This window comes from Enterobacter sp. BNK-8, from assembly GCF_048685095.1.
GTDB classification, from domain to species: Bacteria; Pseudomonadota; Gammaproteobacteria; order Enterobacterales; family Enterobacteriaceae; genus Enterobacter; species Enterobacter quasiroggenkampii.
Window position 1 is genome coordinate 1,537,789 of sequence record NZ_JBLQTN010000001.1, and the last position, 54,889, is coordinate 1,592,677.

Annotated in this window: 60 protein-coding genes and 2 tRNA genes (2 of these 62 running past the window's edge); 32 read left to right on the forward strand and 30 right to left on the reverse strand. The window is 54.3% G+C overall.

The features are described from left to right. From ACMGGU_RS07385 to ACMGGU_RS07395, 3 genes are all read left to right on the forward strand, one after another. Positions 1-1,291: the 3' end of an FAD-binding and (Fe-S)-binding domain-containing protein gene (locus ACMGGU_RS07385; protein ID WP_420300357.1), read on the forward strand. Its footprint begins 1,766 nt before the window's first position; 1,291 of the gene's 3,057 nt are visible here — the last part of the coding sequence; its start codon lies off the left edge, out of view; its stop codon occupies positions 1,289-1,291. Continuing rightward, a complete protein-coding gene (gene menI / locus ACMGGU_RS07390; protein ID WP_021241102.1) occupies positions 1,288-1,698 on the forward strand; it encodes a 1,4-dihydroxy-2-naphthoyl-CoA hydrolase in 411 nt (136 codons plus the stop codon). The genes ACMGGU_RS07385 and menI overlap by 4 nt, the downstream gene beginning before the upstream one ends. A gap of 85 nt (positions 1,699-1,783) precedes the next feature. Then, entirely contained in the window at positions 1,784-1,978 is a 195-nt protein-coding gene (locus ACMGGU_RS07395) for a YdiH family protein (protein WP_003857766.1), read from the forward strand. A 45-nt stretch (positions 1,979-2,023) separates the two neighbouring features. Here the strand turns inward: ACMGGU_RS07395 and ACMGGU_RS07400 are convergent, their stop codons facing one another. Both ACMGGU_RS07400 and ACMGGU_RS07405 read right to left on the reverse strand, forming a co-directional pair. Further along, a complete protein-coding gene (locus ACMGGU_RS07400; RefSeq protein WP_032651560.1) occupies positions 2,024-2,665 on the reverse strand; it encodes a winged helix-turn-helix transcriptional regulator in 642 nt (213 codons plus the stop codon). An 84-nt stretch (positions 2,666-2,749) separates the two neighbouring features. Then, positions 2,750-3,409 carry a winged helix-turn-helix transcriptional regulator gene (locus ACMGGU_RS07405; RefSeq protein WP_032651561.1) on the reverse strand — a complete coding sequence of 220 codons (660 nt, stop codon included), beginning with the start codon at positions 3,407-3,409 and terminating at the stop codon, positions 2,750-2,752. A 504-nt stretch (positions 3,410-3,913) separates the two neighbouring features. On the opposite strand from ACMGGU_RS07405, the gene ACMGGU_RS07410 reads away from it, so the two are divergent. From ACMGGU_RS07410 to ACMGGU_RS07445, 8 genes are all read left to right on the forward strand, one after another. Beyond that, positions 3,914-4,432, forward strand: coding sequence for a fimbrial protein (locus ACMGGU_RS07410; RefSeq protein WP_126534374.1), 519 nt, complete (start codon positions 3,914-3,916; stop codon positions 4,430-4,432). 61 nt (positions 4,433-4,493) lie between these two features. Continuing rightward, positions 4,494-5,171 (forward strand): molecular chaperone, encoded by a 678-nt coding sequence (locus tag ACMGGU_RS07415; protein ID WP_111966848.1) that lies wholly within the window; start codon positions 4,494-4,496, stop codon positions 5,169-5,171. A gap of 40 nt (positions 5,172-5,211) precedes the next feature. Continuing rightward, complete coding sequence (locus ACMGGU_RS07420) at positions 5,212-7,752, forward strand: fimbria/pilus outer membrane usher protein (RefSeq protein ID WP_420300358.1); 2,541 nt, start codon at positions 5,212-5,214, stop codon at positions 7,750-7,752. 8 nt (positions 7,753-7,760) lie between these two features. Further along, positions 7,761-8,684 (forward strand): fimbrial protein, encoded by a 924-nt coding sequence (locus ACMGGU_RS07425; protein ID WP_139125293.1) that lies wholly within the window; start codon positions 7,761-7,763, stop codon positions 8,682-8,684. 10 nt (positions 8,685-8,694) lie between these two features. Then, positions 8,695-9,204: a fimbrial protein gene (locus ACMGGU_RS07430; protein WP_126534375.1), complete on the forward strand. Its 510-nt coding sequence runs from the start codon at positions 8,695-8,697 to the stop codon at positions 9,202-9,204. A gap of 12 nt (positions 9,205-9,216) precedes the next feature. Further along, positions 9,217-9,726: a fimbrial protein gene (locus ACMGGU_RS07435; protein WP_196352560.1), complete on the forward strand. Its 510-nt coding sequence runs from the start codon at positions 9,217-9,219 to the stop codon at positions 9,724-9,726. A 41-nt stretch (positions 9,727-9,767) separates the two neighbouring features. Continuing rightward, positions 9,768-10,454 carry an EAL domain-containing protein gene (locus ACMGGU_RS07440; RefSeq protein ID WP_420300359.1) on the forward strand — a complete coding sequence of 229 codons (687 nt, stop codon included), beginning with the start codon at positions 9,768-9,770 and terminating at the stop codon, positions 10,452-10,454. Between the two features lie 3 nt (positions 10,455-10,457). Continuing rightward, complete coding sequence (locus tag ACMGGU_RS07445; RefSeq protein WP_196346184.1) at positions 10,458-11,099, forward strand: LuxR C-terminal-related transcriptional regulator; 642 nt, start codon at positions 10,458-10,460, stop codon at positions 11,097-11,099. Between the two features lie 66 nt (positions 11,100-11,165). On the opposite strand, the gene fdhF is transcribed toward ACMGGU_RS07445, so the two are convergent. The 4 genes from fdhF to ycgZ all read right to left on the reverse strand — a co-directional run bounded on the left by fdhF (position 11,166) and on the right by ycgZ (position 14,379). Further along, entirely contained in the window at positions 11,166-13,316 is a 2,151-nt protein-coding gene (fdhF, locus tag ACMGGU_RS07450; RefSeq protein WP_420300360.1) for a formate dehydrogenase subunit alpha, read from the reverse strand. Positions 13,317-13,506: 190 nt separating this feature from the next. Further along, positions 13,507-13,785: a biofilm development regulator YmgB/AriR family protein gene (locus tag ACMGGU_RS07455; protein WP_023327185.1), complete on the reverse strand. Its 279-nt coding sequence runs from the start codon at positions 13,783-13,785 to the stop codon at positions 13,507-13,509. Between the two features lie 29 nt (positions 13,786-13,814). Further along, the gene (locus ACMGGU_RS07460; protein ID WP_045910303.1) at positions 13,815-14,135 is read right to left on the reverse strand and encodes a hypothetical protein; all 321 of its coding nucleotides are present in this window, start codon (positions 14,133-14,135) and stop codon (positions 13,815-13,817) included. Positions 14,136-14,139: 4 nt separating this feature from the next. Continuing rightward, a complete protein-coding gene (ycgZ, locus tag ACMGGU_RS07465) occupies positions 14,140-14,379 on the reverse strand; it encodes a regulatory protein YcgZ (RefSeq protein WP_008500634.1) in 240 nt (79 codons plus the stop codon). A 339-nt stretch (positions 14,380-14,718) separates the two neighbouring features. On the opposite strand from ycgZ, the gene ACMGGU_RS07470 reads away from it, so the two are divergent. The 9 genes from ACMGGU_RS07470 to ldtE all read left to right on the forward strand — a co-directional run bounded on the left by ACMGGU_RS07470 (position 14,719) and on the right by ldtE (position 23,798). Beyond that, positions 14,719-15,939 (forward strand): diguanylate phosphodiesterase, encoded by a 1,221-nt coding sequence (locus ACMGGU_RS07470; protein WP_045910304.1) that lies wholly within the window; start codon positions 14,719-14,721, stop codon positions 15,937-15,939. A 188-nt stretch (positions 15,940-16,127) separates the two neighbouring features. Beyond that, positions 16,128-16,856 carry a MerR family transcriptional regulator gene (locus ACMGGU_RS07475; RefSeq protein WP_039266180.1) on the forward strand — a complete coding sequence of 243 codons (729 nt, stop codon included), beginning with the start codon at positions 16,128-16,130 and terminating at the stop codon, positions 16,854-16,856. 313 nt (positions 16,857-17,169) lie between these two features. Further along, positions 17,170-17,538, forward strand: coding sequence for a Fe-S cluster assembly scaffold SufA (gene sufA, locus ACMGGU_RS07480; RefSeq protein ID WP_008500631.1), 369 nt, complete (start codon positions 17,170-17,172; stop codon positions 17,536-17,538). 8 nt (positions 17,539-17,546) lie between these two features. Further along, the gene (gene sufB / locus ACMGGU_RS07485) at positions 17,547-19,037 is read left to right on the forward strand and encodes a Fe-S cluster assembly protein SufB (protein ID WP_021241107.1); all 1,491 of its coding nucleotides are present in this window, start codon (positions 17,547-17,549) and stop codon (positions 19,035-19,037) included. Positions 19,038-19,046: 9 nt separating this feature from the next. Continuing rightward, on the forward strand, positions 19,047-19,793 hold the full coding sequence (gene sufC, locus ACMGGU_RS07490) for a Fe-S cluster assembly ATPase SufC (protein WP_406914905.1): 747 nt from the start codon (positions 19,047-19,049) through the stop codon (positions 19,791-19,793). Further along, positions 19,768-21,039 carry a Fe-S cluster assembly protein SufD gene (gene sufD, locus ACMGGU_RS07495; RefSeq protein ID WP_420300361.1) on the forward strand — a complete coding sequence of 424 codons (1,272 nt, stop codon included), beginning with the start codon at positions 19,768-19,770 and terminating at the stop codon, positions 21,037-21,039. The genes sufC and sufD overlap by 26 nt, the downstream gene beginning before the upstream one ends. After that, positions 21,036-22,256 carry a cysteine desulfurase SufS gene (gene sufS, locus ACMGGU_RS07500; protein ID WP_420300362.1) on the forward strand — a complete coding sequence of 407 codons (1,221 nt, stop codon included), beginning with the start codon at positions 21,036-21,038 and terminating at the stop codon, positions 22,254-22,256. Before sufD ends, sufS begins: the two co-directional genes overlap by 4 nt. Positions 22,257-22,270: 14 nt before the next feature. Next, on the forward strand, positions 22,271-22,687 hold the full coding sequence (gene sufE / locus ACMGGU_RS07505; RefSeq protein ID WP_039023841.1) for a cysteine desulfuration protein SufE: 417 nt from the start codon (positions 22,271-22,273) through the stop codon (positions 22,685-22,687). A gap of 97 nt (positions 22,688-22,784) precedes the next feature. Then, entirely contained in the window at positions 22,785-23,798 is a 1,014-nt protein-coding gene (gene ldtE, locus ACMGGU_RS07510) for a L,D-transpeptidase LdtE (RefSeq protein WP_420300363.1), read from the forward strand. Positions 23,799-23,858: 60 nt separating this feature from the next. Here the strand turns inward: ldtE and lpp are convergent, their stop codons facing one another. From lpp to ACMGGU_RS07535, 5 genes are all read right to left on the reverse strand, one after another. Beyond that, positions 23,859-24,095 carry a murein lipoprotein Lpp gene (gene lpp, locus ACMGGU_RS07515; RefSeq protein ID WP_010430241.1) on the reverse strand — a complete coding sequence of 79 codons (237 nt, stop codon included), beginning with the start codon at positions 24,093-24,095 and terminating at the stop codon, positions 23,859-23,861. Between the two features lie 309 nt (positions 24,096-24,404). Next, the gene (gene pykF, locus ACMGGU_RS07520; protein WP_045284943.1) at positions 24,405-25,817 is read right to left on the reverse strand and encodes a pyruvate kinase PykF; all 1,413 of its coding nucleotides are present in this window, start codon (positions 25,815-25,817) and stop codon (positions 24,405-24,407) included. Between the two features lie 7 nt (positions 25,818-25,824). Further along, positions 25,825-26,019: a hypothetical protein gene (locus ACMGGU_RS07525; protein WP_419765095.1), complete on the reverse strand. Its 195-nt coding sequence runs from the start codon at positions 26,017-26,019 to the stop codon at positions 25,825-25,827. A gap of 175 nt (positions 26,020-26,194) precedes the next feature. Further along, positions 26,195-27,340, reverse strand: a complete 1,146-nt coding sequence (locus ACMGGU_RS07530) for a trans-sulfuration enzyme family protein (RefSeq protein ID WP_420300961.1) — start codon at positions 27,338-27,340, stop codon at positions 26,195-26,197. An 11-nt stretch (positions 27,341-27,351) separates the two neighbouring features. After that, the gene (locus ACMGGU_RS07535) at positions 27,352-28,722 is read right to left on the reverse strand and encodes a pyridoxal-phosphate dependent enzyme (protein ID WP_420300364.1); all 1,371 of its coding nucleotides are present in this window, start codon (positions 28,720-28,722) and stop codon (positions 27,352-27,354) included. A 400-nt stretch (positions 28,723-29,122) separates the two neighbouring features. Here ACMGGU_RS07535 and ACMGGU_RS07540 point away from each other — a divergent pair, with 400 nt between their 5' ends. The 4 genes from ACMGGU_RS07540 (at position 29,123) to fumD (ending at position 31,962) form a co-directional block, all read left to right on the forward strand. Continuing rightward, positions 29,123-30,145, forward strand: coding sequence for a methionine ABC transporter ATP-binding protein (locus ACMGGU_RS07540; RefSeq protein ID WP_045910313.1), 1,023 nt, complete (start codon positions 29,123-29,125; stop codon positions 30,143-30,145). Further along, positions 30,138-30,806 (forward strand): methionine ABC transporter permease, encoded by a 669-nt coding sequence (locus ACMGGU_RS07545; protein WP_008500617.1) that lies wholly within the window; start codon positions 30,138-30,140, stop codon positions 30,804-30,806. Before ACMGGU_RS07540 ends, ACMGGU_RS07545 begins: the two co-directional genes overlap by 8 nt. A 23-nt stretch (positions 30,807-30,829) precedes the next feature. Then, entirely contained in the window at positions 30,830-31,642 is an 813-nt protein-coding gene (locus ACMGGU_RS07550; RefSeq protein ID WP_008500616.1) for a MetQ/NlpA family ABC transporter substrate-binding protein, read from the forward strand. Between the two features lie 110 nt (positions 31,643-31,752). After that, positions 31,753-31,962 (forward strand): fumarate hydratase FumD, encoded by a 210-nt coding sequence (fumD, locus tag ACMGGU_RS07555; RefSeq protein ID WP_023343959.1) that lies wholly within the window; start codon positions 31,753-31,755, stop codon positions 31,960-31,962. Here the strand turns inward: fumD and ACMGGU_RS07560 are convergent. From ACMGGU_RS07560 to ACMGGU_RS07575, 4 genes are read right to left on the reverse strand one after another with little or no spacing between them, the layout of a single operon-like run. Beyond that, positions 31,943-32,629: an amino acid ABC transporter permease gene (locus ACMGGU_RS07560; protein WP_420300365.1), complete on the reverse strand. Its 687-nt coding sequence runs from the start codon at positions 32,627-32,629 to the stop codon at positions 31,943-31,945. The two genes, fumD and ACMGGU_RS07560, sit on opposite strands and share 20 nt — an antisense overlap. Next, complete coding sequence (locus tag ACMGGU_RS07565) at positions 32,613-33,389, reverse strand: amino acid ABC transporter permease (protein ID WP_420300366.1); 777 nt, start codon at positions 33,387-33,389, stop codon at positions 32,613-32,615. The genes ACMGGU_RS07560 and ACMGGU_RS07565 overlap by 17 nt, the downstream gene beginning before the upstream one ends. Beyond that, positions 33,389-34,204: an amino acid ABC transporter ATP-binding protein gene (locus ACMGGU_RS07570; protein ID WP_420300367.1), complete on the reverse strand. Its 816-nt coding sequence runs from the start codon at positions 34,202-34,204 to the stop codon at positions 33,389-33,391. Before ACMGGU_RS07570 ends, ACMGGU_RS07565 begins: the two co-directional genes overlap by 1 nt. A gap of 2 nt (positions 34,205-34,206) precedes the next feature. Continuing rightward, positions 34,207-35,037, reverse strand: coding sequence for an ABC transporter substrate-binding protein (locus ACMGGU_RS07575; RefSeq protein WP_080347292.1), 831 nt, complete (start codon positions 35,035-35,037; stop codon positions 34,207-34,209). Between the two features lie 246 nt (positions 35,038-35,283). On the opposite strand from ACMGGU_RS07575, the gene ACMGGU_RS07580 reads away from it, so the two are divergent. Continuing rightward, positions 35,284-35,451 carry a hypothetical protein gene (locus ACMGGU_RS07580; protein ID WP_032666818.1) on the forward strand — a complete coding sequence of 56 codons (168 nt, stop codon included), beginning with the start codon at positions 35,284-35,286 and terminating at the stop codon, positions 35,449-35,451. Positions 35,452-35,543: 92 nt separating this feature from the next. Here ACMGGU_RS07580 and ACMGGU_RS07585 read toward each other — a convergent pair whose 3' ends face one another. Beyond that, positions 35,544-35,684, reverse strand: coding sequence for a hypothetical protein (locus tag ACMGGU_RS07585; RefSeq protein ID WP_008500607.1), 141 nt, complete (start codon positions 35,682-35,684; stop codon positions 35,544-35,546). Between the two features lie 125 nt (positions 35,685-35,809). On the opposite strand from ACMGGU_RS07585, the gene ACMGGU_RS07590 reads away from it, so the two are divergent. Together ACMGGU_RS07590 and ACMGGU_RS07595 are read left to right on the forward strand one after the other, a co-directional pair. Then, positions 35,810-36,592: an MBL fold metallo-hydrolase gene (locus ACMGGU_RS07590; protein ID WP_420300368.1), complete on the forward strand. Its 783-nt coding sequence runs from the start codon at positions 35,810-35,812 to the stop codon at positions 36,590-36,592. Between the two features lie 72 nt (positions 36,593-36,664). Continuing rightward, positions 36,665-37,300, forward strand: coding sequence for a carbonic anhydrase (locus ACMGGU_RS07595; protein ID WP_109844381.1), 636 nt, complete (start codon positions 36,665-36,667; stop codon positions 37,298-37,300). Between the two features lie 28 nt (positions 37,301-37,328). On the opposite strand, the gene ACMGGU_RS07600 is transcribed toward ACMGGU_RS07595, so the two are convergent. The 4 genes from ACMGGU_RS07600 to mdtK all read right to left on the reverse strand — a co-directional run bounded on the left by ACMGGU_RS07600 (position 37,329) and on the right by mdtK (position 40,729). Then, positions 37,329-38,924: an FAD-NAD(P)-binding protein gene (locus tag ACMGGU_RS07600; RefSeq protein ID WP_420300369.1), complete on the reverse strand. Its 1,596-nt coding sequence runs from the start codon at positions 38,922-38,924 to the stop codon at positions 37,329-37,331. Positions 38,925-39,044: 120 nt separating this feature from the next. Then, positions 39,045-39,121: transfer RNA gene (locus tag ACMGGU_RS07605), tRNA-Val, on the reverse strand. A 4-nt stretch (positions 39,122-39,125) separates the two neighbouring features. Beyond that, positions 39,126-39,202: transfer RNA gene (locus tag ACMGGU_RS07610), tRNA-Val, on the reverse strand. Positions 39,203-39,355: 153 nt separating this feature from the next. Further along, positions 39,356-40,729, reverse strand: a complete 1,374-nt coding sequence (mdtK, locus tag ACMGGU_RS07615) for an MdtK family multidrug efflux MATE transporter (RefSeq protein ID WP_048030745.1) — start codon at positions 40,727-40,729, stop codon at positions 39,356-39,358. 225 nt (positions 40,730-40,954) lie between these two features. Between mdtK and ACMGGU_RS07620 the strand changes: the two genes are divergently transcribed. After that, positions 40,955-41,596, forward strand: coding sequence for a riboflavin synthase subunit alpha (locus ACMGGU_RS07620; protein WP_248276146.1), 642 nt, complete (start codon positions 40,955-40,957; stop codon positions 41,594-41,596). Positions 41,597-41,627: 31 nt separating this feature from the next. Here the strand turns inward: ACMGGU_RS07620 and cfa are convergent, their stop codons facing one another. Beyond that, a complete protein-coding gene (gene cfa / locus ACMGGU_RS07625) occupies positions 41,628-42,776 on the reverse strand; it encodes a cyclopropane fatty acyl phospholipid synthase (RefSeq protein ID WP_008500601.1) in 1,149 nt (382 codons plus the stop codon). Between the two features lie 298 nt (positions 42,777-43,074). Then, a complete protein-coding gene (gene punC / locus ACMGGU_RS07630; protein ID WP_420300370.1) occupies positions 43,075-44,274 on the reverse strand; it encodes a purine nucleoside transporter PunC in 1,200 nt (399 codons plus the stop codon). A 114-nt stretch (positions 44,275-44,388) separates the two neighbouring features. Here punC and punR point away from each other — a divergent pair, with 114 nt between their 5' ends. Beyond that, positions 44,389-45,300 (forward strand): DNA-binding transcriptional activator PunR, encoded by a 912-nt coding sequence (punR, locus tag ACMGGU_RS07635; protein WP_420300371.1) that lies wholly within the window; start codon positions 44,389-44,391, stop codon positions 45,298-45,300. Positions 45,301-45,317: 17 nt separating this feature from the next. Here the strand turns inward: punR and purR are convergent, their stop codons facing one another. Continuing rightward, positions 45,318-46,343: an HTH-type transcriptional repressor PurR gene (purR, locus tag ACMGGU_RS07640; RefSeq protein WP_420300372.1), complete on the reverse strand. Its 1,026-nt coding sequence runs from the start codon at positions 46,341-46,343 to the stop codon at positions 45,318-45,320. A gap of 297 nt (positions 46,344-46,640) precedes the next feature. Here purR and ACMGGU_RS07645 point away from each other — a divergent pair, with 297 nt between their 5' ends. Beyond that, positions 46,641-46,730 (forward strand): YnhF family membrane protein, encoded by a 90-nt coding sequence (locus ACMGGU_RS07645; RefSeq protein WP_008500596.1) that lies wholly within the window; start codon positions 46,641-46,643, stop codon positions 46,728-46,730. Between the two features lie 163 nt (positions 46,731-46,893). Then, on the forward strand, positions 46,894-48,060 hold the full coding sequence (locus tag ACMGGU_RS07650; RefSeq protein ID WP_048030744.1) for an MFS transporter: 1,167 nt from the start codon (positions 46,894-46,896) through the stop codon (positions 48,058-48,060). Positions 48,061-48,098: 38 nt separating this feature from the next. Here the strand turns inward: ACMGGU_RS07650 and sodB are convergent, their stop codons facing one another. Continuing rightward, positions 48,099-48,680 carry a superoxide dismutase [Fe] gene (gene sodB / locus ACMGGU_RS07655; RefSeq protein ID WP_420300373.1) on the reverse strand — a complete coding sequence of 194 codons (582 nt, stop codon included), beginning with the start codon at positions 48,678-48,680 and terminating at the stop codon, positions 48,099-48,101. Positions 48,681-48,802: 122 nt separating this feature from the next. Beyond that, on the reverse strand, positions 48,803-49,576 hold the full coding sequence (locus ACMGGU_RS07660) for a C40 family peptidase (RefSeq protein ID WP_023327204.1): 774 nt from the start codon (positions 49,574-49,576) through the stop codon (positions 48,803-48,805). A 338-nt stretch (positions 49,577-49,914) separates the two neighbouring features. Here ACMGGU_RS07660 and grxD point away from each other — a divergent pair, with 338 nt between their 5' ends. Next, positions 49,915-50,262, forward strand: coding sequence for a monothiol glutaredoxin 4 (gene grxD, locus ACMGGU_RS07665; RefSeq protein WP_003832760.1), 348 nt, complete (start codon positions 49,915-49,917; stop codon positions 50,260-50,262). A 73-nt stretch (positions 50,263-50,335) separates the two neighbouring features. On the opposite strand, the gene rnt is transcribed toward grxD, so the two are convergent. The 5 genes from rnt to eptA form a co-directional block, all read right to left on the reverse strand. Next, positions 50,336-50,995 (reverse strand): ribonuclease T, encoded by a 660-nt coding sequence (gene rnt, locus ACMGGU_RS07670; protein ID WP_023618191.1) that lies wholly within the window; start codon positions 50,993-50,995, stop codon positions 50,336-50,338. A 95-nt stretch (positions 50,996-51,090) separates the two neighbouring features. After that, positions 51,091-51,498 carry a lactoylglutathione lyase gene (gene gloA, locus ACMGGU_RS07675; RefSeq protein WP_008500591.1) on the reverse strand — a complete coding sequence of 136 codons (408 nt, stop codon included), beginning with the start codon at positions 51,496-51,498 and terminating at the stop codon, positions 51,091-51,093. A gap of 100 nt (positions 51,499-51,598) precedes the next feature. Next, complete coding sequence (locus ACMGGU_RS07680) at positions 51,599-52,696, reverse strand: alkene reductase (protein ID WP_039023853.1); 1,098 nt, start codon at positions 52,694-52,696, stop codon at positions 51,599-51,601. Between the two features lie 54 nt (positions 52,697-52,750). Further along, a complete protein-coding gene (locus tag ACMGGU_RS07685; protein WP_008500589.1) occupies positions 52,751-53,350 on the reverse strand; it encodes a TetR/AcrR family transcriptional regulator in 600 nt (199 codons plus the stop codon). Positions 53,351-53,391: 41 nt separating this feature from the next. Continuing rightward, positions 53,392-54,889, reverse strand: the 3' portion of a protein-coding gene (eptA, locus tag ACMGGU_RS07690; RefSeq protein WP_420300374.1) for a phosphoethanolamine transferase EptA. Its footprint extends 128 nt past the window's final position; only the last 1,498 of its 1,626 coding nucleotides appear in the window; the start codon falls outside the window, past its right edge; it ends in the stop codon at positions 53,392-53,394.

Sequence of the window (54,889 nt, forward strand, 5' to 3'; positions counted from 1 at the left end):
GAAAAGCCCGATGTGTCCGTCAATGAAAATCACCAGCAACCGTATCCACTCGCCAAAGGGGCGGGCGACGCTGGTGCGTGAATGGCTGCGTCTGCTGGCCGATCGCGGGGTTGACCCGCTCAGGCTGGAGCAGCAGCTTCCGGAAAAACGGGCCAGCCTGCGCTCGCTGATTGAACGCACCCGCAACAGCTGGCATGCCAACAAGGGCGAGTATGATTTCTCCCATGAGGTGAAAGAGGCGATGTCCGGCTGTCTGGCCTGTAAAGCCTGCTCAACCCAATGCCCGATTAAAATCGATGTGCCGGAATTCCGCTCGCGCTTCCTGCAGCTGTATCACACCCGCTACCTCCGCCCGGTTCGCGACCATCTGGTGGCGACGGTGGAAAGCTACGCGCCGCTGATGGCGCGCGCGCCGAAGACCTTCAACTTCTTTATCAACCAGCCGCTGGTGCGCAAGCTCTCCGAAAAACATATCGGCATGGTCGATCTGCCGCTGCTGTCGGTGCCGTCTCTGCAGCGCCAGCTCGTCGGGCATCGCTCGGCGAACATGACCCTGGAGCAGCTGGAGGCACTCACGCCTGAGCAAAAAGCGAAGGTGGTGCTGGTGGTGCAGGATCCGTTTACCAGCTACTACGATGCCCAGGTGGTGGCGGATTTCATCCGCCTGACCGAAAAGCTGGGGTATCAGCCGGTGGTCCTGCCGTTTTCACCCAACGGTAAGGCGCAGCACATTAAAGGCTTCCTGACGCGCTTTGCGAAGACCGCGCAGAAAACCGCTGACTTCTTAAACCGCGTGGCGCAACTCGCGATACCGATGGTCGGCGTCGACCCGGCGCTGGTGCTGTGCTATCGCGATGAATACAAGCAGACGCTGGGCGACAAGCGCGGTGATTTCCACGTCATGCTGGTGCACGAGTGGCTGCCGATGGCCCTGGAAGGCAAAGCTGTACAGGAGGTCAGCGGCGAGCCGTGGTATCTGTTCGGACACTGCACGGAAGTCACCGCGCTGCCGGGTGCACCCGCGGAGTGGGCCTCCGTTTTTGCCCGCTTCGGCGCGAAGCTGGAAAGCGTCAGCGTGGGCTGCTGCGGCATGGCTGGCACCTACGGTCACGAAGTGAAAAACCACGCCAACTCGCTCGGTATCTATGAGCTGTCCTGGCATCAGGCGATGCAGCGTTTGCCGCGAAACCGCTGTCTGGCAACGGGCTACTCCTGTCGAAGCCAGGTGAAACGGGTAGAAGGTAACGGGGTACGTCACCCATTGCAGGCTTTACTGGAGATAATTGGATGATCTGGAAACGTGCCGTGACGCTGCAGGCGCTGAACGCCATGGGCGAGGGGAATATGGTGGGGCTGCTGGATATCCAGTTCACCCGCATTGGCGACGATGATATCGAGGCCACCATGCCCGTCGATCGTCGCACACATCAGCCGTTTGGTTTATTGCACGGCGGGGCGTCCGTCGTGCTGGCCGAAACCCTGGGCTCGGTGGCGGGATATCTCTGTACCGAAGGGGAGCAGAAGGTGGTCGGACTCGAGGTGAATGCTAACCATATCCGCTCGGTACGCAGCGGGCGCGTGCGCGGAGTTTGCCGCGCGCTCCACGCCGGTAGCCGCCATCAGGTATGGCAGATTGACATTCTCGACGAGCAGGATCGCCTGTGCTGCTCGTCGCGGCTGACGACGGCGGTCGTGTAAAGTTTTCAGATGTTTTGCCTTTGGTCAAAAACTAGTCAGTGGGTTGTGATATACTGGTCAGGTTTTGTACATAAGCGAGGACATCATGGATACTGAAATAACCCCAACACAGCTGGCAATTGAATATTTACGTCGCGATAAGAGCAATCTGTCCCCGGCGCAGTACCTGAAAAAGCTGAAACAGCTTGAGCTGGAATTTACAGATTTGCTGGCGCTCTCTTCGAATGAGTTGAAAGAAGAGATTTACTTTGCCTGGCGGTTGGGCGTTCACGTCCATTGAGAGAGTAAAAAAGGCCGCAAGAGCGGCCTTTTTTGTGTCTGACGTTCAGTATTTAGCGGGGAGCTTGTTGATTTTAATAAGCCTGCCTTCTTCCATTTCGATAAATCCGCCGGTTTTTAAATCCGCCAGAATGCGCATCACGCCGCTGCGGGAGAGGTGGGTTTTATCGCGGATATAGCGTTCAGCGGTTATCGATTTGCGAAAAGTGTCTTCTTCGCGCATCAAATCGATTAACTGTCCACGAATAATCTCATAGGCAGAGGGCGCAATTCGATGAAGCATGTTTTTATAGAGGCGATTGGTAACATGCATAATATGTTGAGATAGAATGTTCCAGAGATTGTGGGTTTCCACAACTTCCCGCGCTTTTTCTACCGAGATAACACCCGTCAGCCCTGGTGTAATGACTTTACAATACTCATCAAAAAAGACGTCCGTCACATTGCCTATCCCAAACAAAGCGGGGGCCTGCACGGTGAACAACAGGGTCTCATCATCCCGGCGGTAGGAGGCCACGCTTCCCTCCAGTATGAGGTAGCACATGGCCTCACCATGAATTGTATGCTCTAAACGTTCTCCGACGACTGTCGTATGAAAGACAGCAAAGGGACGCAGATGTGCAATTAGTTCACTCGCGAAAGGTGATGAGCGATAACGATCATCTGCGATGTCCTCAAAATCTGGCATAGATAACGACCTTACTGTTTCATTGTATTATCGAAACATTATAGCGCCGACAGGGCTTTCAGGCTCTAACTCAGCAAGGTGTTATCAATACTTTAACGGTAAATGATTTATCTCCTGTAGAACCCCACGCTGCATCGTAATGTATCCGCCTGTTCTGAGTTCGGAGAGGATCCGCATGATGCCGCTACGTGAAAGCCATGTACGGCTCTTAATGTAATTTGCCGCAGTAGTATGTTCCCGAATGGACTCGGGTTCCTGCATAAGCTCCACGAGCTGAGTGCAGATAATATCGTACGCGGACAGCTGCGATATCATCGCGCAATGCTCGTATACCCGGGAAGCCGAATACATTAGCAGCCTGGCGAAGTGTTCCCACAAATTGTCATTCGCAATGATCTGATTGAAGCTGGCGAGCGCCAGCATACCAATCTCAGATGTTTCTAACGCCCTGACGTACATATGGCCGTTGGTATGCTGGTTACTGACGCCCAGAACAAAGGGAGCCGACTCAGAGTTGAGAATGATGCCATCCCCTCGACGGTGCAGGGCAACGCTGCCGCTTAACAATAAAAAGCAATAGCGTGCTTCGTCGCGATAATAGTGCATAACCTCACCTTTCTCGATTACCATCCGCTCTGAGAATGGCACCATGTGATTAATGAGTAATTCAATTGCGGAGAAAGGTTTTGTCGCTAAGGCGGAGATCCGCGCCTGAGGGGATAACGTCTCTAGCCTGGTATTCATAGTTAACCTCTGTTTTAACCGGTGCAGTTGAGCATGCGCACATAGCCGCATTATCTAAAACGTTAAGCACCAGGGAAATATACCCTACCGGTCTAAATGTAGACCGTTAAAGTAATGGTTGTTATAAGTCCTTGATTTATTTATTTGCGAATGGTTGGTCTATGTTTGGACTGGTTTTTTATTTGAATGTGAGAATTTTCTTGGGCTTTGATTCTGTATGTGAAGTTATTAAAAGGTTAATGTTTTCTTTATGGAGTTAAGGTCTACAGTTGGACTGAAAATTAAATTGTCTTTTATCGGACATTTTAATAAATTTCGTTTCAGCCAGTGAACAGCATTGAAGCTCCTGTCTTGTTTGCAGACGTTGTCTGTTATTTAAAGGGAGAGGGTTCAACGTTATGCTTACGGCACTTTTAAAACCGGCACATATAAATGGTCGAATAAACCATAGGGATGATGTTGCCGAAATGATAGTTATAAATAAAGTTACTAAGGATATAAATCATGAAAAAGACGATTATTGCTGCTGCTTTCGCTGCGACTGCTGCTCTGACCATGTCTAATGCTTTCGCTGCTGCTGGTACCGTTAATTTCACCGGCGAAATCATCGATGCAGCGTGCACCGTTGACGCGGGTTCTGTAAACCAGACCGTTGATCTGGGCCGTTACAGCAAATCTGAATTTACCGCTGCTGGCGATAAAACCGCTGCGACTAAATTCTCTATCGTTCTGACCGACTGCCCGGCAACCGTAACAGGTGCAACTATCAAGTTTGACGGTTCTGCGGACCCAGCAAACTCCAACCTGCTGGCTGTAACCGGTGGCGCAACGGGCGTTGCTATTAACCTGATGACGGCTGATAGCCAGGATCTGCCGCTGGCGGGCGTAAACAGCCACGTATACAGCCTGGCTGAAACTGTACCAAACACACTGGACTTCTTTGCTCAGTACGAAGCAACGTCTGCAACTGTCGGCGTAGGTCCAGCAAACGGTGTAGCTAACTTCTCCGTTAGCTACCAGTAATCTTCCTGACCGGAAACATATATGAGGGCCGGTATACGGCCCTTTTTTATCGAGGTGTAAAATGAATTTTCTTAGCAAAACTTTAATTGCCTGCGCAGTAATTTCAGCAAGCGTGTCCTTTGCCAATGCGGGTGTCATTATTGGCGGAACGCGTGTCGTCTATGATGGCAATAAAAAAGAAGCTTCCATTGATGTTAACAACCCGGATAAGACGCCGTACCTTATTCAGTCGTGGGTTGAAACATTAAATGGTGGCGCTGAGAAAGCTCCTTTTATTATCACCCCTCCGTTGTATCGACTTGATGGTGGCCAGCAAAATATTGAGCGTGTCGTAGTGACCGGCAACTTGCCACAGGATAAGGAAAGTCTTTACTGGCTAAATATTAAAGCGATACCGTCAGCGCCCAAAAAAGATAATACGCTGCAAATTGCGATCAAAACGCGCATTAAGCTGATTTATCGTCCGGCAGGATTAAAATCTCAGCAGCCGCAGGAGCTGAGTCACCAGTTAACCTGGCGCCGCAATGGAAACCAACTTCAGGTTACCAACCCAACCAGCTATGTCATTAACTTCAATGAAATCAGTCTGGGCGGTAAAAAAATTGAAAATGTTTCGTATGTACTTCCTGGGGAATCAATGAATTTCACGCTGCCTGCTGGCGCTAACTCAACCTCTATTAATTATAAAGTCATTAATGATTATGGGGCGGTGAGTGACGTGGAAAGCGCAAGCTTGTGAAAATAATTGGTTTTGGAATGTCGTTTCCAAGGTGACGTGAATGATGATAGTAAGGGAATATAATAATTTTAAACCTGCGCGATTGGCTTTATTAATTGCATTTGCCCTTGCTGGCTCAATGCAGAATGCCATGGCGCGTGATTACTTCAACCCGGACCTGGTTGAACTCGATAATCCGCAAAATGGGGGTAAAGCCGATCTCGCTGCGTTTGAAGCGGGCTCGCAGGCGCCGGGAACCTATCACGTCGATGTGATGCTGGATAACGAACTCGTTGATACGCGAGATATCGAATTCAAAACCTCAGGTGCTCCCAATGATGAGGGGAAATTAGAACCTTGTCTGACCGTGGAGCAGCTTAAAGAATGGGGCGTAAAAACCGAGCTGTTCCCGGCGCTGGCAGTGGACAACGAGCGTTGTGCGAACCTGCAGGCGATACCTTCCGGATCCACTGAATTTCAGTTTGGCGCGCAGCGTCTGCTTATCAGTATCCCTCAGGCGGCAATTTCTCGTCAGGCCCGCGGATACGTTCCACCGGAACAGTGGGATGACGGAATCACGGCTGCACTGCTCAACTACAGCCTGAGTGGTGCCAATAACCGCTCGCGCAACGGGAGCAGTGATACCAGCAACACGCAGTACGCTAATTTGCGTCCGGGAATCAACATCGGGCCATGGCGTCTGCGCAACTACACGACCTGGTCACGAGATGAAGATGGCAAGGACAAATGGGATAGCGTTTATACCTACGCCCAGCGCGCGATCGTACCGCTAAAAGCGCAGATGACGCTCGGGGACAGCACTGCGCCTGCTGATGTTTTCGACAGCATGCCGTTCCGCGGTGCGCAGTTGGCCTCCGATGATGATATGCAACCCGATTCACTCAAAGGGTACGCACCCGTCGTCCGCGGTATCGCGCGTACCAATGCGCAGGTTATTGTCCGTCAGAATGGGTATGAGATTTATCAGACCTACGTTGCGCCTGGCGCCTTCGAGATTACGGATATGTATCCGACAGGGGGAGCTGGCGATCTACAGGTCACGATAAAAGAGGCCGACGGTAGCATTCAACAGTTTACCGTTCCCTTTGCGTCACTGCCTGTACTGCAGCGAGAAGGGCGATTCAAGTACGCCGTCACGGGTGGGCAATATCGTTCCTACAACAGTAGTGTAGATAAGACGCCGTTTGCGCAAATTACGGGCATCTATGGCTTACCGTATGGCTTAACGGCTTACGGCGGTGGTCAAACGTCGAGCCACTACCAGTCGGTCGCTGCCGGTATGGGTAAGAACATGGGAGATCTCGGCGCAGTTTCTGTCGACGTCATTCAGGCATGGTCTACCCCACAAAATCTGCCGAGCGATAGCGGCCAGTCCTGGCGCGCGCGCTACAGTAAAAACTTTGTCGAAACCGGCACTAACTTTGCTATTGCAGGCTACCGCTATTCGACCAAAGGCTTTTACGGAATGCAGGAAGTGCTTGATTCCTATGGCGATAACGGTGTGATGCAAAACAGACGTCGTAACCGTATGGAACTGACGATGAACCAGTCTCTGGGCGGTTCATTAGGTTCGATCATGGTGAGCGCCGTTCGCGAAGATTACTGGAATTCCGGGCGAGCAATGGAGTCCTGGAGTCTGGGGTATAACAATTTCTGGAACGGCATCAGCTACGGCCTGACGTATACCTCCACGCGAAACGGCACGCCAGGCACCTATGGTAACCCGACAAGCTATGACAAAGACCGGATGGTGGCCTTTAACATTAGCGTGCCGCTGGATAAATTCCTGCCGCAGACGTGGGCAAACTATAGCGTCAGTAACAGTAAAAATAGCGGAACGACCCATACGGTTGGCATCAACGGGACCGCGCTGGATAACAATGCCCTGAACTGGAACGTTCAACAGGGGTACGGCAGTGACAATGTCGGATACAGCGGCAACGTGAACGGTGATTACAAGGGTACCTATGGTGAGGTGACGGCCGGATACAGCTACGACCAGAATAATGAGCGTCTGAACTATGGTATTCAGGGCGGCGTCATCGCGCATGCTGACGGCGTGACGTTATCGCAACCGCTGGGAGAAACGAACGTCCTGGTAAAAGTCCCGGGGGCGAAAGGTCTGACGGTGCGAAACCAAACGGGCGCGAAAACGGACTATCGGGGATATACAACGGTAAATAACGTCAACGTCTACCGTAAAAACGATATTGTCATCGATCCAGAAAGTATGTCCGATGATGTAGAACTGGATCTCACGACCCGAACCGTTGTGCCAACGCGTGGGGCTGTTGTTCGCGCTGAATACACTGCCAACGTCGGTCAACGTGCATTATTTACGTTATTGCGTGGTAACGGAAAGCCTGTTCCATTTGGGGCGATTGTCAGCGTCAATGGGATCAAAAACAATGGCTTTATTGTCGGCGATAATGGACAGGTTTATCTCACAGGCTTAGGCGAGAATGTCGACCTTATTGCTCAGTGGGGTGAGGGTAGTGATAAACAGTGTAAAGCCTCATATATTTTAAAACCTACCGATGTTAAAAATAACATTGCGGTTGTCAGTACTGTCTGTCGATAGGAAAGAAAATGAATGCATTTAAATATTATTTGCTGTTGCTTTTGACATTAATATCCGTAGAAAGCTTTGCAGGCTGTACGAACAATATCGCTACGCAAAACTTTAATTTAAATTTTAATGCAGTTACTGCTCAGCGGGACGTGGCGCCGGGAACGGTTGTCGCTGCACAGTCGGGTATTTACAATGTGAATTTCTCATGTACTGATTCCACGAATACCTATCAGGAAGCGATGAACGGTACCTCTCTGGGAAATAACCTCTATGATATAGGCGTAAGTGGATACGGCATACGTGTGTCAGAAAATGATTCAGGTGGCGGTTTCCACCATTATTTTCCAATGGGGTTTACTATTGGCAGTTATAGCGCGTCATATATGTATAAAGTTGAATTGGTCAGGACGTCTGGTACTGCCGCATCCGGATCGCTACGCAGCGGTCAAATTGCTAACGTATCTATTTCAAACCAATTTTTCATTGCGACATGGAACATCACTGGCGGAAGCATTACGACACTTGCCTGTAGTCTTTCTTCGGGATCGCTGAGTTTTCCGATAGGTAATATCCCTGCGACAAGCTTTGGCTCAACAGTGGGTACAACGCCAGTTAATACTCAGGTTTCGCAGACTCTCGGCTTGACCTGCAATCCTGGCGCAAATATCAACATTTCTTTGAGTGGACAGCAAAACCCTGATGTGGCCAATACCAGCGTTTTAGCGTTATCGGGTCAGGGTGGCCCGGGGGTCGCGCAGGGAGTAGGTGTACAAATATTATATGGTGGTACACCTCTTAATCTTAATAATACCGTTTTCCTGCAGCAATCTGGCGGTGGGTTGGCGTCATTCCCAATCGTGGCCCGTTATTATCAGACTAAATCTGTTGTTTTACCTGGGACAGCGAACACAACAGCAACGTTGAACATTACCTATCAATAAGGGGGAAGATATGAATATTAAATGTTTAGTCCTGAGCTGGTTCGCAATGATACCGTTTTTGTCTTATTCAGCAGATACGGTAAATATTAACGTGACAGGTAATATCGTGGCATCACCCTGTATTGTCAACGGAGGAGCAAGCAGCCTTAATGTTGATTTAGGTAATATTCAGGCAACAGCACTGGCAGCTCCTGACTCATCATCTACTGCGGTACCGTTTACACTGACAGTCACAAATTGCCCAACAGGTACCAGTACTGTCCGAGCTGATATAGGGGGTTCTGCATCACATGATGCGCCTAATCTTTATGAGAATTCAGGTACAGCAGGGAATGTTTATGTTGTTTTGTATAATGGCGTGACGGGTGATTCTTTAGGTCCTGGCTCTGCAGTATTTTTACCAGTGCAGAGCGACCGTACAGCATCGATGGCACTTAAAGTTGGCGCATATTCTCTTTATGGCAATACGACACCTGGTACGATTAATTCGGTTATAATTGTTACAATGAGTTATCAGTGAAAGTAAAATTATATGAATACTAAACTCTTTTTATCTGCCTTCCTCTTGAGTTCAGCCCCGTTAATTACCTGCGCTGATACCAATATCAATGTTACCGGCCAGGTCATTGCCAGCCCGTGTGTCGTTGACACGGGCACCGTTTCTAAAGTGGTCAATCTGGGGGAAGATACCAAGCAGAATCTCATTAATGCCGGTGATGGGGGCGTCTGGTCTGACTTTGATTTGCTGGTGCAAAACTGTCCTGCTGGCACCAGCAGCGTAACGGCCAAATTTACCGGTAATGCCGATACACAAGATCCCACGGCATGGAAAAACAGCGGAACCAGCAACAATATTGCATTACGTATCGCCAGCAGGGATCATGCGACAACATATAGCGTAAACAGCACAATGCAGGTGAATGTCGATAGCAGCACGCGCAGCTCCACCTTTCCGCTGTCAGCGAGAATGTTTACGCCGCAAGGAAATTCCACTGCCGGAACATTCCAGTCAGTAATGAACGTTGATTTTACCTATCAGTAACGGCTGAAATTTTTTTTAAAAATTGTTAGTTTGAGACTTTCATGTTGATTAATTCCTTGCTTGAGCATGCTATATGTGGTGTTCGGTTCCAGCCCATCTATTCTTTACAGGAAAAAAAGATAAAGGCATGGGAAATGCTAAGTTCCTTACGCCAGGGGATCGACTGCGAAACCTTTTTTGAAAAGATGTCGTTAAATGCTAGCTTTCGTTTATTATGCTGGCAGTTGCGTATAGCTTCTCTTTGTGTAGACAGTGAAGCGTATTTTATTAATGTGCCTGCGAAATTACTCTGTCGTTCAGTTTTGATTGATGAACTATTGCCCAGCCTGCATTCTGGCATTGTTATTGAGATACAAGATCCCTGTAATTTTATTTCATTGTCAAAAAAAGAACAGGAGGTTTTTTACTCCATGCATCAAAAAATAAAAAATACAGGTGCAAAGATATGGCTGGATGATATTAAACATGAGCATTTGTCACTGCTGGGTGAACGCATTTGTTTATTTGACGGTGTCAAGGTAGATAAAATGAGTCTATGGAAAAACAGAGGTTCCCCATGGGTATTAAAATCAATGATTGCCTACTGCTCGTTGATGGTAGAGCAGGTGCTTATAGAAGGCATCGAAGATAACGAACTACTTGCTTTGGCTCAGGGTACAGGATGCAATTTAATGCAAGGATTTCTTTGGCCTGAGAAAAGGTTGAGTATTGATTATGTCCCGGTCTGATAAATGATAAATGTTTTAATTAAAGAAGAAGATTTTTTATATCACCATAGCCTTAGGTCATTTATTGGCGATTTTTTTAAAAATGAATATGCGAAAAATGTCCATTTTCTCAAAGGCTATGTGCCTGAGAATATTGCCCGGGCGGAAATTATCGTTTATGCGTTCAGTAAGGGTGAACACCATACCTGCTTTCCAGAATTAAAAAGTGCGCGTAAATGCGTCATCATTGGTATTACTGAAGCGGAAGAACCGTCATCATCATTTTTACCGTTCTGCATTCAGCAGACTTATTTTGTATCACGCTCAGCACCACTCTATCTGTTGAAAAGGGTATTCCGTCAGGCATGGGTGGCCTACAGTGCGTCAGCTATCCCTGTCTTTTTAAAAGCCTGTGAAAGCTGTAAGCATAAAACGTTATCACAGCGCGAACTCAATATTATGGCCGGTCTTTACAAGGGGGAATCCGTCAAAAACATAGCCAGAGAGATGATGCTCACGCCAAAGACGATCTATGCCCATAAGTATGCTGTTATGCATAAGTTCAACCTGAGCAGTGAACACGAGTTGCTTGAGCTCCTGAACCGCTTACTGGAAAAACGCTGTAACCCCAATTTGTTTCGCGAAGCATTAGAGCAGTTTCGTTAGTGTTTACCCGGCGCCAAAAACACTTATCCTTGGGCCGGGTAGACCAGAAGCTACAGGGTGTTTCCCTTAGATATTCACCGCGTTAATCAGCCGCGACTTCATGGACTGATACGCCGACGCGGCATAGTCCTCCGCCCAGCGCTGGTCCTCAATCGCCTCCAGCTGCACCGCGCAGTACTTCGTTTCCGGGGTTTTGGAGATGGGATCGAAGTTGTCCTGGGTCAGCTCGTTGCAAGCGCCAATCCACCACTGATAGGTCATATAGACGGCCCCGGCGTTGATACGCTCGCTGATGCTGGCGCGGGTAATCACTTTCCCGCGACGTGAACGTACCCAGACCAGCTGCCCGTCAGTAATGCCCAGCTTTTCTGCATCGGCAGGGTTCATTTGCACCCGACCCGGCTCGTCGGCCAGGCTTTGCAGCGCGGCACAGTTCCCGGTCATGGAGCGGCAGGAGTAGTGTCCCACCTCGCGTACCGTACACAGCACCAGCGGGAAATCCGCATCCGGGGTTTCCGCCGGCGCGCGCCACGGTGCGGCAAAGAGTTGCCCTTTACCGCTCGGCGTGTCGAACTGATTGTCTTTGTACAGGTACGGCGTACCGGGGTGATCCAGCGTCGGGCAGGGCCACTGCACGTGGCCCATCTCGCCCATTTTTTCATACGTCACGCCGTAGAAGAGCGGGCACAGCGCGCGCATCTCATCCCAGATTTGCTGGTTGGAATCATAATGCATCGGGTAGCCCATCTCGGTGGCGAGCAGGCTGATGATCTCCCAGTCGCGCTTCACGTTGCCGCTGGCATCGATGGCTTTGCCAAAACGCTGGAAGCCGCGATCGGCACAGGTAAAGACGCCGCCGTGTTCACCCCAGGAGGTAGCCGGAAGCAGAACGTCCGCCACCTCTGCCGTTTTGGTCATAAAGATGTCCTGAACCACGACAAACTCGAGTGCCTCAAAACCGCTGCGCACCAGGCCGAGATCGGCTTCGGTCTGAAGCGGATCTTCCCCCATGATGTAATAGGCCTTCACCTTGCCTTCCAGCGCAAGGTGCGGCACTTCGGTAATGCGCGTCCCGACGCGATCGTCCATCGCATTGACGTCAATTCCCCAGGCGTTGGCGAACTTCTGCCTGACCGCCGGATCGGTCACATCCTGATAGCCGGGGAACATATTCGGCAGAACGCCCATATCGCAGGCACCCTGGACGTTGTTCTGACCGCGCACCGGCCCGACGCCGACGGCAGGGCGACCGAGATTCCCGGTCAGCAGCGCCAGGCTGGACAGCCCTTTGACCACATCCACAGCCTGTCCAAACTGGGTCACGCCCATCCCCCACATCACGGTGGCGGAAGGGGCCGCCGCGAAGGTGCGCATTGCCTGGCGGACGTCACGGGCGGGGATGCCGGTAAGATGTTCGACCTTTTCCGGCGCATAGTCTTTTACCGTTTGCCGGTAGGCCTCAAGCCCCTCCGTAAAACGCGCCACGTAGTTTTTATCGTACAGCTCTTCTTCCAGCAGCACATAGCCAAAGGCGTTCACCAGCGCCATGTTGCTGCCATTTTTCAGCTGCAGATGTTGGTCGGCAATACGCGCCGTTTCAATACGCCGCGGATCGCAGACGATAATTTTTGCGCCGTTTTCACGCGCTTTCAGCACGCGGCGGGCGACGATAGGGTGGGAGTCCGCGCAGTTATAGCCAAAGACCAGCAGGCATTTTGAGTTTTCAATATCGCTAATGGAGTTGCTCATCGCGCCGTTACCGAGCGTTTCCTGTAAACCGGCGACGGACGGGCCATGACAGACGCGCGCACAGCAGTCCACGTTGTTGGTGTTCAGCACCGCGCGGGCAAACTTTTGCATCACATAGTTGGTTTCATTGCCGGTTCCGCGCGAGGAGCCGGTGGTCATGATCGACCGCGGCCCGTGCTGCGCTTTAATACTGCTGAGCCTGTGGGCGGTGTAGCGGATCGCCTCTTCCCAGGTAACGGGGGTGAAGGCTTCGCCTTTGCGGTAGCGGATCATGGGCTGGGTGAGGCGAGGGGTGAGCAGACGGGTATCGTTAAGGAAGTCCCAGCCGTAAAATCCTTTCAGACATAAAGTGCCCTGGTTTGTGACTCCCGCTGCTGCTTCGGCACGGATGATACGGTTATTTTCAACGACAAGGTTCAATTTACAGCCTGCACCGCAGTACGGGCAGACGCTGGCGATCTTTTTCATCAATAACAGACCTGTTAAGAAATGAAGCAAAGTTGACTGGAAACCCAGTCCCGTATGAGTAAATAAGCAGGAACCGTGCCAGGTTGATTTTGCGTGGATTACAGGGCGTTATGCGGGGAGGGCGCGTGTCATCGTCAGGCCGATCGTCAGTTTTGACGATGACACGTTAGGGGGCGTGGCGAGCAGGAACTCAGAGATCGTCCATCGTGTAACCCACCACGATTTCCAGCGTCTTGCGAATCACATCCGCCTGAACCACGTCGTTGGTGGCTTCCAGCGTCTGGATGAGCCAGAGGATGATCGCCTTATTGGACAGATGCCCTTCGGAGGCCAGAACACAGCGTACTGCAGTAGAAAAAATAGCGGACTCTTCAGCAAAACGATCGCCTGCATGGCGGAAATACTCCGCCAGCGCACTGTCTAAAAAAGCAGAGTGGTATTCGGGTTGAAGCTGAATATTTTGTCTCATTTGTTCTCACCGTAGCTGTTAAATTGCAGTCAATGTATTTTTTTGGGATCGGACGGTTTTCCACTTCCAAATAACGGCACAACATTGTCTCGGGTATCGTTGAGAGATCCCTCTCTTTTCGTTCGTCCTTGCGCGGTTCTGCGACGTGTAAAAGCGGTGCTGTTTGAGCCGATCTCGGCAATCACCACCGCAAGTGTCTCCCGCCGCTGGGGATCCTTTTCATGTTCTTTCATGACCCGCAGACGCTGTAGCAAGCCTTCAGTTGTCACCGGTCCCCGCTCTTTCAGAAGAGAGAGAACGGCTTCACCGATAAGCTGGTCTATCAGTCGGTCTGCGTTACTGCTATTCATATCCTTACCGTTCGAAGAGCAGACCAAGCAGCATGTGGTAATGCTCTTCCTCTTCCGGGCCGTCGGCCTTTTCGAGGCGACTCAGCAATTTTGTACAAAGCGATTTGCGATTAAGGTTTCGCCCGTCGCTGAGAATTTCAACAACCACCTGGCCCAGCGTTTCCTGCTGGGTAGGAAGCGCGGCTTTTTCGAAGTACTGTGCGATTGCTGCTGCGGAATCTGCGACGTAACCTTTCTGCTGCATGTTTCGCTCCTGTAAAATTTTGTAATCAGTAACGTTACATTTAAGGTATACATAATTTCCAAATCTGTACATCTAAAATGTACAGTTTTTTAGATTTTTTACGATATATCTTATAAATCATTTATTTTTCATTGCGTTGGGTTGGCGTTGTGATGGGGGGCGAGTGCAGGATATATTGTACAAAAAGCGCAGGTGCTGGTAAGTTGTACAGCCGAGTCAAAAGGTCTCATTAACTGCCGTAAATGGTTGAGATGTAAATTATTTGTCAGGCAATTAATGTGCTATAAATGAACATTACCCACGTCTTTCGTGGCCAAAACCCTAACCCCCAGGAATAGCATGCTCACAACCATCATTTACCGCAGTCATATCTGCGAGGACGTTCCAGTGAAAGCGCTGGAAGCAATGGTCGCTGCTGCAAATCGTAAAAATCGGCAATCCAATGTCACGGGGATCTTGCTGTTTAACGGCACACATTTTTTTCAACTGCTGGAGGGGCCGGTTGAGCACGTTTCGGCTATCTATGAGCAGATCTGCAACGACCCGCGCCACCATAACGTGGTCGAGTTAATGCGCGATCACGGGCCTGTCCGGCGTTTTGGCAACGTGGGTATGGAGCTTTTTGATTTGCGCCACTTCGACAGGGACGAGGTACTGCAGCAGGTGCTCAATAAGGGGACGACACGCTACCAGCTGACGTATAACGACCGCCCTCTGCAGTTTTTCCGCACCTTTGTCGAGGCCACGGAAAAAGCGAACTATTTTGAACTGCCGCCTGCGGACTCATGGGAATTCGTTCGCGAAGAAACGCGCTTGTCCGCGCAGCCTGAGGTGGTCGCGAAGGGGGCGGATTGCAGCTTCGCGTTCCAGCCGATAGTCGATCCGTTTATGCAGCAGGTTGTCTCCTGGGAGGCGCTTCTCCGCACCCCGTCCGGCGACTCGCCGGGGGCCTATTTCGCCAGCCTTCCGCATGAGGAAGTGTACGCGTCTGATTTGCAAAGCAAGCAGGTGGCGCTCTCCATGGCCAGCGCGCTGGGGTTACAGGACCAGACGTTATCCCTTAACCTGCTGCCTATGACGCTGGTTAACATTCCCAATGCCGTGGATTTTCTGCTCACCGCGATTGAAGCAAACGGTTTTGTACCTGAACAAATCGTGGTGGAGTTCACCGAGAGCGAAGCCATTTCCCGTTTTGATGAGTTCACGGATTCGGTCAGGCAGTTAAAAAGCGCGGGTATCAGCGTGACGATCGATCACTTTGGTGCCGGTTTTGCCGGGCTGCAACTGCTGGCCCACTTCCAGCCTGACAGAATTAAGATTAATCGTGATTTGGTCGCGAACGTGCATAAAAGTGGCCCCCGACAGGCCATTATCCAGGCCATCATCAAATGCTGTTCCTCGCTTGAAATCCAGTTCTGCGCGGTGGGAGTAGAGAAGGCGGAAGAGTGGATGTGGCTGGAATCTGCGGGTATTTCCCAGTTCCAGGGGCATCTTTTTGCCAGCCCCCGGCACGGCGGGATTCCAGCGATTGCGTGGCCGGAGAAAAAGTTCGAATTGTGATAAAGCTGTACACAATCTGGCAGACGTAACTGTACGAACGGTAAATTTTATACAACAATGTATTAACAGGTGAATGGCGTCGTAAGCCATTCACCCGTTCAAAATGCGGTCTTAGTTATACAAATGGTGTGTACAATCTGATAAGGTTGGTGCAGTTAGGTATGGAAGTTCTGAGCGTGAGGGAGTTAATGGCCTATTACAGTATCGGCGAAGTGGCCGAACGATGCGGTATCAACCCCGTTACGCTGCGTGCCTGGCAGCGCCGTTATGGATTGTTGAAGCCGCAGCGCAGCGAAGGGGGTCATCGTCAGTTTGACGATGAAGATATCCTGCGTATCGAAGAGATCAAACGCCTGATGAAGAGTGGCGTTTCGGTCGGGAAAGTAAAAGCCTTGCTGGAAAACAAGGAAGTTCTGACTCAGGGTAACTGGGTCTCGTTCCAGGAAGAGATGATGACCGTTCTGCGCTATGCCAGCCCGGCAAAGCTGCGCGCCAAAGTCGGTGAGTTCCGCCGCGATCACCCGATAGATGCCCTGATTGACAATATTATTTCTCCCGTCCGTCAGCGGATGAACCAGGACCAAAATACCGTGCGTCACATGGCGAGCCTGTTTGACGGGGTCCTGATCGAATTCGCGATCGCAAGCCTGGCGGAGTCTCGCAAAAAAGCCGGTAAAGATGCGCTCCTGATTGGGTGGGAGTGTGATGACCGCACCCATCTGTGGCTTGAAGCCGCGCGCTTATCGCAGAAGGGCTGGCACATTGATGTCCTGGCAGAACCGATTGATTCGCCGCGTCCCGAGCTTTTCCCGGGGCAGAAAATCTTCGTCTGGACGGGGAAATCGCCAACGCCTCGACAGCAGGAACAGCTCGACCACTGGCGTGAGCAGGGTTTTGCTGTCTCATTCCATCATTGAGTGTAAGAGGCCTTGAGGGCCTTTTTTTGTTTTTGTCACTTTCCATGCAAAGACTATCTCAAAAATAGGCATTTCCGATGCATATTTTACTTTTCACCTCTCCGCCATAAATCCCACGACAAAATGCATTATTAATCAATGCATTGAACAATTAAATCCATCCTGCCTGCATCCTGCCATAGGGTCTATGCTTAATAAAAGTAGGCAAAAAGGGCGGTTTAGCCGAATGCCCCTGCTGACAGAGGGTTGAAGTGATAATCGTTATCACTAACATGGTGTTATGCCCTGATGGCTTATCAGATGAGGTGGACCTATGGAACTGCATTCAGAAACCTTTAATCCTGCCGATTTCGCCTGGCGCGGGTTAACGCTCACGCCAGCGGCGGCGGCACATATTCACGAGCTGGTGGCGAAAAAGCCCGAGATCCTTGGTGTGCGTTTAGGTGTCAAACAGACCGGCTGCGCAGGTTTCGGTTACGTGCTTGATACCGTCACCGAACCCGAGAAAGATGACCTGGTGTTCGAGACCGACGGCGCAAAATTGTACGTCGCGCTGCAGGCCATGCCCTTTATCGATGGCACCGAAGTGGACTACGTCCGCGAAGGCTTAAATCAGTTATTCAAATTTCATAACCCGAAAGCCCAGAACGAATGCGGCTGCGGCGAAAGCTTTGGGGTATAGGCGGAACTATGTCTCGTAATACTGAAGCAACGAGTGAAGTAAATACCTGGAGCGGCGGGCACCTCAACTATAAAGAGGGGTTCTTCACCCAGCTGCAGACCGATGAGCTGGCAAAAGGCATCAACGAGGATGTCGTGCGGGCGATTTCGGCGAAACGTAACGAGCCCGAGTGGATGCTGGAGTTTCGCCTGAGTGCCTACCGCGCCTGGCTGGAGATGGAAGAGCCGCACTGGCTGAAAGCGCATTATGACAAGCTGAACTACCAGGATTACAGCTACTACTCCGCGCCGTCCTGCGGCAGCTGTGATGACACCTGCGCCTCGCAGCCCGGCGCGGTGCAGCAAACCGGCGCGGAGAACAGTTTCCTCAGCAAAGAGGTGGAAGAAGCCTTTAACCAACTGGGCGTACCGGTGCGCGAAGGGAAAGAGGTGGCGGTGGACGCTATCTTTGACTCGGTCTCGGTGGCCACCACCTACCGCGAGAAGCTGGCAGAGCAGGGGATCATTTTCTGCTCCTTCGGCGAAGCGATTCACGATCATCCGGAACTGGTGAAAAAGTACATCGGGACCGTTGTGCCTTCAAACGATAACTTCTTTGCGGCGCTTAACGCGGCGGTGGCCTCGGACGGTACCTTTATTTACGTGCCGAAAGGCGTGCGCTGTCCGATGGAGCTTTCCACCTATTTCCGTATTAATGCCGAAAAAACCGGCCAGTTCGAACGTACCATTCTGGTGGCCGATGAGGGGAGCTACGTCAGCTACATCGAAGGGTGCTCCGCCCCGGTCCGCGACAGCTATCAGCTGCACGCGGCGGTGGTGGAGGTCATCATCCATAAAGACGCCGAGGTGAAATACTCGACGGTGCAAAACTGGTTCCCGGGCGACGGCAATACTGGCGGTATCCTGAACTTCGTAACCAAGCGTGCGCTGTGCGAAGGGGAAAACAGCAAGATGTCGTGGACCCAGTCCGAAACCGGTTCGGCCATCACCTGGAAATACCCGAGCTGCATCCTGCGCGGGGATAACTCCATCGGCGAGTTCTACTCGGTGGCGCTCACCAGCGGCCATCAGCAGGCCGATACCGGCACCAAGATGATCCACATTGGTAAAAACACCAAATCGACCATTATCTCGAAAGGTATCTCCGCCGGACACAGCCAGAACAGCTATCGCGGGCTGGTGAAAATCATGCCGACGGCCACCAATGCGCGAAACTTTACCCAGTGTGACTCGATGCTGATTGGCGCAGACTGCGGTGCACATACCTTCCCGTACGTTGAATGCCGTAATAACACAGCCCAGCTGGAGCACGAGGCGACCACGTCACGGATTGGGGAAGACCAGCTCTTCTACTGCCTGCAGCGCGGGATTAGCGAAGAAGACGCCATCTCGATGATTGTCAACGGCTTCTGTAAGGACGTGTTCTCTGAGCTGCCGCTGGAATTTGCCGTTGAAGCCCAGAAACTCCTCGCCATTAGTCTTGAACACAGCGTCGGTTAAGGAAAGCACATGTTAAGCATTAAAGATTTACAGGTCAGCGTAGAAGATAAAGCCATCCTGCGTGGCCTCAATTTTGACGTTAAGCCGGGCGAAGTCCACGCCATCATGGGGCCGAACGGTTCCGGGAAAAGTACGCTTTCTGCGACGCTGGCCGGGCGCGAAGATTATGAAGTGACCAACGGCTCGGTCGAGTTTAACGGCAAAGATCTGCTGGAGATGTCGCCGGAAGATCGTGCGGGAGAGGGCATTTTTATGGCCTTCCAGTACCCGGTCGAAATTCCTGGCGTCAGCAACCAGTTCTTCCTGCAAACGGCGCTGAATGCGGTGCGCAAATACCGTGGGCTGGAGGCGCTCGACCGCTTCGACTTCCAGGATCTGATGGAAGAGAAGATCAGGCTGCTGAAAATGCCGGAAGATCTGCTGACCCGCTCGGTGAACGTCGGTTTTTCCGGCGGCGAGAAAAAGCGTAACGACATTCTACAGATGGCGGTACTCGAGCCCGAGCTGTGCATTCTGGATGAGACCGATTCCGGTCTGGATATCGACGCCCTGAAGATTGTCGCTGACGGCGTCAACGCCCTGCGCGACGGCAATCGCTCATTTATTATCGTCACCCACTACCAGCGCATTCTGGACTACATCAAGCCGGATTACGTCCACGTGCTTTACCAGGGGCGCATTGTGAAATCCGGTGATTTTACGCTGGTTAAACAACTGGAGGAGCAGGGTTATGGCTGGCTTACCGAACAGCAGTAATGCGCTCCAGCAGTGGCACCGGCTGTTTGAAGCCCAGGGCGGCACACGCTCGGCGCAGGCGCAGCAGCATCTGCAGCAGATGCTGCGTCTTGGCCTGCCGACGCGTAAGCATGAGAACTGGAAGTACACCCCGCTTGATGGCCTGCTGAACGCCGAGTTTGTTACCCGTCTGGCGGATCTCACCCCAGCGCAGCGCGACGCGCTGGCCTTGCGTGTCGATGCCGTGCGCCTGGTGTTTGTCGATGGCCAGTTCCGTCCGGAACTGAGCGACACGCTCCAGGAGAGCGGCTTTGAGATTGAGATAAACGACGATCGCCAGCGCCTGAGCGCCCCGGTTCAGCCCGAGGTTTTCCTGCACCTGACCGAGAGCCTGGCCCGCAGCGTGACGCATATCGCCGTGAAGCGTAACCAGCGTCCGACAAAGCCGCTGTTGCTCATGCATATCACTCAGGGTCTGAACGGCGATGAAATCAATACCGCGCACTATCGTCACCATCTTGAGCTGGCGGAGGGCGCGGAGGCCACGGTCATCGAACATTACGTCAGCCTCAATGAGACGCGTCACTTTACCGGGTCGCGTCTGACGATGAACGTGGCGGCCAATGCCCAGCTACACCACATCAAACTGGCGTTTGAGAATGCGCAGAGCCATCACTTTGCCCATAACGACATTGTCCTGGGCCAGGATGCCGCGGCGTACAGCCACAGCTTCCTGCTCGGTGGGGCGGTGCTGCGCCACAACACCAGCACGCAGCTTAACGGGGAAAACACCACGCTGCGCATCAACAGCCTGGCGATGCCGGTTAAATCGGAAGTGTGTGACACGCGCACGTGGCTGGAGCACAACAAAGGCTACTGCAACAGCCGCCAGCTGCACAAAACCATCGTCAGTGATAAAGGGCGCGCGGTGTTTAACGGCCTGATTAACGTGGCGCAGCACGCCATTAAAACCGACGGGCAGATGACCAACAACAATCTTCTGTTAGGGCGACTGGCGGAGGTGGACACCAAACCGCAGCTGGAAATCTACGCCGACGATGTCAAATGCAGCCACGGTGCGACGGTCGGGCGAATCGACGACGAGCAGATGTTCTACCTGCGCTCCCGCGGCATCGACCAGCAGGCGGCGCAGAAAATGATTATCTACGCGTTTGCCGCCGAACTGACGGAAGCGCTGCACGATGGTCAGTTAAAACTGCAGGTGCTGGATCGGATCGGTCAGCGTCTGCCTGGAGGCGAAGCATGAGTTTTCCCGTCGAGAAAGTACGGGCAGATTTCCCGGTTCTGACCCGTGAAGTAAACGGTCTGCCGCTGGCCTACCTGGACAGCGCGGCCAGCGCGCAGAAGCCGAATCAGGTGGTGGATGCCGAAGCCGAGTTCTATCGCCACGGCTATGCTGCCGTGCATCGCGGTATTCATACCCTGAGCGCCGAGGCGACCCAGCGGATGGAAAACGTGCGCACGCAGCTTGCCGCCTTCCTTAACGCCCGCTCGCCGGAAGAACTGGTCTTTGTTCGCGGGACCACCGAAGGGATTAACCTTGTCGCTAACAGCTGGGGCAATGCTCAGGTTCACGCGGGCGATAACATCATCATCACCCAGATGGAGCACCACGCCAATATCGTGCCGTGGCAGATGCTCTGCGAGCGCGTGGGCGCCCAGCTGCGGGTGATCCCGTTAAATGCGGACGGGACGCTTCAGCTTGAGCAGCTTGACGTCTTGCTGGATGACCGTACGCGGCTGGTGGCGGTTACCCAGGTCTCCAACGTGCTGGGGACAGAAAACCCGGTGGCAGAGATCGTCGAAAAGGCCCATCAGGCAGGCGCAAAGGTCCTGATTGACGGTGCCCAGGCGGTGATGCACCACGCGGTTGACGTCCAGGCGCTGGACTGTGATTTCTACGTCTTTTCAGGCCACAAGCTCTATGGGCCGACCGGGATCGGCGTGCTATATGTGAAGGAAGACATCCTGCAGGCGATGCCGCCGTGGGAAGGGGGCGGGTCGATGATCGCCACTGTCAGCCTGACGGAAGGCACGACCTATGCGCGCGCGCCGTGGCGTTTTGAGGCGGGTACGCCCAACACCGGGGGGATTATCGGGCTGGGGGCGGCGGTCTCTTACGTCTCTGGCATCGGCCTGGACGCCATTCAGGAGTACGAACAGCTGCTGATGCACTACGCGCTGGCGGAACTTGCCAGCGTGCCGGATTTGACCCTCTACGGGCCTGCCGATCGGCAAGGGGTGATTGCGTTTAATCTCGGGAAACACCATGCCTATGACGTGGGCAGTTTTCTCGATAACTACGGCGTTGCGGTCCGTACCGGGCACCACTGCGCCATGCCGCTGATGGCGTTTTACCAGGTACCGGCAATGTGCCGCGCATCGCTGGTGATGTACAACACGACGGAAGAGGTCGACAGGCTGGTGGCGGGGCTTAAGCGCATTCATCAGCTGCTGGGCTAACGGAGAGGCGAAAGATGGCAGAGCTGCCGGACAAAGATAAATTACTGCGCAACTTCTCGCGTTGCGCAAACTGGGAAGAGAAGTATCTCTATATCATTGAGCTGGGACAGCGCTTACCGCCGCTCGGTGAAGAGGCGCACAGCGCAGAGAACACTATTCAGGGCTGTCAGAGCCAGGTGTGGATTGTGATGGCGCAGTCTGATGACGGCACGATCGAATTGCGCGGCGACAGCGATGCCGCCATTGTAAAAGGGCTTATTGCCGTCGTTTTTAGCCTTTACCAGCAGATGTCGGCGCAGGATATCGTCGCGTTTGATGTCCGTCCATGGTTTGAAAAAATGGCCTTAACCCAACACCTCACCCCGTCCCGTTCTCAGGGACTGGAAGCGATGATTCGCGCCATCCGCGCCAAAGCTGCAATCCTTAGCTAGACTTACAGAACTGCATTCATTCTGTTTCGCGAGGTGGTTCCCGCCTCGCTGGTTTTTCAGCTTTCTGGCGTTCTGTCAGTGAATAAGGAATCTCAGCATGAAGCGCGCGTCTCTCATTACTCTATTACTCCTCAGTTCGCTCGGTGCCCTTAATTCGGCCCGTGCGATGGACTATCCATTGCCGCCCGCAGGCAGTCGTCTGATTGGGCAAAATCAAACCTACACGATACAGGAAGGGGATAATAAGCTGCAGACCATTGCCCGTCGGTTTAATACGGCGGCCCAGGTGATCCTGGAAACCAACAATACCATTGCGCCGGTAAACCCTGCGCCGGGAACCGTGATAACCATTCCGTCGCAAATGCTGTTGCCGGATACGCCCCGCGAGGGAATTGTGGTGAATCTCGCTGAGCTTCGGCTCTACTACTTCCCGCCGGGGCAAAACATTGTTCAGGTTTTCCCCCTGGGCATTGGTCAGCTGGGGCTGGAAACACCGGTGACGACCACGCGGGTAAGCCAGAAAATCCCTAATCCGACCTGGACACCCACGCCTGGCATCAGAGCACGCTCTCTGGAGCAGGGCATTAAACTGCCTCCGGTGGTTCCTGCCGGGCCAAATAACCCCCTGGGACGCTTCGCGCTGCGTTTAGGCGTGGGGAATGGGGAATATCTTATCCACGGTACCAGCGCGCCGGACAGCGTCGGCCTGCGGGTCAGCTCTGGCTGTATGCGGATGAACGCCCCGGACATTAAGGCCCTGTTCGAACAGGTGCGGGTGGGCACGCGGGTGCAGATTATTAATGAACCCGTGAAGTTTTCCGTTGAGCCGGATGGTAAACGCTATATTGAGGTCCACCGTCCGCTGGCACAGGTAGAAGGGGAAAATCCACAGGTCTCGCCCATTACCCATTCCGCCGAGTTTGCGACCTTTGTTTCCCAGGCGGGAAGCGATAAGGCGCTAATTGATAAAGCGCTGTCACGTCGCGCCGGGATCCCGGTTATCGTGTCGGCCGGTAGCGGCCCGTCAGCCAGCAATAGCGTGTTGTCGGTGCAGAACAGCCGGGTATCTGCTGCGGTAGCGGAAGATGAAGGGGAGAAGATGACGCAGTAGCCGTTTAACGCAGGCAAAAAAAATGGCGCACAATGTGCGCCATTTTATTAACAGGTACTATTACTTACGGTATTTAGTAGCCTGGTTGTCCAGACGCTGGTTAGCGCGAGCTGCGTCGTCTTTAGCAGCCTGAACGTCGGAACGGATTGCGTTCACGTCGTTGCTCAGCTGGTCAACTTTAGCGTTCAGAGTCTGAACGTCAGAAGACAGCTGATCGATTTTAGCGTTGCTGGAGCAACCAGCCAGCAGAGTAGAACCCAGGATTACCGCGCCCAGTACCAGTTTAGTACGATTCATTATTAATACCCTCTAGATTGAGTTAATCTCCATGTAGCGTTACAAGTATTACACAAAGTTTTTTGGGTTGAGAATATTTTTTTGATGGGAATACACCTATTTTTGATCGTTCGCTCAAAGAAGCATCGAATCAGCCCGTTTCGGGTAAAAATCTAAGGAAAAAAAGGCATTTATCATCGGATTCATCTTAGATAATTCGCAATTAAATAGAAAAACCCGATTTGCATTTTGAATGACTTTGGCTAATGCCAGGAATAAAAAAAGCGCCCGGCGGGCGCTTTTTATCCAAATTAATTCGTTCGGGAATTATTACAGCACGTGAACAGATGCGGTATTGGTGGTGCCGCTTGGTACCAGCGCGCCAGAAACCATGACCACAACGTCACCTTTCTGTGCCAGACCGCTTTCCAGAGCCAGTGCTTTACCCTGAATGTAGAAATCGTCAGTAGAGGCGATCTCTTTAACCAGATGCGCAACGACGCCTTTGCTCAGTACCAACTGACGAGCGGTGGTTTCGTTGGTGGTCAGGGCCAGGATGGTCGCATCCGGGAAGTATTTACGCACGGCGCGCGCAGATTTACCGCCCTGAGTGGCAACCACGATCAGTGGGGCTTCCAGTTTCTCAGCGGTTTCTACTGCACCGCGGCATACTGCTTCGGTGATACGCAGCTTGCGGCTGTCGTTATTGAAGTCCAGACGGCTGGTCATCACGCGGTCAGTACGTTCACAGATGGTCGCCATGATGCCGACCGCTTCCAGCGGATATTTACCTTTCGCGGATTCGCCGGACAGCATAACCGCATCAGTACCGTCGAGGATGGCGTTTGCCACGTCGCCTGCTTCAGCGCGGGTTGGGCGTGGGTTTTTGATCATGGAGTCCAGCATCTGCGTTGCGGTGATAACCACTTTACGCGCGCGCACACACTTCTCGATCATCATCTTCTGCGCGAAGATCACTTCTTCAACCGGGATTTCAACGCCCAGGTCGCCACGTGCAACCATGATGCCGTCAGACGCTTCGAGGATTTCGTCGAAGTTGTTCAGGCCTTCCTGGTTTTCGATTTTGGAGATGATCTGGATCTTCTCGCCGCCGTGCGCTTTCAGGTGCTCACGGATTTCAACCACGTCGGAACGCTTACGGATGAAGGAGGCCGCGACGAAGTCAACGCCTTGCTCGCAGCCGAAGATCAGGTCCTGTTTGTCTTTTTCAGCCAGGGCTGGCAGCGCGATGGAGACGCCCGGCAGGTTAACGCCTTTGTTTTCGCCCAGGTCGCCGTTGTTCAGCACTTTACAGATAACTTTGTTGCCTTCGATAGCGGTGACTTCCATACCGATCAGGCCATCGTCGACCAGCACGGTGTTACCGACGGACAGATCGCTGGTGAAGCCTTCGTAGGTCACTGCAACGATTTCGCTGTTGCCGACGACGGATTTGTCGGTGGTGAAGGTGAAGGTCTGGCCCGCTTTCAGAGAGACGTCGTTACCGCCTTCCAGTTTGATGGTACGGATTTCTGGACCTTTGGTATCCAGCAGGATGGCCGCTTTTTTACCGGTCTTGCTCATCACGTTGCGCAAGTTCTGGATGCGCTGGCCGTGCTCTGCGTAGTCACCGTGGGAGAAGTTCAGACGCATCACGTTCATGCCGGCGTCCAGCATTTTGCTCAGCATCTCTTCAGATTCGGTTTTCGGGCCGATAGTACAAACAATTTTCGTCTTTTTCATGACAGTCTTAGTCTTTAAGTTGGGAAGGATATGGAAATCTCGCTCCGGGGGCGCACCGCCGCGGAGTCAAACCTGTGTTGCAAAAGAGTATATGACACGCACTAAGGATAGGAGACATCAAATGAGCGTGCAGAAGAAAGTGTGCCTGAGTGACAGCCCAACGAAGGAGAGAAGAAGTTGTACGTTGTTTTTTGTATTCCAAGCGCTGAAACCATTCACCAGGGATTTGGCGCGCATTATACGCTGATTTTAAGATAAAAGGAAAATGGAAACGGTGTTTCAGAAATAATCAATGCTGTTTCACATAATATTGTTATCAAGGCGTTAAGCCATGATGACAACTTGTGGCGGCAGGTGAGTAACCTGCCGCCGTTTGCTTATTTTTGCAGCGCCTGGCTGAGGTCCGCAATCAGGTCTTTAGGATCTTCAATTCCCACCGACAGGCGGATCAGCTGCGGCACAATGCCGTTCGCCAGCCGTTGCTCCAGCGGAATCGAGGCGTGCGTCATGCTGTAAGGCTGGCTTACCAGACTCTCCACGCCGCCCAGGCTCTCCGCAAGGGTGAACAACTTCAGGTTGCGAATCACCTCGGTGGCGCGTTGCGCATCGCCTTTTACCACGACGGAAATCATGCCACCGGGCAGCGCCATCTGCGTGCGGGCGAGCTGGTACTGTGGATGTGACTCCAGACCAGGATAGAATACCTTTTCGACCAGAGGATGCTGATCGAGCCATTGCGCAATCGCCAGCGCGTTGGTGCTGTGCTTTTCGACCCTCAGAGCAAGCGTGCGAATACCGCGCAGCGTCAGGAAGCTGCTGAACGGATCCAGGACGCCGCCCACCGCGTTTTGCAGATAGCCCAGCATGTCCGCCAGTTCCTTGTTGTCCCCGACAATCGCCAGCCCAGCCACCACGTCAGAGTGGCCGTTAAGGTATTTGGTGGCAGAGTGCACCACGATATCGAAACCGGACTCCAGCGGACGGTGGATCACCGGCGACGCGAAGGTGTTATCCGCCACGCTGATGACGTTATGCCGACGGGCAATGGCCGCGATGGCCGCCAGATCGGCCAGCTTCAGCAGCGGGTTGGTCGGCGTCTCGACCCACACCATACGCGTCTGTGGGCGAATGGCGGCCTCGAGCCCGGCCAGGTCGTCCGGTTTAACCCAGCTAACCTGCAGCCCGGTGCTGCGCTTGCGCACATTTTCGATCAGGCGGTACGTCCCACCGTAAACGTCATCAATGGCGACAATATGGCTGTCTTTATCCAGCAGTTCGAGCACCGTGGAGATGGCCGCCAGACCGGAGGCAAAAGCGTAGCCGCGCGTGCCGCCTTCCAGTTCGGCAATCGCCGTTTCCAGCGCATGGCGGGTAGGGTTGCCGCTGCGGGAGTACTCATAACCGGTATGCTCCCCGGGCGCGGGTTGCGCAAACGTCGAGGTGGCGTAAATCGGCGGCATGACGGCGCCGTGCTGGTCGTTGAATTCGCCGCTGTGTACGCTGAGGGTGGCCAGATTTTTCATCATTGATTCCTTTATTGCTGTAGACGATTGCGCCAGGCGGTCAGAACGTCGCTGCGCGTAATCAGACCGAGAAAACGGTCGTTGTCATTAATGACGGCCACCAGGCCGCGGTCGAAGATGGCGTTCAGGGCGCTTTCCGACGCGTGTTTATCAAGGAACTCGACCTGACGCGTCATGGCTGCCGTCACCGGCAGTGCGAAGCGATCGCCGTCGCCGCCGATATGCCGCAGGAGATCCCACTCGTCGATAATGCCCACCACCTTGCCGTTCTCCAGCACCGGCAGCTGGGAGATGTCATACAGACGCATGCGCGCCAGGACAGTGGAGAGCGTGTCGTCCGGGGCGGCGGTGACGGTCGCACCTTCGTCGTGGCGCAAGGCGATGTAGTCGGAGAGATCGCCGGCCTGAGGACGCGTGATGAGCCCCTGCTGTCGCATCCAGTCGTCGTTGAACATCTTCGAGAGATATTTATTGCCGCTGTCGCAGGCGAAGGTCACCACCCGCTTCGGCGTGGTTTGCGCCTGGCAATACTTCAGCGCGGCCGCCAGCAGCGTGCCGCTGGAGGAGCCCGCCAGAATGCCCTCCGTTTTCAGCAGCTCGCGCGCGGTGGTGAACGCTTCCCGGTCGGTGATGCGCCAGGCGCGATTGACGCCTTCAATGTGGGCCAGCGGAGGAATAAAGTCTTCGCCAATTCCCTCAACCAGCCAGGAGCCCGCGTCGTGGTAGCGTCCGGTTTCCACCTGGTCGGCGAGAACGGATCCAGCCGGGTCAGCCAGGACAAACTCCGTGTGCGGAGAGTGCTCGGCGAACCACGCCTGCAGGCCGCCCAGCGTGCCGCCTGAGCCGACGCCCACCACGATGGCGTCGATTTTGCCGTCAAGCTGCTCATACAGTTCCGGCGCCGTGGTGGTGCGGTGCGCCAGCGGGTTGGCTTCGTTGTTGAACTGGTCGATGTAAAACGCGCCAGGCAGTTCGTTCGCCAGACGCTGGGCGTAATCCTGGTAATAGGCAGGATGGCCCTTGTTGACGTCGGAGCGGGTCAGCACCACATGGGCACCCAGCGCGCGCAGGTGGAAAATCTTCTCGCGGCTCATTTTGTCCGGCACCACCAGGATCAGCGAGTAGCCTTTCTGGGCGGCGATCAGGGCCAGGCCGAGACCGGTATTGCCCGCCGTGGCCTCAATAATCGTGCCGCCTGGCTGCAGATGGCCGGTACGTTCTGCTTCGTTAATCATCGACAGCGCAACGCGATCCTTAATCGACCCGCCCGGATTTTGGTTTTCCAGCTTCAGGAACAGCGAGCAGGGACCGGTATCAAGCTTATGCAGCTGGATCAGCGGGGTACGACCAATCAGTTCGGTGACGGAGTGATAAATCGTCATGATGTTTTCCTTTCTGGATGTCATGACGGGATGATAGGGCGGTGAAATTTTCTCAATAAAGAACCATTCACTGCCGTTTAGAACAGAAAGGAATATAAATGCCATTTCTGGATGGAAGGACAGCAAGACGTAAAGTTGTCTGGATGTGAGGATGGCTATATCGGGATAAAATGCTGCAAAAATGACCGTTTTTTGCGCCCGTCCGCCAGCGGATATGCATCCGGCAGATAATCATTGCTGAAATTGGTCTAAATGCTTCGCACCCGGTAAATCCGCTGTTTATTGCCGAAAGTTATAACACATTCTTTTTTGTTCATTTAAAAGCTGATAACGCCTGTTTACTATCGTTTGGACATCCATACTGCTAAACCGCCACGGGCGGCACGGATAACGAATAAGAATGATTGTACTGAGCAATATTTCGAAGGTTTTTGACAACGGAAAGGTGGCACTCACAGCCGTTGATAATGTCAATTTGACGATAGCACAGGGACAGATATACGGGATCATTGGTTACAGCGGCGCAGGTAAAAGTACGCTTATCCGCCTGCTGAATGGTCTGGAAAAACCGAGCAGCGGCAGCGTAACCATCAACGGGCAGAACATTTCTGCCGCAAAAGGTGAAGCACTGCGCCAGGCGCGGCTGAAGATCAGCATGGTGTTTCAGCACTTCAACCTGCTGTGGTCGCGCACGGTCAGCGAGAATATTGCGTTCTCGATGCAAATTGCTGGCGTACCAAAAGCCGAAATAAAGGCCCGCGTGGCCGAGCTTATTGAACTCGTTGGCCTGAAAGGTCGCGAGCATGCTTATCCGTCACAGCTGAGCGGTGGGCAAAAGCAGCGCGTGGGCATTGCGCGTGCGCTGGCTAATCGCCCGGATGTGCTGCTCTGCGATGAAGCCACCTCCGCGCTTGACCCGCAGACCACCGATCAGATCCTCGATCTGCTGCTGGATATTAACCGTCGGTTCAAGCTGACCATCGTGCTGATCACGCACGAGATGCACGTGGTGCGCAAAATCTGCGACCGCGTGGCGGTGATGGAGAACGGTAAAGTGGTGGAAGAGGGAGACGTGCTGAGCGTCTTTACCCATCCGCAGCAGCCGATTACGCAGCAGTTTGTTCGTCAGGTGAGCCAGTACGCTGAAGAAGAAACGTTCAATACCGAACTGGCAAACGATCTGGAAGGTACGGTTATCAGGCTGACCTTTACCGGGCACAGCACGCACAAACCGATTGTGGGCGAACTGACGCTGCGCTACGGCCTGCCGTTTAACATCCTGCACGGAAAAATGACCCAAACCGCTCACGGCGTGTTTGGTCAACTCTGGGTGCACGTCGTGGCATCTGATGAACAACTGAACAATATCCTCGCCGACCTGCAGCACAGCGATATTGAAGGCGAGGTGATTAAACATGGCTGAGAATCTCTTTCCGCATCTCAAGTGGGATCAGCTCTGGGCGGCGACGCTGGAGACGCTGTACATGACCGCGCTTTCCGGCGTGGCGACCTTTGTATTAGGCATCGTGCTGGGTCTGGCGCTGTTTTTAACCGCGCGCGGCGGATTGTTCCACAACCGCACGGTGTATAGCGTCATTTCGATTGTGGTGAACGTGTTCCGCTCGATTCCGTTCATCATTTTGATTGTGCTGCTGATCCCGTTCACCAAGACCGTTGTTGGCACCATTCTTGGCGCCAACGCGGCGCTGCCGGCCCTGATTGTGGGTGCCGCACCGTTCTACGCACGCCTGGTGGAGATCGCCCTGCGTGAAGTGGATAAAGGCGTGATTGAAGCGACGCGCTCGATGGGCGCACGACTGAGCACGCTCGTGTTTCGGGTTTTACTGCCGGAATCATCACCTGCACTGGTATCGGGTATTACGGTAACGCTGATTGCGCTGGTGAGCTACAGCGCCATGGCGGGGGTGATTGGCGCCGGTGGTTTGGGAAATCTGGCTTATCTGGAAGGATTCCAGCGCAACCATGGTGACGTCACGCTGGTGGCAACGGTGACCATTCTGATCATCGTTTTCATTATCCAGTTCTGCGGCGATGTCATTACTTCACTGTTAGATAAACGCTAATAAATACACACAGGAACCACATCATGAAAAAGACACTGACACTGATCGCCGCTGCAACCCTGAGCGCCCTGAGCTTCGCCTCCTGGGCCGACACCCTGACCGTGGGGGCATCCAACACGCCGCATGCGGAAATTCTGGAGCAGGCAAAGCCGATTCTGGCGAAGCAGGGAATCGACCTGGAGATTAAACCGTTCCAGGACTACATTCTGCCGAACACCGCGCTGGCGGGTCATGACATCGATGCGAACTATTTCCAGCACATTCCTTACCTGAACAGCGTGCTGAAAGATCATGCGGGCGATAAGGACTACGATTTTGTCAGTGCGGGCGCGATCCACATTGAACCAATCGGCATCTACTCCAAAAAATACAAGTCGCTGAAAGACCTGCCGGAAGGTGGCAAGATCATCATGCGTGACGCGGTTTCTGAAGAGGGTCGTATTCTTTCCATCTTCGAGAAAGAGGGCGTGATCAAGCTGAAGCCGGGCATCGATAAAGTGACCGCGCGCATCAGCGACATCGTCGAGAACCCGAAAAAGCTGAAGTTCACGCCTAACGTGGAGGCGTCTCTGCTGCCGCAGATGTACAACAACAACGAAGGCGATGCGGTGGTGATTAACGCCAACTACGCGATTGACGCCGGTCTGGATCCGGTTCACGACCCGATTGCGGTTGAGAGCGGTGAAAACAACCCGTATGCCAACATCATCACCGTGCATCGCGGTGACGAGAAGAAGAAAGACATCGTTGCGCTGGTGAACGTGCTGCACTCGAAAGAGATTCAGGACTGGATCCGCACCAAGTACAAAGGCGCGGTCATTCCAGTAAACAACTAATTAGCTGATTTTACAGATGAAGCCCGGCGAGTTCCTCGCCGGGCTTCTTTTTTGTATCCGGCAGGAGAATCATTTAAGCTCAACGTTTAACAGGCAATGGAGTGATGACGATGGGTAACGTGACCAAAGATGAAGCGCTGTATCAGGAGATGTGCCGGGTGGTCGGGAAGGTCGTGCTTGAGATGCGTGATTTAGGGCAGGAGCCAAAGCATATTGTCATTGCCGGGGTACTGCGTACCGCGCTGGCGAACCAGCGCGTGAAACGCAGTGCATTGACAACTGAGGCAATGGAAACGGTGGTTAAAGCGCTGGCCGGGTAAGGCGCCAGCGTTTCGCAAGCTGCTCGAGCGAGCAGCAGAGCAGGTAGTAGACCACGCCCGTAAAGATAAAAATGGCCGCCGGGTAGATTTGCACCCGGTTGTTGACCTGTCCCGCCACCGTGGTCAGCTCCGGGACGTTCACGATAAACGCCAGCGACGTATCCTTCAGCAGGCTGATAAAAATCCCCACCAGCGACGGCAGAATATTCCTCAGCACCTGCGGCAGCAGCACGCGCCACAGGGTTTGCTGCGTGCTGAATCCCTGTGACAGCGCGGCTTCGAACTGCCCGGTCGGCAGCGCGCTCAGTCCGGCCAGCACCGAGTGCATCACGGTGGCCGCCGTAAACCAGGCCAGCGCCAGCGTGACGGTCAGCGCCCCGGGCAGATCGCCCCCGGTCATGAGCGGCAGGAGATACCACATCCAGAAAATCACGAAGATGAGCGGGATCCCGCGAATCAGCTCTGCCCATAAAAAGAGGACTTTTCGCACGAGCCCGGTAAAGCGCCAGGCCAGGCACGCGAGCAGTATCCCTCCGGGCAGAGCGATAACCGCAGCGCCTGCTGCCATCATTAACGAAAGCAGTACGCCTCCCGGTTCACCGGCTGCCGCGCGTCCCCACAGCAGATAATCGAGGTTATCGGTGATGACATTAAGTCCGGCAATCATGTTTTTCACTCCCTGTGGTGGCGACGATCGGGCGTTTACGTTTCGCCTGCGGCCCAAGGCGGACCAGCACCATTCCCATGACCAGACCGGTCAGCAGATAGAGTGCAGTACCGAGGGTAAATGCCTCCAGCGCGTGTGCGTTAAAGCTTTCGATCTGCCTGACCTGGTAGGTGAGCTCGGCGAAGCCAATCCCGCTGGCGAGCGAGGAGAGCTTCATCAGGTTGAGATACTGGCCCACAACGGGCTGCCAGGCGTTAGCCAGCCCCTGCGGCAGCAGGATGTAGCGAAACACGCGCCATGCTGAGAATCCTTGGGTGAGCGCCGCCTCCCGTTGCCCGACTGGCACAGAACGCAACCCGGCTTCCACTTCTTCGATTAAAAACGCCGAAGTAAAAACGCCCAGCCCCCAGGCAGAACATAAAAATTCGGGCGTAAACCACCAGACGTCGCCGGGCAGAATGGACCAGCTGTGATCGGCGTTGACCACGTCGCGAAACGCCTGCGGCAGCCCGTTCCAGGCGGCAAAATACCAGAACAGCAGCTGCACCAGCAGCGGCGTATTGCGAAACAGCGATACCCAGCCGCTGACGATCGCTTTCCCGACGCGTCCACCGGACAGGCGCAGGAGCATAAAGAGCAGTGCGAGCAGGCTGGCCAGCGCGATCCCCGCCAGCGTTACCCACAAGGTGGTGAGAAATCCGGAAAGTATCCACTGCAGAGGCTGTCCGGTCAGTACCCCCTGCCAGTCGAGCGCGGGCATTACAGATGCTCCTGATGCAGCGGATCCAGCACCTTTTGCAGGAAACGCTGCGCGCGCGGATGCGCTGGCTGGCTGAAAAACTGCGCTGGCGGCGCGGTTTCCAGAATTTGCCCGCCGTCGATAAAGACAATCCGGTCGGCGATTTCCCGGGCAAACTGCATCTCATGGGTCACTACGATCATCGTGATCCCGCTGTGGGCGAGGGTTTTCATCACGAACAGCACTTCACCAATCATCTCCGGATCCAGCGCGGAGGTTGGTTCATCGAAAAGAATGATTTGCGGTGAAGAGGCGAGGGCGCGGGCTATCGCCACGCGCTGCTGCTGTCCGCCGGATAGCTCTGCCGGGAAATGGTGGGCCTTTTCCAGCATCCCGACTTTCTCCAGCAGGGCCAGCGCGCGCGCCTGGGCTGGCTGTGGCTTCCAGCCGTGAACGTGCTCCAGTGCGAGGGTGATGTTCTGGCTGGCGGTAAGATGGGCATAAAGGTTGAACTGCTGGAATACAAACCCCACGCGGCTTCGCAGCTGGCGCATCCCGCTACCGGAGAGCTTTCCGGTAGGCTTGTTGTCGACCAGGATCTCTCCGCCGCTCAGGGGTTCAAGCTGGTTGATAAGACGAATCAGGGTGGATTTACCGGAACCCGACGGGCCGAGGATAGCAACCACTTCACCGGGCGTGATGGTGAGGTTGATGTCGTTCAAAACCTGATGGTCACCGTAGCGTTTGTCCACATGACGAAACTCGACTCTGGCCTGTTCCAGATGTGAAAAATCCGCGGCACCGGCCGCGGAGTGTGAAAATAAACCTGAGAGCATAATTACCTGGCTTCTATTTTAAAGCCGCGAGGCTGTGGAGCAGGGGTGCCAGGACCAAACCAGACATCATAGATTTTTGCCGCCTGACCGGTCTTCTCGAGATTAACCAGCTCGTCGTTGACGGCTTTCAGCAGTGCCGTTTCACCTTTCTTCACCCCCACGCCAATCTCTTCTTTACTGAGCAGATCGGGCAGGATTTTGAAGTTGGCTTTGTCCGGCGCCTGCGCCAGCAGACCGGCCAGAATGGTGCTGTCCTGAGTGATGGCCTGTACGTTGCCGTTGCGCAGTGCGGTCAGCGCCAGGGGAATGTCGTCATAAGAGAGGACGCGGGACTGCGGGAAACGCTGGTGCAGCGCCTGCTCGCCCGTTGTGCCTTTGACTGCGCCAATGCGCGCCCGGCTATAGTCATCGAGCTTGTCCGGTGATTTCGCCGGAACCAGGAATTGCTGGCCAGTGACGAAGTAAGGCGTCGAGAAATCAATGACCTGTGCGCGTTCCGGGGTGATAGTAATATCCGCCACGATCAGGTCGGCCTTGCCGGACTGCAGCAGCGGAATGCGGTTGGCCGGATTGGTGGCAACCAGTTCAAGCTTCACGCCGAGCGATTTTGCCAGCGCTTTGGCGAAGTCCACGTCGTAACCCACGATCTCATGCGTTTTGGCATCAATCGAGCCAAACGGCGGGTTCGCATCAAACGTGGCCACTTTCACCACCCCTGCTGCCTTGATATCCGCCAGCTGATCGGCCTGCGCCTGCGCTGAAAACAGGCCCCAGGCTGCCACTACGCCCAGAGCCAGCGTCCGTTTTTTAAACCCTTTCATTTTTGCTGCCATAGTCATTCGCCATCCCGTTGTTTTTGTTTTACCCCGTTACGCTCCCATAAGGGAAAGCTATCGCCAAATAAGAAATCGTTCTTTGCTATGAGCAAAAAAGCATTAGTGAACAAGGTGTTAATGAAGAGTGAAAAGGACGAGGGTGCTATTTGCAGATTCTGCACATCGACAGTGGATTTTGGTATTTCCCCTGCACGGGATAGGGGTGCTTAACTGAAGGCAGATACGGCGAGAGAGGGTAAGACGATGAAAAAATGGATCAGCACGTTACGGCGGTTTTTTGCGGCCCGGCCAGCGAATGCGGAGAACAGCGCGCAACGTGTTCTTGAGTCGATACTGCCTGTCGCCAGCCTGTATGGCGTAGACGTTGCCAACATTGACCCGGAGTGGTTCCATGATAAAACGCCACGCTGAACTGCGCCGCACGCGCGAAACGTACTGGAACGAAGTGTGCGTGACGTTTAACGAGTGAAATAAAAAAGCACCGGTTTCCCGGTGCTTTTTTATTAGATCTTGCAGGCGTCGCCGCAGTCGTCGTCGGCGATAATCGCCTGCGCTTTTTTATCCGCGTCGTCCAGACGTTCTGCATTACGCTCTTCTGCTTCATCCAGACCGTTAAACACTAAGTTATCGAGATCAATTTCCATGTTGCACCTGCTCTGTTCAGTTTTCGATACTGGCACAGTATAGGGCAAAAAAAGCCAGCAATGTACCTCGCAGCACATAAGGATAATCCCTGCCATACTCAGTGCTTTATCGCTGAGGAGAGCACATGATTACACTCTGTAAAACCTGTGGAACCGCCTACGATACGCAGCCGGACAGATGCCCAATTTGTGAGGATGAACGCCAGTATGTGCCCATCACGGGGCAGGCGTGGACCGATCTCGATACCGTCAACGCGACGCACAGCAACAAATGGCAGCAGCTGGAGCCGGGATTGTTCGGTATCAAAACCGTTCCGGCGTTTGCTATCAACCAGCGGGCGCTGCTTTTGCAAACGCCGCACGGCAATATCCTCTGGGACTGCATCGCCAACATTGACCCGGCAACCAAAACGCTTATTAACGCCCTCGGCGGCATCAGCGCGATTGCGATTTCACACCCGCACTATTACACCACGATGCAGGAGTGGGCTGCGGCGTTTGACGCGCCGGTGTACCTGCACGCCAGCGACAGAGAGTGGGTGATGCGCGACAGCCCAGCCATTCATTTCTGGGAAGGCGATGCGCTGGAGATTTTCCCGTCTGTTACCCTGCTGCGTCTGGGCGGGCATTTTGCCGGGGGAACGGTGCTGCACTGGCAGGAGGGGGACGGGAAGCTGCTGGTGGGCGATATTCTGCAGGTCACGCCGGGTAAAGACGCCGTCTCGTTTATGTGGAGCTACCCGAACTATCTTCCGCTGCCTGCCCGCACCGTGGCGTCCGTCGTGAGTCATCTGGAAGGCAGAACGTTTGAACGTCTGTACGGCGCGTTCGAAGGGCAGAACATCCTCGCTAACGCGGACGAAATTGTGCAGCGGTCGGGCCAGAAATATATTGCTTGTCTGAAGTAAACCACGATGGGTAAACTTTACGAGTGTGATCTCGATCATACCTAAACTAAAACAGATAAAAGAGACATTGCTATGCAACATATCATTGAAGGTTTTCTCAGCTTTCAAAAAGAGATTTTCCCGCAACGTAAAGAACTCTTCCGCAGTTTAGCGTCCAGCCAGAATCCCAAAGCGCTGTTCATCTCATGCTCCGACAGCCGTCTGGTCCCGGAACTGGTCACCCAGCAAGAGCCAGGACAACTCTTTGTCATTCGTAATGCTGGCAACATTGTGCCGCCGTTCGGACCGGAGCCAGGCGGTGTGTCCGCTACCATCGAATACGCCGTCGTGGCGCTGGGCGTCACGGATATCGTGATTTGCGGTCACTCCAACTGCGGCGCGATGAAGGCGATTGCCGATAACGCGAACCTGGAGCCGATGCCTGCCGTGTCACACTGGCTGCGCTATTCCGACGCGGCAAAAGCGGTGGTGGAAAAGAAAACCTGGGATAAGCCGATCGATAAAGTGAATGCGATGGTGCAGGAAAACGTCTTTGCGCAACTGAGCAACATCAAGACCCATCCGTCCGTCGCGGTGGGCCTGCGTAATAACTCCATCCGACTGCACGGCTGGGTGTACGACATTGAAAGCGGCGAAATCCTCGCGCTGGATAAAGCGACGAAAAGCTTCGTCTCGCTGTCGGAAAACCCGGAAGTCTTCTTCGAGTAACCCGCAACAGCAGGGCACGGATGCCCTGTCAGTATTCAAAATAGGGTAATCTCCGCCGCACGCGCGACGCAGGTTTTTCCGCCGCTTTCGCCATCGCCTCTGCAATCTCTGCACACTCCACCAGCCCCTGAACGAAGGGACGATCGTGCATCAGCCACGGTATCGCACCGAAGGCGATGCGCCCGCGAACGGTGTCAGGCGCTTTTAGGGTGTAATCCTCGCCGATATCGGGTATCTCATCGCCGATCGCTTCCAGCTGGTTTCGCAGCGTCGGGAAGGGCAGATCTTTCGTTTTGAGCGGCTTTTGTCCGCGCGCGTCAATAAATACGTCGAAACGATAGACGGTCTCTTGTGTGGTTATCACCGTTCGATCGCTGCCAACGTCGAGCGTGTAGTCGTCACCGAGCGCGGCCACGCTGATGATGCCGGCTTCGCGAAGTGCGAGCAGCCTGCGGATAGACTGCGGAGGGATGGCGGCATAGTTGTCGATAAATACCCGAGCCAGCCCCTGCCTGAAGCGTTCAGCGTCTCGCTCGTCGAGATGGGGGACAATCTCCTGAACGACCTCATGCAGCCGCAGCACGGTGTAGCGCCACGCCACGGTACGGCGTTCCCGTTTGTTGCGTTCAACCTCGTTGAGATTCTCTTCCGCCCAGGTAAAGGGGCCGTGGCGTTGACGATCCTCAAACCAGGCCTCACGAACAGTGTCCGCATTCAGCGTATGCAGAGACATCTTCTCGCACCACGCCGGATCGGCAAGCTGAAGCTCTTTGACCATCAGGGCAAAAATGCGGTCAAGCAGGCCATCCGGTCCTTTGGCTATCTCGCTTTCCACCACGAATTCGGTCAATACCGACAGCGGCTCGTAAGGAATAGGGCAGTAAAAATCGGCTTCCGGCAGAATGCCCGTCCGGGACATCAGCGTAATGTGTAACCCTTCGCTGTCTTTGTCGAGGATGAATTTACCGTCACGAAACGCACCGTGCTGCATCACCACCGCCATAGCCGCGTCCAGGCCGCTCAACGAGGTGCCCATAATGCCCACGCGGCAAGGGGGAATGCGGGCGTCCATCAGACCGGACCACGGGCTTGGGAAGAACGTGCGCGTGGCTTCATCCTCCTCTGGCCAGACGTGGCCGGTGGCAATAACCGCCAGGTCGAATTGATCCGGTAAGGTGCGGTCGTTGACCGAAATCGTCACGCCGGTTGTCGAAGGGATGATGTCGGTGACCTTCGCGGATTCATGGACCTTAACCTCGAACCCCAGCTTTTTCGCCTCTTTTACGATTGAACGAAAACTGTCGCGAAAGTACTCTCCCAACAGAAGCCTGGGCAGGAACTGTCGGTCATGCAGGCTGGCTTTATCCACCTTAAAGCGTGCCAGATGGGCGTCGCTCTGTTCCTTAAGCCAGTCGAGGTAGGTCATAAAAATAGGCGGGATTTCAATGCTCGCAATGTTCGCCAGCATCAGCCGGGAATTATCGTCGTCGTTATAGGGCATGCCCACGCCGGCTTCATCAGCCTGTTCGAAAACGGAAACAGAGAGCGGCGTGCTGTTTTGAAGCAGGTGATAAAAGGTGTAAATCCCTGTGGGGCCGGAGCCGATAATCGCGATCTTCTTCATCGACACGTTTCCTGTGTTTTTTTTCCATAGGAAAAGCGTAGCAGGAGAATAATGATGAAAATAAAGGATTAAGAAAATTCAGGCTATCAGAGGAGAATTTGCACCATTTCAGGACTGAAATGGTGCGTCCGAGTGGACTCGAACCACCGACCCCCACCATGTCAAGGTGGTGCTCTAACCAACTGAGCTACGGACGCAGAATGGTGCGTTCAATTGGACTCGAACCAACGACCCCCACCATGTCAAGGTGGTGCTCTAACCAACTGAGCTATGAACGCAACGTGTTGTCGGTGACAACGGGGACGAATATTAGCGGCACAGCACCGAGGTGGCAAGAGGGAAAATGCAATTTTCTCTCTGATTTCACGCGATTGCTGTATTACCGCGCAAAGTGAAGAGAAAGTAGCCGCCGGGTGGCGGCTACTGCGTATTTAACGTGCAGCGCGTTGCAAAATGATCGTGGATGGCTGGCGCTGCAGGAAGCGCATGCGCATCATCATCATAATCGCCGCCGACGTCAGGCCGATGATAAAGCCCATCCAGAACCCCGCCGGTCCCATGCGGTCCACCACCAGGTCGGTCAGGGCCAGAATATACCCACACGGCAGACCCAGCACCCAGTAGGCGATGAAGGTGATAAAGAAAATGGAGCGCGTGTCTTTATAGCCGCGCAGCACGCCGCTGCCAATCACCTGAATGGAGTCCGAAATCTGGTAAATCGCGGCCAGCAGCATCAGGTGCGATGCCAGCGTGACGACTTCCGGATTGTCGTTATAGAGCAGGGCAATTTGCTCGCGCAGCGCGACGGTAAAAAGCGCCGTGCAAATGGCCATGCAGACGCCGACGCCCAGTCCGGTGCGCGCGGCGGTTTGCGCATCCAGCGTCGAGCCTTGTCCCAGGCGGAAGCCCACGCGGATCGTCACTGCCGCAGCCAGCGACATCGGCAGGACGAACATCAGGGAGCTGAAGTTCAGCGCAATCTGGTGCCCGGCGACGTTCACAATGCCCAGCGGGGAGACCAGCAGGGCGACCACGGCAAACAGGGTCACCTCAAAGAACAGCGCAAGGGCAATCGGCAACCCTAGCTGCACCAGACGCGTCATGATGCTCCAGTCCGGCGTGCTGAATCTGTTCTCGTTACGAATATCGCGCATTGAGCGGGCGCGCTTCACGAAGGTAAGCATCGAGAAGAACATGACCCAGTAAACGGCTGCCGTTGCCACGCCGCAGCCGACGCCGCCCAACTCCGGCATCCCGAAATGACCGTAAATAAAGACATAGTTAACCGGGATGTTGACCAGCAGCCCGATAAAACCCATCACCATGCCGGGCTTGGTTTTCGCCAGGCCTTCACACTGGTTACGCGCCACCTGGAAAAAGAGGTAGCCCGGCGCGCCCCAGAGCAGCGCGCGCAGATAGCCCACGGCTTTGTCCGCCAGCGCCGGGTCAATATTATGCATAGCGCGAATGATATGGCCCGCGTTCCAGAGCACCACCATGATCAGCACGGAGACAAACCCTGCCAGCCAGAAACCCTGGCGAACCTGATGGGCGATGCGCTCGCGACGGCCCGAGCCATTGAGCTGAGCGATAACAGGCGTGAGCGCGAGCAGCAGACCGTGACCGAACAGGATGGCCGGAAGCCAGATTGACGTGCCGATAGCCACGGCCGCCATGTCGGTGGCGCTGTAGCCACCTGCCATTACCGTATCCACAAATCCCATTGCGGTCTGGGCCACTTGCGCGACGATCACTGGTATAGCCAGTGCCAATAACTGGCGCGCTTCATTCATGTACTTCTGCACGTGAACACCTTTATTTTGTAGTTATTTGAGAGACTAAAAAAGCCGCCGAAACGGGCAGCAAGAAGAAAATGCAGGGGGGTGCCAGCTATTGTAGCGGGCTTTAGCTATTTATCTAGTGAAAAAATCGCCAGAAAATGCGCTCCGCTGGCAACCTGTTTTTCCAACTGTTATTGTGGAGGGATTAAACGGTGTCATCACCGTTCGGAAAAAACAGGAGTTGTAAGCATGTTTACTGGTATTGTGCAGGGCACTGCCAAAGTGGTGTCCATTGATGAAAAACCTAATTTCCGTACTCATGTTGTTGAGCTGCCGGAATATATGCTTGAGGGTATCGAAACCGGCGCCTCGATTGCCCATAACGGCTGCTGCCTGACCGTGACCGAAATTAACGGCAACCAGATTAGCTTTGATTTAATGAAAGAGACGCTGCGGATCACTAACCTGGGCGAGCTGGTGGTAGGCGATACCGTCAACGTTGAGCGCGCGGCGAAGTTCAGCGATGAGATTGGCGGTCACCTGATGTCGGGGCATATCATGACCACTGCCGAAGTGGCGAAAATTGTGACCTCGGAAAATAACCGTCAAATCTGGTTTAAAATGCAGGACCCGTCATTAATGAAATACATCCTCTATAAAGGATTTATTGGCATTGACGGGATTAGCCTGACCGTGGGAGAAGTGACGCCAACGCGTTTTTGCGTGCATTTAATTCCTGAAACGCTGCAGCGCACTACGCTGGGCGCCAAAAAACTGGGGCATCGCGTGAATATCGAAATCGATCCGCAAACCCAGGCGGTGGTGGATACGGTTGAACGCGTGCTGGCAGCTAAAGAAGGCGCAATAATAAAGACCGCAGAAGAAGAATAAAAAATAACCCCGGCTATCCGGGGTTATTTTTTTAGCGTGCGACACGCAGTCCGTGTTCAATCCCCCGGCTGAATACCACCTGCCAGAGCTGAATATCCCGTGCGCGAAACGCCCCCGCGCAGGCATTCAGATAATAGCTAAACATCCGTTTGAATCGTTCTGAATAGTTGTCCGCAATCTCGGGCCAGGCTTTCTGGAAACGTTCATGCCACGCCATTAAGGTGGTGTCGTAGTCCGCGCCAAAGTTATGCCAGTCTTCCATCACGAAATGGGATTCACTGGCGTTGGCGATCTGGCGAACGGACGGTAAACAGCCATTCGGAAAGATGTATTTATTGATCCACGGGTCAACGTTATTGTCGGTCCGCTTAGAGCCGATGGTGTGCAGCAGGAAGAGCCCGTCCGGTTTCAGATTACGATCCACCACCTCAAAGTAGGTATCGTAGTTTTTTGGCCCCACGTGCTCGAACATGCCGACGGAAACGATCCGGTCGAACTGCTCGTTCAGGTCGCGGTAGTCCTGCAGCCGGATATCCACATCGAGACCCTGGCAGCGCTCTCGCGCCATTTTTTGCTGTTCCGCTGAGATCGTCACGCCGACCACGCTGACGCCATAGTGCTTCGCCATAAAATACGCCAGCCCGCCCCAGCCGCAGCCGATATCCAGCACGCGCATGCCGGGCTGTAGCTGCAGCTTTTCACTGATCAGACGCAGCTTGGCCTGCTGTGCTTCCTCAAGCGTCGACGCGTCTTTCCAGTAGGCGCAGGAGTATTGCATGAAAGGGTCCAGCATGCGGCTGAACAGGTCATTGCCGAGATCGTAATGCTCTTTGCCGACGATCCAGGCGCGTTTTTTACTTTGCAAGTTAAACAGTCGGGCAGAGGCGACACGCAGGGTGTCTTTCAGATTGCGGGGGAGTTGATTTTCCAGACCGGCACGCAACACGCTGGCAAAAAAGATATCCAGCCGTTCACATTCCCACCAGCCGTCCATATAACTTTCTCCCAGGCCTAACGACCCTTCCCGCAACACGCGTTTAAAAAAGTCGGGATGTTTAACCTGGGGATCGGATGGCGAAGATCCGTTGATAGTGATGCCTGCTCGACCTAACAGTTCACTGACGATCCGGGACCAGTTGTCGTCCGGAACGCTGACTTCTTCTATACACGATGAACTCATAGCTTCTCCATCACCCTGATGTGATCAGAACCTTCAAACAGCGTAGACGCTTTTTTTGGTTTGTGAGAAATCTCACGGTAAATACCGCGAGGCTAGTATCCGACGTAGAACAGAGGAAGGGAGATAACCCTTGCCGAAATGCCTTCCATGGTAAAACGGGAGCACTCCGGCTCCCGTTAACACTTAATATTTATCGTATTTAATCGAACCAAATTTAGTATAGGCCTCAAAATTTGGTGATTCAATAGAAAATTGTTAGCAACCTAATCACTGAAATGTAACATGATTTCTGGCGCAATCAGGCATGCGAGGTTTCCACCTGCGCACCGCTATCCTGCTCACGCTGCGCGGACGCCTGCATGCGGTAACCCAATACCGCCAGCGCAACGGTGACCAGCATCACGCTGGTGGTGGTCAAAAGCGGCGTCGCAATCAGCGCCGAGACCACCAGGCTTGCCAGGAAGCACAGACCCAGCTGAAGGGTATTTTGCAGCGCGGCGGCGCGGCCTGTCGCCTGCGGGAACGGACGTAACGCCTGTGCCACCACGATCGGGTAAATCGCCCCGTTCGCCACGGCCATCACGCAGAAGGGAATCAAAATTTCAGCCAGGCCCGCGCCCGGAATAAACCCGACGGCCCAGGTACCGATGACGCTCAGCGCATAGAGCACCAGCAGCCATGGCAGCATCTGCTGACCTTCCCATTTTTGCAGCGCTGCGCGGCAGCCGTACCCGCCCACCAGGAACGCGATGGTCTGCGGAACATAGCTTAGACCGATGGCCGCCGGGCTGTAGCCCATATCGTGCAGAATAAACGGCGAGCCGGTGAGCCACGCGAAGAAGCTGGCCGAACAGGCGGCATAAATCAGGACATTCCCGCGATACGCCTTGGCGCTCAGCAGGGAGATGAAGGTAATCGGCTTCGCGTCGGCATGCGCCTCTTTTTTATGCGCGGGCTTAAGGGCAAACGCCGGCAGCATCAGCACCAGCGTGATAGCAAACAGCGTGGCAAAAATGGCCTGCCAGTCAAAGTGTGCGAGGATCCAGCTGCCCAGCAGCGGAGCCAGGGCAGGGGAAAGACCCACCAGCGGCATAATAGTGGCGAAAATACGGTTTGTGCGGTTAGCCGGATAGTAGTCGGTCACCAGCGCCTGCCAGGTCACCGCCGCAGCACAGACGCCCACGGCCTGAATAAAGCGCAGCACCAGTAGCCAGGTAGCATCGCGCACCCACAACATCCCCAGGCAGCCCACGGCAAAAATGGCCAGACCCAGCAGCAGTACCGGTTTACGGCCAAAGCGATCCGAGAGCGGTCCCCACAGGAGCTGCGCGAAAGCAAAACCGGCAAGGAACAGGCTCAGGCTGGCGCTGATGGCCGCCGCAGGGGTTTGCAGGTCTTCCTGCATCGCGGCAAACGCGGGCAGGTACATGTCGGTGGCCAAAAAGCCCAGCACGCTTAAGCCGCCGAGCCAGACTAAAAATCCTTTCCTGGGTTGCATTCTCTTATTCTCCTGAGGAGGCAGGTGTACGTTGGCGCAGAGTGTAGGGAGTGCAAAGCGGCTTGTGAAACGCTAATATTTGGCGGGTGCATTCAAATTTTTTGCAGGCAGAAAATGTGGTCAGATTATTCTCTTGAAGTGGTCGATGCTGTTGCGCGTAACGGCAGCTTTAGCGGTGCAGCGCAGGAGTTGCACCGCGTCCCTTCGGCCATTAGCTACACGGTGCGTCAGCTTGAGGAGTGGCTGGCGGTTCCGCTGTTTGAACGGCGGCATCGCGACGTGGAATTAACGCCCGCAGGCGCGTGGTTTTTGAAGGAAGGGCGTTCTGTTATCAAAAAAATGCAGATCACCCGCGAACAGTGCCAGCAGATCGCCAACGGCTGGCGGGGACATCTCTCCATCGCGGTGGATAACATCGTGAAGCCGGAACGCACCCGGCAGATGATCGTGGATTTCTATCGTCATTTCTCCGACGTTGAGCTGCGGGTCTCGCAGGAGGTGTTCAACGGGGTGTGGGATGCGCTGGCGGACGGCAGGGCGGAGATGGCGATTGGCGCGACGCAGGCGATCCCGGTCGGGGGACGTTACGCCTTTCGCGACATGGGGATGCTGAGCTGGAAATGCGTGGTGGCACGCGATCATCCCCTGGCGACGATGGACGGGCCGCTGAGCGACGATACGCTGCGTAACTGGCCCTCGCTGGTGCTGGAGGATACGTCCCGTTCACTGCCCAAGCGTATCACCTGGCTTCTGGACAACCAGCGGCGAGTGGTAGCCCCTGACTGGGAATCGTCGGCGACGTGCCTCAGCGCCGGGCTGTGCGTCGCGATGGTGCCCGTTCATTTTGCGCGTCCGCGCATCGATACCGGAGAATGGGTTGAACTGACGCTGGAGAATCCGTTCCCGGACGCGGCCTGCTGCCTGACCTGGCAACAAAATGATGTCTCGCCCGCCATGGCCTGGCTGCTGGATTATCTGGGGGACAGCGAAACGCTAAACCGGGAATGGTTACGGGAGCCAGCGTAGCTGGCCCCGTCAAGGGATTAACGACGGTAGTCGCGGAACGGACCATCCGCAACGGAACGGCGTTCAATCAGGCGTGGGTGAACTTCAATGGACTGCGACTCTTCGCGTTTGTTGACGATTCTGTCCAACAGCATATTGAAGGCCGTTTCGCCCAGCGAATCTTTTGGCTGGTGAATGGTTGTCAGCGCCGGGGTGAAGAAGCGCGCGTTACGCACGTTGTCATACCCGATCACGGAAATATCCTGCGGTACGCGCAGACCCAGCTCATCGGCGGCGCAGAGCGCACCCATGGCCATGATGTCACCCCCGCAGAAAACGGCGGTCGGGCGGTGCGGCTGGGAAACGATCTGCTGCATTGCGCGATAGCCTGATTCCGGCTCAAAGTCGCCCTGCACGATCCAGTTTTCCGGCACGGTGATCAGCGCTTCTTCCATCGCTTTCATAAAACCGGCCAGACGGCCCGCGCCGGTGTTACGCTCCAGCGGACCCTGGATCACGCCAATTTCGCGGTGACCGCGTTCGATCAGGTAACGACCCGCCATGTAACCGCCTTCAAAGGCGTTGTCGATAACGGAGTCGGTGAAGTCCGCGCGCGCTTCACCCCAGTCCATGACCACCATGGGGATATGGCGATACTCTTCAAGCATCGACAGCACGGATTCCGGGTACTCGGAACACATCACCAGCAGGCCATCCACGCGCTTCTGCGCCATCATCGACAGGTAGGCACGCTGTTTTTCTATGCTGTTCCATGCGTTGCCCAGAATCAGGGTATAGCCTTTCTGGAAGCAGTTCTTCTCTACCGCTTCAATGATCTCGGCAAAATAGGCCGCTTCACTGCTGGTGGCCAGCAATCCAATGGATTTGGTGTGATTAACCTTGAGGCTGCGCGCAACCGCACTTGGCGAATAGTGCAGCTCTTTGATCGCTGCCCAGACGGCGTTGCGGGTCTCTTCCGCCACGAAGCGGGTTTTGTTAATTACATGTGATACGGTTGTAGTGGAAACGTTTGCGCGTTTTGCTACGTCTTTAATTGTTGCCATTAAATGTCACTCCAGACCATATCCTAAACTCCTGAAAAACTTGAAGGTAAACGTTTGCCTTCTCTCACCCTTATCACGCAATCTTGAATTGCGGCACGCCGGGAAAACGACACGGGACGTCAGGAGGGGGTCAATGGCCGGTACGCTAATAAATTTAGCGTGGAATTTTGTCCTATCTTGATGAAAAGGGGAAGAGGTAAAGTGTTTATCAGCCTAAATCCAGGAAGATTTTTGACGTAAATTATGCAAAAATGAGCAGGCTCACTTTTCGTGGGGGGATTAAAAGGAGAAAAATTGATGAGTTCCGATCTGAAGTTTTCGCTGTTCACCACCGTTGTTGTGCTGGCTCTGATTGTCGCGGCGGGTCTGACGGCCGCGCTGCACTGATTTACACGGAGGGAGAGCCTTCTCCCTCCCGCTCACCCCGATTGTTACTCCTAAGGCAAAAATCTTTTGCCATTTTGTTAACTTCTCATTTTTTGTGATTGATGTCATGCTTTCCGCTTCTTTGTTCTGTGTCACCACATGACACGGCATCCGGAGTTGACGCATGAAAATCAATTTTCCCCTGCTGGCCCTGGCGATTGGCGCTTTTGGGATTGGCACCACTGAATTCTCCCCGATGGGGTTACTGCCCGTCATCGCCCGCGGCGTGGACGTCTCGATCCCTGCGGCAGGCATGTTAATCAGCGCCTACGCTATTGGCGTGATGGTGGGGGCGCCGCTGATGACGCTTCTCCTTTCGCACCGCGCGCGCCGCAATGCGCTCATTTTCCTGATGGCGATTTTCACCCTCGGTAACGTGCTTTCGGCCATTTCGCCGGACTACACCACGCTGATGCTGTCGCGTATTCTGACCAGCCTCAACCACGGCGCGTTCTTTGGGCTCGGGTCGGTTGTGGCGGCAAGTGTGGTGCCAAAACATAAGCAGGCCAGCGCCGTGGCCACCATGTTTATGGGCCTGACCATTGCTAACATCGGCGGCGTTCCTGCGGCAACCTGGCTGGGCGAGGTCATTGGCTGGAGGATGTCCTTCCTGGCGACGGCCGGACTGGGCGTCGTCGCGATGGTGGCGTTGTTCTTCTCCCTGCCAAAAGGCAGCGCAGGTGAACGCCCTGACGTACGCAGAGAGCTATCGGTGCTGGTGCGCCCGCAGGTGCTCTCTGCGCTGCTGACCACCGTGCTGGGGGCAGGGGCGATGTTTACCCTCTACACCTATATTTCACCTGTGCTGCATGACATCACCCACGCAACGCCTCTCTTTGTGACCGCGATGCTGGTGCTGATTGGCGTGGGCTTCTCGATTGGCAACTATCTCGGCGGGAAATTTGCCGACCGTTCGGTGAGCGGAACGCTGAAGGGGTTCTTAACGCTGCTGATTGTTATCATGATCGCCATTCCGTGGCTGGCGCGTAACGAGTTTGGCGCCGCGGTGGCGATGGTCGTCTGGGGGGCTGCAACGTTCGCTGTGGTGCCACCGCTGCAGATGCGCGTGATGCGCGTCGCGCATGAAGCGCCGGGCCTCTCATCCTCGGTCAATATTGGTGCCTTCAATCTGGGCAATGCGCTCGGTGCGGCGGCCGGTGGGGCCGTGATTTCTGGTGGGCTGGGGTACAGTTTTGTGCCGGTGATGGGGGCGATTATTGCCGCGCTCGGCCTGCTGCTGGTGATGATGTCGGGTCGTAAACAGCCAGAAGCAGCCTGCGCTGCGGAATAAACCAAAAACGCAGAAGGGCGAACCCTTCTGCGTGTCTCTTACGCGGCGAAGTTCTTCGCCACAAAGTCCCAGTTAACCAGTGCCCAGAAGTGCTCCAGGTAGTTAGGGCGCGCGTTACGGTAATCGATGTAGTAAGCGTGTTCCCATACGTCCACGGTCATCAGCGGCTTCGCGCTGGTGGTCAGCGGGGTGCCTGCGTTAGAGGTAGACACGATAGCCAGTTTGCCATCCGCCTCTTTGACCAGCCACGTCCAGCCTGAACCGAAGTTCTTGATGGCGGCATCGGTAAACTTCGCTTTGAATTCCGCGAAGCTGCCAAAGGCGGCGTTAATGGCGGTAGCCAGTTCACCGGCAGGTTCGCCACCGGCATTCGGCGCCAGGCAGTGCCAGTAGAAGGTGTGGTTCCACACCTGAGCGGCGTTGTTGAATACGCCACCATCAGAACTGCGCACGATCTCTTCCAGCGTTTTGCCTTCAAAATCGGTGCCCTTGATCAGGTTGTTCAGGTTGGTGACGTACGTCTGGTGATGCTTGCCGTAGTGATATTCCAGGGTTTCCGCAGAAATGTGCGGGGCCAGGGCGTCTTTTGCATACGGTAGTGCAGGTAATTCGAACGACATTGCTTCTCTCCTTATTGTATTTTGTGTTGTCAATAACCACAAAGACAACAAGGACAGGATAGCAAATTGAAAGGGTATGCAAAAGAGGAACTTACCCTGCCACGGGGGTGGCAGGGCAGGGGTTAGCGAATGGTTTTCGGCGTCATCACGCGGCGTGCGCCGACGTAATGGCGTACCCAGTAGTCTTCACTGAGAGAGGTGATCTGAATATCCTGGCCGCTACGCGGTGACTGGATGAATTTTCCGTTGCCGACATAGACGCCAACGTGGTCAGCCGTCCCGCGGCCCTGCGTGCGGAAGAAGACCAGATCGCCGTTCTCCAGCTCTCCACGGTTGACCGGGGACGCGTCGCGCAGGTGGTACATTTCGTTGGCGGTGCGCGGAATGCGGAACTTGACCAGATCTTTATAGGCGTAATAGACGAGGCCGCTGCAGTCAAAACCGGTACGCGGCGAAGTCCCGCCCCAGTGATAAGGTTTGCCAATCTGCCCCATCAGCTTGTTCATTGCGGTTTTTTGCGCTTTCTGGACGCGTACTTTATGCACTTCCGCTATTTTAGTGACCTTGGTGCATTTCGCCTTATGGCCTTTACGCGCGATGCATTTTTCAGTCACGAGGTTAGCGGCGGTTTGCGAAGCTTTACTTTTGGCGGTGTGGGCAGTGCGGGAAGAAGTGGTTTTCGTCTTGCTGGAAGCGGTTTTTTTAGTCTGTGTGTTTGTCTTTTTCTTGTCGTTCTTAGCGGTGGTTTTTTTCTTACGTTCTGTGGCTTTCACCAGATGGTTTTTTTGTACAGCAGAATGCCGCGCCTGCTGAGAGGCGTTTGCCACTGGCGTGAAAGTGAGTGAAGTAAACAGTAAAGCACAGAGCGTGATCGAGATTTTATTTATCCGCGCCACTGGGCAGTCCCCTGATAAATGCAGGTCATCAATAATACCCGCGTGTGATTTACAAAGCCCGTCGATTCTAATCCATAAAAAGCCAGAAAGTTAATACCATTTTTCAATCTCTAATCCTGTTTCGTTAGCAAGTGCAAAAAAATTCATCGTTCTGTCGTACATTTGCCCATTCCCTAAGCAAAACCCTGGCCGTCGCAGGGGTAAACACCATTTGCAATGCAACTTTTCGTGACTCGGAGTAGAATGTCTATACGTGACAAAAATGTTATTTTCCGATGCCAGTCTGAACCGCTACAATGTCAGACGAATGCCGTAACAGAAGTTAAAGGAAGCAAGACATGAGCACCACTATTGAAAAAATCCAGCGCCAGATCGCTGAAAACCCGATTCTGCTGTATATGAAAGGTTCTCCAAAGCTGCCAAGCTGCGGCTTCTCCGCGCAAGCGGTTCAGGCGCTGTCTGCCTGTGGTGAGCGTTTTGCTTACGTTGATATCCTGCAGAACCCGGACATCCGCGCTGAGCTGCCGAAGTACGCGAACTGGCCGACGTTCCCACAGCTGTGGGTAGACGGTGAACTGGTTGGCGGTTGCGATATTCTGATTGAAATGTATCAGCGCGGTGAACTGCAGCAGCTGATCAAAGAAACCGCGGCGAAGTACAAAACGGAAGAGCCGGACGCAGAGTAATTTTCTGCGGAAATAAAAAAGCGACCTGCTATGGGGTCGCTTTTTTTGTCGGGTGGTGCTGCGCTTATCCGACCTACGATTGGCGCTCGGCCTCATCACCCATCGGCAGCGGCCAGCCGCCCAGACGCTTCCAGCGGTTGACGATCTCACAGAACAGCTCTGCGGTACGCTCGGTGTCATACAGCGCGGAGTGTGCCTGCGTGCCGTCGAACGGAATGCCAGCCGTAATACAGGCCTTTGACAACACCGTTTGTCCCAGCGCCAGGCCGCTCAGCGCGGCGGTGTCGAAGGTGACAAAAGGGTGGAAGGGGTTGCGTTTGAGCGACGCGCGCTCCGCGGCAGCCATGGTAAAGCTGTGATCGAAGGTGGCGTTATGGGCCACCATAATGGCGCGGCTGCAGTTGCTCTCTTTCATGCCTTTACGCACCATTTTAAAAATGGCGTGCAGCGCGTCATATTCACTGACGGCACCGCGCAGCGGGTTATGCGGATCGATACCGTTAAACGCCAGCGCTTCCGGCTGTAAGTTTGCCCCTTCGAAAGGTTCAACGTGGAAATGCAGCGTGGTGTCCGGTGTAAGCCAGCCCTGTTCATCCATCTTCAGCGTGATGGCGGCAATTTCGAGCAGCGCATCGGTTTTAGCGTTAAATCCGGCTGTTTCTACATCAATGACAACGGGATAAAAACCACGAAAACGGTCGCACAGACCGCTAAATTGAGCGTTATCGGACATCAGGGTCTCTTACATGGGGAAAAAGCAGAGCGCATTATGGCAAATTTTGCGGGGTGATGCAGTAAAACTACGGGCGCACGTTGCGCCCTGAGGGATCAGTTGCCCAGACCGCGACCGGCGTCTTTGGCTTCAATCAGCTCGATTTTGTAACCGTCCGGATCTTCCACAAACGCAATCACGGTGGTGCCGCCTTTTACCGGGCCCGCTTCGCGCGTGACGTTACCGCCATTTTTGCGAATGCGTTCGCACGCGTCGGCCGCGTTATCCACTTCCAGCGCGATATGGCCGTAGGCCGTGCCCAGCTCATAGCTGTCAACGCCCCAGTTGTAGGTCAGCTCGATCACGGCTTCATCCGTTTCCGGGCCGTAACCCACGAATGCCAGTGAGTATTTATATTCCGGGTTTTCGCTGGTGCGCAGCAGCTTCATGCCCAGGACGTTAGTGTAGAAATCGATAGAACGTTGCAGGTCGCCAACGCGCAGCATGGTGTGAAGTAGGCGCATAATTTCCTCATTAACCAATGGAATAAAAAAACTTTTTGATCAGAAACGATGTTTTAGTATAGCGGCGAACTGTCGCCGCTATCAATGAACAATGGCGAGATTACAGTGAAGGGTAGTCGGTGTAGCCTTCCGCGCCGCCGCCGTAGAAGCTTTCCGGACGCTGCGGGTTGAGTGCCGCTTTTTTCTGCAGGCGAGCAACCAGATCCGGGTTGGCGATGTAGTCGCGGCCAAACGCGACGGCATCGATCAGCCCTTTATTAATCAGATCTTCGGCTTTCTCAGGCGTATAGGCACCTGCACCGATGATCACCCCGTGGAAGCGCTCGCGCACTTTCTGGCGGAAGGCTTCAGTGTAAGGCTTACCGCCAGCCCAGTCAGGCTCAGACATGTGCAGATAGGCAATACCGCGTTTGGCCAGCTCTTCAATCAGATAGAGCGCATCCGCTTCCTCGTTCGGGCCGTTGTCGACGTTCTGGAAAGACCCGATTGGGGAGACGCGGATCCCGATACGGTCCGGGCTCCACTCCTTGCATACCGCATCCACCACTTCCAGCACCAGACGGGCGCGGTTTTCGACGCTGCCGCCGTACTGATCGGTGCGGTGGTTAGACGACGGTGACAGGAACTGGTGCAGCAGATAGCCATGCGCGGAGTGCAGCTCAATCAGGTCAAAGCCGGCTTCACGGGCGTTGGCCACGGCCTGACGGAAGTCGTTAACAATCCCCGGGATTTCGTCAAGCTCCAGCGCGCGCGGCATAGAGGTATCCACGCGGATCGCGTTGCCGTTTTCATCGCGCAGGGAAGTACGGGTATTGGCGCTCAGGGCTGACGCTGAGACCGGTGCCTGACCGCCAGGCTGGATGCTGCTGTGTGAGATACGACCGGTATGCCACAGCTGGACCGCAATACGGCCCTCTTCAGCATGAACGCCCGCGGTGATTTTCTGCCATGCCGCGATCTGTTCCGGGCTGTGAAGGCCCGGCGCACCGGCGTAACCTTTCGCCTGCGCAGAGATCTGCGTGGCTTCGGTGATGATCAGACCAGAGCTTGCGCGTTGACGATAGTATTCGCCCATCAGCGGGGTGGGGATGTCACCCGGCTCAATGCTGCGCAGACGGGTCAGCGGAGCCATGAACACGCGGTTTGGCGCCGTGACGGCACCCACTTTCAATGGGGTAAACAGTTTTTCAGCTGACATAAAGACTCCTGAGTAGACCAGTCGACTAGTAATAAGGTAAATAAAAAGCGCCCGTTATACGCCAGGCGCAGTAATGCTGTTTTTCACATGTGCCAGCGCGCTTTCCAGCGGCACGGCACTGCGCGAAATTTTTGCCTGCAGGTTGGCCCCTAACCAGAGGGAGTAGAGCACCTGAGACTGCATTAAGGGGTCGCCGGTAAAGGCCAGCGTTTTTTCGTCGCGGCCTTTTTCCAGCGCCTGGGCCAGCAGGGCGATCACGCCGCGGGCACCCTTATCCATCGCCGAGCGCATATCTTCGGAAAGATCGCACACCTCGGCAGACAGCTTGACTGTCAGGCATCCGCTGATAATGCCCTGCTGACAGAACTGGTTCAGCGTTTCCTGATAGTAGTTCAGAACACGATCCCGATAGTTTCCTTCACCCGACGCAAAGTGGGTGGCCAGACGCTGGTGGTATCCCGCGTAATGACGCTCCAGCATTGCCACACCAAAGGCCTCTTTGGACCGGAAGTAGTGATAAAACGACCCCTTCGGTACCTCAGCGGTTTTTAATAACTCGCTCAAACCCATACCGGTAAACCCGCGATGCATGCAAAGACGCTCGCCGGTTGCCAGTAGATGTTCGCGGGTATCGTGTTCAGTATTTCTGCTCATGGCCGCACTCTAATAGACCGTTCGGTCTAATGCAAGCGAGTTTATTGACGACATGCGTTCAGAATATCCAGCTGCTGTTGATAAACCGTTGATTTAACGTCCATCATACCCAATACGGTTGAGAATAAATTGTCCTGGGAGACCGCATTTTTTGCTGCATGGTCGCGTAAACACTGTTCATTGATGCCAAAGTTTTTCGCGTAGTCCGGTGACAGCCAGAACATAAACGGAATGTGCGTTTGCTGCTCCGGCGCCAGCATGTACGGCGTCCCGTGCAGATAAATGCCGCTTTCACCCAGTGACTCACCGTGATCCGAGAGATAAATCAGCGCGGTATTCATGCTTGCCTGGCGTGCTTTCAGGGCATCAATGGTTTTGCTGACCATGCTGTCGGTATACAGAATGGTGTTGTCATAGGTATTCATCAGCGCCTGATGATCGCAATCCTGAATCTCGTTGGTGTCGCAGGTTGGGGTGAATTTCCGGAAAGTGTCCGGGTAACGGCGATAGTACGCCGGACCGTGGCTCCCCATCAGGTGGATAACCAGCACCGTGTCCTGCTTCAGACCATCCAGCACGTTGTCCAGACGATAGAAATTCACATCATCAATACAGGATTTGTCTTTGCAGAACTGATCCAGATTCCACTGCGTCATATCGGTATGCGGCACGCGATCGCAGGCACCTTTACAGCCGCCGTCGTTGTCACGCCAGAGCAGGTTGATCCCCGCATGCTTGAGCACATCGAGCAGACCTTCCTGATGGTGCGCCAGGTCGGCATCGTATTTGCTACGCGTCATGCCGGAGAACATGCACGGAACGGAAACGGCGGTTTCAGTGCCGCATGAGGAGGCCTGCGGGAAGTTAATCACATTCTGCTTTTTCAGCTCCGGGTTCGTTTCACGATCGTAACCATTCAGGGAGTAGTTCGCCGCGCGAGAGGCTTCCCCAACGACCAGTACCAGAACGGTTTTCTTTTGTTGACCTGAAATCAACGGTCCTTTATGGGCATCTTCGCCAATCCGTACCAGCGTTTGATCGCCGGCAAACCAGCGCATTTTGCTGTACTTCACCACGGCGCTGACATAGTTGGCCGGGGTCACCATTTTGACGATGCTTTTGTTGTTGCGAAACAGCGAGGCGTAATCTTTATAAAACACGGCGGCAATCAGGATAATCACCAGCAGAGCGCCAAGCATCGCGGCAACGCGCGTCAGCAGGGCATACCACCATTTCCCGGTACGAATGCGGGTCAGCGCCAGCACCACGGAAGGCACGAGGCCAGCAATAACAATCCACAGAATCATCTGCGGCGTCACCAGGGCTGTCGCTTCCTGAGAGTTGGTTTCGAACACGTTCACAATCATGTTCTGATCGATCACCGCGCCGTAGGTGTACATAAAGTAGGTTGCCGCGGCGCATCCGATCGTCAATACAATCAGCAGCGGCTTGCGGATATAGGGGATATTCAGCAGGCTAAACACAATCACCCAGCCGCAAAACAGCACCAGCGGTACGGACGCGGCAAAGAGGATGTCG

Coding starts and splice junctions, on each gene's coding strand:
- ACMGGU_RS07575 (WP_080347292.1), bottom strand. CDS start 35,037: ATGGCAGCAAAAATGAAAGGGTTTAAAAAACGGACGCTGGCTCTGGGC.
- pykF (WP_045284943.1), bottom strand. CDS start 25,817: ATGAAAAAGACGAAAATTGTTTGTACTATCGGCCCGAAAACCGAATCT.
- ACMGGU_RS07565 (WP_420300366.1), bottom strand. CDS start 33,389: ATGCCCGCGCTCGACTGGCAGGGGGTACTGACCGGACAGCCTCTGCAG.
- ACMGGU_RS07685 (WP_008500589.1), bottom strand. CDS start 53,350: ATGAGCAGAAATACTGAACACGATACCCGCGAACATCTACTGGCAACC.
- ACMGGU_RS07595 (WP_109844381.1), top strand. CDS start 36,665: ATGCAACATATCATTGAAGGTTTTCTCAGCTTTCAAAAAGAGATTTTC.
- ACMGGU_RS07620 (WP_248276146.1), top strand. CDS start 40,955: ATGTTTACTGGTATTGTGCAGGGCACTGCCAAAGTGGTGTCCATTGAT.
- cfa (WP_008500601.1), bottom strand. CDS start 42,776: ATGAGTTCATCGTGTATAGAAGAAGTCAGCGTTCCGGACGACAACTGG.
- sufS (WP_420300362.1), top strand. CDS start 21,036: ATGAGTTTTCCCGTCGAGAAAGTACGGGCAGATTTCCCGGTTCTGACC.
- ACMGGU_RS07395 (WP_003857766.1), top strand. CDS start 1,784: ATGGATACTGAAATAACCCCAACACAGCTGGCAATTGAATATTTACGT.
- ACMGGU_RS07460 (WP_045910303.1), bottom strand. CDS start 14,135: ATGAATAGCAGTAACGCAGACCGACTGATAGACCAGCTTATCGGTGAA.
- ACMGGU_RS07560 (WP_420300365.1), bottom strand. CDS start 32,629: ATGATTGCCGGACTTAATGTCATCACCGATAACCTCGATTATCTGCTG.
- ACMGGU_RS07645 (WP_008500596.1), top strand. CDS start 46,641: ATGAGTTCCGATCTGAAGTTTTCGCTGTTCACCACCGTTGTTGTGCTG.
- punC (WP_420300370.1), bottom strand. CDS start 44,274: ATGCAACCCAGGAAAGGATTTTTAGTCTGGCTCGGCGGCTTAAGCGTG.
- ACMGGU_RS07590 (WP_420300368.1), top strand. CDS start 35,810: ATGATTACACTCTGTAAAACCTGTGGAACCGCCTACGATACGCAGCCG.
- ACMGGU_RS07405 (WP_032651561.1), bottom strand. CDS start 3,409: ATGAATACCAGGCTAGAGACGTTATCCCCTCAGGCGCGGATCTCCGCC.
- sufE (WP_039023841.1), top strand. CDS start 22,271: ATGGCAGAGCTGCCGGACAAAGATAAATTACTGCGCAACTTCTCGCGT.
- gloA (WP_008500591.1), bottom strand. CDS start 51,498: ATGCGCCTACTTCACACCATGCTGCGCGTTGGCGACCTGCAACGTTCT.
- sodB (WP_420300373.1), bottom strand. CDS start 48,680: ATGTCGTTCGAATTACCTGCACTACCGTATGCAAAAGACGCCCTGGCC.
- ACMGGU_RS07530 (WP_420300961.1), bottom strand. CDS start 27,340: ATGAAAAATCTGGCCACCCTCAGCGTACACAGCGGCGAATTCAACGAC.
- menI (WP_021241102.1), top strand. CDS start 1,288: ATGATCTGGAAACGTGCCGTGACGCTGCAGGCGCTGAACGCCATGGGC.
- sufA (WP_008500631.1), top strand. CDS start 17,170: ATGGAACTGCATTCAGAAACCTTTAATCCTGCCGATTTCGCCTGGCGC.
- ACMGGU_RS07545 (WP_008500617.1), top strand. CDS start 30,138: ATGGCTGAGAATCTCTTTCCGCATCTCAAGTGGGATCAGCTCTGGGCG.
- sufD (WP_420300361.1), top strand. CDS start 19,768: ATGGCTGGCTTACCGAACAGCAGTAATGCGCTCCAGCAGTGGCACCGG.
- fdhF (WP_420300360.1), bottom strand. CDS start 13,316: ATGAAAAAGATCGCCAGCGTCTGCCCGTACTGCGGTGCAGGCTGTAAA.
- ACMGGU_RS07420 (WP_420300358.1), top strand. CDS start 5,212: ATGATGATAGTAAGGGAATATAATAATTTTAAACCTGCGCGATTGGCT.
- ACMGGU_RS07400 (WP_032651560.1), bottom strand. CDS start 2,665: ATGCCAGATTTTGAGGACATCGCAGATGATCGTTATCGCTCATCACCT.
- ACMGGU_RS07680 (WP_039023853.1), bottom strand. CDS start 52,696: ATGTCAGCTGAAAAACTGTTTACCCCATTGAAAGTGGGTGCCGTCACG.
- punR (WP_420300371.1), top strand. CDS start 44,389: ATGTGGTCAGATTATTCTCTTGAAGTGGTCGATGCTGTTGCGCGTAAC.
- ACMGGU_RS07540 (WP_045910313.1), top strand. CDS start 29,123: ATGATTGTACTGAGCAATATTTCGAAGGTTTTTGACAACGGAAAGGTG.
- ACMGGU_RS07550 (WP_008500616.1), top strand. CDS start 30,830: ATGAAAAAGACACTGACACTGATCGCCGCTGCAACCCTGAGCGCCCTG.
- ACMGGU_RS07570 (WP_420300367.1), bottom strand. CDS start 34,204: ATGCTCTCAGGTTTATTTTCACACTCCGCGGCCGGTGCCGCGGATTTT.
- rnt (WP_023618191.1), bottom strand. CDS start 50,995: ATGTCCGATAACGCTCAATTTAGCGGTCTGTGCGACCGTTTTCGTGGT.
- ACMGGU_RS07435 (WP_196352560.1), top strand. CDS start 9,217: ATGAATACTAAACTCTTTTTATCTGCCTTCCTCTTGAGTTCAGCCCCG.
- ACMGGU_RS07455 (WP_023327185.1), bottom strand. CDS start 13,785: ATGAGACAAAATATTCAGCTTCAACCCGAATACCACTCTGCTTTTTTA.
- ACMGGU_RS07430 (WP_126534375.1), top strand. CDS start 8,695: ATGAATATTAAATGTTTAGTCCTGAGCTGGTTCGCAATGATACCGTTT.
- grxD (WP_003832760.1), top strand. CDS start 49,915: ATGAGCACCACTATTGAAAAAATCCAGCGCCAGATCGCTGAAAACCCG.
- sufB (WP_021241107.1), top strand. CDS start 17,547: ATGTCTCGTAATACTGAAGCAACGAGTGAAGTAAATACCTGGAGCGGC.
- lpp (WP_010430241.1), bottom strand. CDS start 24,095: ATGAATCGTACTAAACTGGTACTGGGCGCGGTAATCCTGGGTTCTACT.
- ACMGGU_RS07535 (WP_420300364.1), bottom strand. CDS start 28,722: ATGACGATTTATCACTCCGTCACCGAACTGATTGGTCGTACCCCGCTG.
- ldtE (WP_420300363.1), top strand. CDS start 22,785: ATGAAGCGCGCGTCTCTCATTACTCTATTACTCCTCAGTTCGCTCGGT.
- ACMGGU_RS07475 (WP_039266180.1), top strand. CDS start 16,128: ATGGCCTATTACAGTATCGGCGAAGTGGCCGAACGATGCGGTATCAAC.
- purR (WP_420300372.1), bottom strand. CDS start 46,343: ATGGCAACAATTAAAGACGTAGCAAAACGCGCAAACGTTTCCACTACA.
- ycgZ (WP_008500634.1), bottom strand. CDS start 14,379: ATGCAGCAGAAAGGTTACGTCGCAGATTCCGCAGCAGCAATCGCACAG.
- ACMGGU_RS07600 (WP_420300369.1), bottom strand. CDS start 38,924: ATGAAGAAGATCGCGATTATCGGCTCCGGCCCCACAGGGATTTACACC.
- ACMGGU_RS07580 (WP_032666818.1), top strand. CDS start 35,284: ATGAAAAAATGGATCAGCACGTTACGGCGGTTTTTTGCGGCCCGGCCA.
- fumD (WP_023343959.1), top strand. CDS start 31,753: ATGGGTAACGTGACCAAAGATGAAGCGCTGTATCAGGAGATGTGCCGG.
- ACMGGU_RS07585 (WP_008500607.1), bottom strand. CDS start 35,684: ATGGAAATTGATCTCGATAACTTAGTGTTTAACGGTCTGGATGAAGCA.
- ACMGGU_RS07410 (WP_126534374.1), top strand. CDS start 3,914: ATGAAAAAGACGATTATTGCTGCTGCTTTCGCTGCGACTGCTGCTCTG.
- ACMGGU_RS07650 (WP_048030744.1), top strand. CDS start 46,894: ATGAAAATCAATTTTCCCCTGCTGGCCCTGGCGATTGGCGCTTTTGGG.
- ACMGGU_RS07425 (WP_139125293.1), top strand. CDS start 7,761: ATGAATGCATTTAAATATTATTTGCTGTTGCTTTTGACATTAATATCC.
- ACMGGU_RS07440 (WP_420300359.1), top strand. CDS start 9,768: ATGTTGATTAATTCCTTGCTTGAGCATGCTATATGTGGTGTTCGGTTC.
- ACMGGU_RS07445 (WP_196346184.1), top strand. CDS start 10,458: ATGATAAATGTTTTAATTAAAGAAGAAGATTTTTTATATCACCATAGC.
- ACMGGU_RS07415 (WP_111966848.1), top strand. CDS start 4,494: ATGAATTTTCTTAGCAAAACTTTAATTGCCTGCGCAGTAATTTCAGCA.
- ACMGGU_RS07470 (WP_045910304.1), top strand. CDS start 14,719: ATGCTCACAACCATCATTTACCGCAGTCATATCTGCGAGGACGTTCCA.
- sufC (WP_406914905.1), top strand. CDS start 19,047: ATGTTAAGCATTAAAGATTTACAGGTCAGCGTAGAAGATAAAGCCATC.